Source organism: Mesorhizobium monacense (assembly GCF_056781675.1).
The window spans coordinates 568514-623147 of sequence record NZ_CM165567.1; the positions used below are offsets into that span (position 1 = coordinate 568514).

The 54634-nt window shown below is 62.1% G+C and carries 59 protein-coding genes and 1 pseudogene (2 of these 60 cut by a window edge); 35 read left to right on the forward strand and 25 right to left on the reverse strand.

Annotated features, from left to right (window positions below):
- From AC1RUK_RS02620 to amaB, 7 genes are all read left to right on the forward strand, one after another.
- Positions 1–746: the end of a circularly permuted type 2 ATP-grasp protein gene (locus tag AC1RUK_RS02620; RefSeq protein WP_481836882.1), read on the forward strand. Its footprint begins 1666 nt before the window's first position; the window shows 746 of its 2412 coding nt (coding positions 1667–2412); its start codon lies off the left edge, out of view; it ends in the stop codon at positions 744–746.
- Between the two features lie 13 nt (positions 747–759).
- Positions 760–1644, forward strand: coding sequence for a transglutaminase family protein (locus tag AC1RUK_RS02625; protein ID WP_481840176.1), 885 nt, complete (start codon positions 760–762; stop codon positions 1642–1644).
- A gap of 131 nt (positions 1645–1775) precedes the next feature.
- Positions 1776–2711: a glycosyltransferase family 2 protein gene (locus tag AC1RUK_RS02630; RefSeq protein WP_481836880.1), complete on the forward strand. Its 936-nt coding sequence runs from the start codon at positions 1776–1778 to the stop codon at positions 2709–2711.
- Positions 2712–2897: 186 nt separating this feature from the next.
- Positions 2898–3977 carry a DNA topoisomerase IB gene (locus tag AC1RUK_RS02635; protein WP_481836879.1) on the forward strand — a complete coding sequence of 360 codons (1080 nt, stop codon included), beginning with the start codon at positions 2898–2900 and terminating at the stop codon, positions 3975–3977.
- Positions 3978–4085: 108 nt separating this feature from the next.
- A complete protein-coding gene (locus AC1RUK_RS02640; RefSeq protein WP_436173268.1) occupies positions 4086–4460 on the forward strand; it encodes a YciI family protein in 375 nt (124 codons plus the stop codon).
- Positions 4457–5731, forward strand: coding sequence for an RNA polymerase sigma factor (locus tag AC1RUK_RS02645; protein ID WP_481836878.1), 1275 nt, complete (start codon positions 4457–4459; stop codon positions 5729–5731). Before AC1RUK_RS02640 ends, AC1RUK_RS02645 begins: the two co-directional genes overlap by 4 nt.
- A gap of 171 nt (positions 5732–5902) precedes the next feature.
- Positions 5903–7417 (forward strand): L-piperidine-6-carboxylate dehydrogenase, encoded by a 1515-nt coding sequence (gene amaB, locus AC1RUK_RS02650; RefSeq protein ID WP_481836877.1) that lies wholly within the window; start codon positions 5903–5905, stop codon positions 7415–7417.
- Positions 7418–7503: 86 nt separating this feature from the next.
- Here the strand turns inward: amaB and AC1RUK_RS02655 are convergent, their stop codons facing one another.
- The 6 genes from AC1RUK_RS02655 to AC1RUK_RS02680 all read right to left on the reverse strand — a co-directional run bounded on the left by AC1RUK_RS02655 (position 7504) and on the right by AC1RUK_RS02680 (position 13592).
- Positions 7504–8592, reverse strand: a complete 1089-nt coding sequence (locus AC1RUK_RS02655; protein ID WP_481836876.1) for an ABC transporter ATP-binding protein — start codon at positions 8590–8592, stop codon at positions 7504–7506.
- Positions 8579–9517, reverse strand: coding sequence for a PfkB family carbohydrate kinase (locus tag AC1RUK_RS02660; protein ID WP_481836875.1), 939 nt, complete (start codon positions 9515–9517; stop codon positions 8579–8581). Before AC1RUK_RS02660 ends, AC1RUK_RS02655 begins: the two co-directional genes overlap by 14 nt.
- On the reverse strand, positions 9518–10540 hold the full coding sequence (locus tag AC1RUK_RS02665) for an SIS domain-containing protein (protein ID WP_481836874.1): 1023 nt from the start codon (positions 10538–10540) through the stop codon (positions 9518–9520). It lies immediately after the preceding gene.
- On the reverse strand, positions 10537–11382 hold the full coding sequence (locus AC1RUK_RS02670) for a carbohydrate ABC transporter permease (RefSeq protein WP_481836873.1): 846 nt from the start codon (positions 11380–11382) through the stop codon (positions 10537–10539). Before AC1RUK_RS02670 ends, AC1RUK_RS02665 begins: the two co-directional genes overlap by 4 nt.
- Positions 11382–12266 (reverse strand): carbohydrate ABC transporter permease, encoded by an 885-nt coding sequence (locus tag AC1RUK_RS02675; RefSeq protein ID WP_481836872.1) that lies wholly within the window; start codon positions 12264–12266, stop codon positions 11382–11384. Before AC1RUK_RS02675 ends, AC1RUK_RS02670 begins: the two co-directional genes overlap by 1 nt.
- An 87-nt stretch (positions 12267–12353) precedes the next feature.
- Positions 12354–13592 carry an extracellular solute-binding protein gene (locus AC1RUK_RS02680; RefSeq protein WP_481836871.1) on the reverse strand — a complete coding sequence of 413 codons (1239 nt, stop codon included), beginning with the start codon at positions 13590–13592 and terminating at the stop codon, positions 12354–12356.
- 211 nt (positions 13593–13803) lie between these two features.
- On the opposite strand from AC1RUK_RS02680, the gene AC1RUK_RS02685 reads away from it, so the two are divergent.
- Positions 13804–15018, forward strand: coding sequence for an ROK family protein (locus AC1RUK_RS02685; RefSeq protein ID WP_481836870.1), 1215 nt, complete (start codon positions 13804–13806; stop codon positions 15016–15018).
- 5 nt (positions 15019–15023) lie between these two features.
- Here AC1RUK_RS02685 and AC1RUK_RS02690 read toward each other — a convergent pair whose 3' ends face one another.
- The 3 genes from AC1RUK_RS02690 to AC1RUK_RS02700 form a co-directional block, all read right to left on the reverse strand.
- Positions 15024–15869: a hypothetical protein gene (locus AC1RUK_RS02690; RefSeq protein ID WP_481839599.1), complete on the reverse strand. Its 846-nt coding sequence runs from the start codon at positions 15867–15869 to the stop codon at positions 15024–15026.
- A gap of 154 nt (positions 15870–16023) precedes the next feature.
- On the reverse strand, positions 16024–16890 hold the full coding sequence (locus AC1RUK_RS02695) for a hypothetical protein (protein ID WP_481836869.1): 867 nt from the start codon (positions 16888–16890) through the stop codon (positions 16024–16026).
- A 134-nt stretch (positions 16891–17024) separates the two neighbouring features.
- Complete coding sequence (locus tag AC1RUK_RS02700) at positions 17025–17738, reverse strand: GntR family transcriptional regulator (protein ID WP_481836868.1); 714 nt, start codon at positions 17736–17738, stop codon at positions 17025–17027.
- A 263-nt stretch (positions 17739–18001) separates the two neighbouring features.
- Between AC1RUK_RS02700 and AC1RUK_RS02705 the strand changes: the two genes are divergently transcribed.
- The 6 genes from AC1RUK_RS02705 to AC1RUK_RS02730 all read left to right on the forward strand — a co-directional run bounded on the left by AC1RUK_RS02705 (position 18002) and on the right by AC1RUK_RS02730 (position 23989).
- Positions 18002–19090: an ABC transporter ATP-binding protein gene (locus tag AC1RUK_RS02705; RefSeq protein ID WP_481836867.1), complete on the forward strand. Its 1089-nt coding sequence runs from the start codon at positions 18002–18004 to the stop codon at positions 19088–19090.
- A gap of 34 nt (positions 19091–19124) precedes the next feature.
- Positions 19125–20414, forward strand: a complete 1290-nt coding sequence (locus tag AC1RUK_RS02710; protein WP_436173254.1) for an ABC transporter substrate-binding protein — start codon at positions 19125–19127, stop codon at positions 20412–20414.
- 246 nt (positions 20415–20660) lie between these two features.
- Positions 20661–21575 carry an ABC transporter permease gene (locus tag AC1RUK_RS02715; RefSeq protein ID WP_481836866.1) on the forward strand — a complete coding sequence of 305 codons (915 nt, stop codon included), beginning with the start codon at positions 20661–20663 and terminating at the stop codon, positions 21573–21575.
- 1 nt (position 21576) lies between these two features.
- Complete coding sequence (locus AC1RUK_RS02720; RefSeq protein ID WP_481836865.1) at positions 21577–22395, forward strand: ABC transporter permease; 819 nt, start codon at positions 21577–21579, stop codon at positions 22393–22395.
- Between the two features lie 8 nt (positions 22396–22403).
- A complete protein-coding gene (locus tag AC1RUK_RS02725; RefSeq protein ID WP_481836864.1) occupies positions 22404–23150 on the forward strand; it encodes an aspartate/glutamate racemase family protein in 747 nt (248 codons plus the stop codon).
- 5 nt (positions 23151–23155) lie between these two features.
- Entirely contained in the window at positions 23156–23989 is an 834-nt protein-coding gene (locus AC1RUK_RS02730) for a GNAT family N-acetyltransferase (RefSeq protein WP_481836863.1), read from the forward strand.
- 68 nt (positions 23990–24057) lie between these two features.
- Here AC1RUK_RS02730 and melA (AC1RUK_RS02735) read toward each other — a convergent pair whose 3' ends face one another.
- From melA (AC1RUK_RS02735) to melA (AC1RUK_RS02760), 6 genes are all read right to left on the reverse strand, one after another.
- Positions 24058–25428: an alpha-glucosidase/alpha-galactosidase gene (gene melA / locus AC1RUK_RS02735; protein WP_481836862.1), complete on the reverse strand. Its 1371-nt coding sequence runs from the start codon at positions 25426–25428 to the stop codon at positions 24058–24060.
- Between the two features lie 21 nt (positions 25429–25449).
- Positions 25450–27117, reverse strand: coding sequence for an ABC transporter ATP-binding protein (locus AC1RUK_RS02740; protein ID WP_481836861.1), 1668 nt, complete (start codon positions 27115–27117; stop codon positions 25450–25452).
- A gap of 9 nt (positions 27118–27126) precedes the next feature.
- Positions 27127–28266, reverse strand: coding sequence for an ABC transporter permease (locus AC1RUK_RS02745; RefSeq protein WP_481836860.1), 1140 nt, complete (start codon positions 28264–28266; stop codon positions 27127–27129).
- Between the two features lies 1 nt (position 28267).
- On the reverse strand, positions 28268–29275 hold the full coding sequence (locus AC1RUK_RS02750) for an ABC transporter permease (protein ID WP_436173246.1): 1008 nt from the start codon (positions 29273–29275) through the stop codon (positions 28268–28270).
- A 94-nt stretch (positions 29276–29369) separates the two neighbouring features.
- Entirely contained in the window at positions 29370–31454 is a 2085-nt protein-coding gene (locus AC1RUK_RS02755) for an ABC transporter substrate-binding protein (protein ID WP_481836859.1), read from the reverse strand.
- Positions 31455–31572: 118 nt separating this feature from the next.
- A complete protein-coding gene (gene melA, locus AC1RUK_RS02760) occupies positions 31573–33039 on the reverse strand; it encodes an alpha-glucosidase/alpha-galactosidase (RefSeq protein WP_481836858.1) in 1467 nt (488 codons plus the stop codon).
- Positions 33040–33343: 304 nt separating this feature from the next.
- Between melA (AC1RUK_RS02760) and AC1RUK_RS02765 the strand changes: the two genes are divergently transcribed.
- The 5 genes from AC1RUK_RS02765 to AC1RUK_RS02785 all read left to right on the forward strand — a co-directional run bounded on the left by AC1RUK_RS02765 (position 33344) and on the right by AC1RUK_RS02785 (position 37484).
- A complete protein-coding gene (locus tag AC1RUK_RS02765; RefSeq protein WP_481839598.1) occupies positions 33344–34141 on the forward strand; it encodes an AraC family ligand binding domain-containing protein in 798 nt (265 codons plus the stop codon).
- A gap of 231 nt (positions 34142–34372) precedes the next feature.
- Complete coding sequence (gene eglC / locus AC1RUK_RS02770; RefSeq protein WP_481836857.1) at positions 34373–35764, forward strand: endo-1,3-1,4-beta-glycanase EglC; 1392 nt, start codon at positions 34373–34375, stop codon at positions 35762–35764.
- Positions 35765–36044: 280 nt separating this feature from the next.
- A complete protein-coding gene (locus AC1RUK_RS02775) occupies positions 36045–36200 on the forward strand; it encodes an alpha-hydroxy-acid oxidizing protein (protein WP_481836856.1) in 156 nt (51 codons plus the stop codon).
- A 23-nt stretch (positions 36201–36223) separates the two neighbouring features.
- On the forward strand, positions 36224–36343 hold the full coding sequence (locus AC1RUK_RS02780; protein WP_481836855.1) for a hypothetical protein: 120 nt from the start codon (positions 36224–36226) through the stop codon (positions 36341–36343).
- 31 nt (positions 36344–36374) lie between these two features.
- Entirely contained in the window at positions 36375–37484 is a 1110-nt protein-coding gene (locus AC1RUK_RS02785) for a mandelate racemase/muconate lactonizing enzyme family protein (RefSeq protein WP_481836854.1), read from the forward strand.
- A 514-nt stretch (positions 37485–37998) separates the two neighbouring features.
- Here the strand turns inward: AC1RUK_RS02785 and AC1RUK_RS02790 are convergent.
- Both AC1RUK_RS02790 and AC1RUK_RS02795 read right to left on the reverse strand, forming a co-directional pair.
- Positions 37999–38364 (reverse strand): nuclear transport factor 2 family protein, encoded by a 366-nt coding sequence (locus AC1RUK_RS02790; protein WP_436173232.1) that lies wholly within the window; start codon positions 38362–38364, stop codon positions 37999–38001.
- Positions 38365–38604: 240 nt separating this feature from the next.
- Positions 38605–39516, reverse strand: a complete 912-nt coding sequence (locus AC1RUK_RS02795) for an AraC family transcriptional regulator (RefSeq protein WP_481836853.1) — start codon at positions 39514–39516, stop codon at positions 38605–38607.
- A gap of 152 nt (positions 39517–39668) precedes the next feature.
- Between AC1RUK_RS02795 and AC1RUK_RS02800 the strand changes: the two genes are divergently transcribed.
- Positions 39669–40505, forward strand: a complete 837-nt coding sequence (locus AC1RUK_RS02800; protein WP_481836852.1) for an alpha/beta fold hydrolase — start codon at positions 39669–39671, stop codon at positions 40503–40505.
- Positions 40506–41206: 701 nt separating this feature from the next.
- Here the strand turns inward: AC1RUK_RS02800 and AC1RUK_RS02805 are convergent.
- Positions 41207–41962 (reverse strand): SDR family NAD(P)-dependent oxidoreductase, encoded by a 756-nt coding sequence (locus AC1RUK_RS02805; protein WP_481836851.1) that lies wholly within the window; start codon positions 41960–41962, stop codon positions 41207–41209.
- Positions 41963–42322: 360 nt separating this feature from the next.
- Here AC1RUK_RS02805 and AC1RUK_RS02810 point away from each other — a divergent pair, with 360 nt between their 5' ends.
- The 6 genes from AC1RUK_RS02810 (at position 42323) to AC1RUK_RS02835 (ending at position 46415) form a co-directional block, all read left to right on the forward strand.
- Entirely contained in the window at positions 42323–42919 is a 597-nt protein-coding gene (locus AC1RUK_RS02810; RefSeq protein WP_436173227.1) for a L,D-transpeptidase, read from the forward strand.
- A 205-nt stretch (positions 42920–43124) separates the two neighbouring features.
- A complete protein-coding gene (locus tag AC1RUK_RS02815; RefSeq protein ID WP_120019056.1) occupies positions 43125–43265 on the forward strand; it encodes an ABC transporter in 141 nt (46 codons plus the stop codon).
- A 147-nt stretch (positions 43266–43412) separates the two neighbouring features.
- On the forward strand, positions 43413–43985 hold the full coding sequence (locus AC1RUK_RS02820) for a hypothetical protein (RefSeq protein ID WP_436173958.1): 573 nt from the start codon (positions 43413–43415) through the stop codon (positions 43983–43985).
- 166 nt (positions 43986–44151) lie between these two features.
- Positions 44152–44739: a protein-S-isoprenylcysteine O-methyltransferase gene (locus AC1RUK_RS02825; RefSeq protein WP_481839597.1), complete on the forward strand. Its 588-nt coding sequence runs from the start codon at positions 44152–44154 to the stop codon at positions 44737–44739.
- 9 nt (positions 44740–44748) lie between these two features.
- A complete protein-coding gene (locus tag AC1RUK_RS02830; protein WP_436173226.1) occupies positions 44749–45528 on the forward strand; it encodes a hypothetical protein in 780 nt (259 codons plus the stop codon).
- Entirely contained in the window at positions 45525–46415 is an 891-nt protein-coding gene (locus tag AC1RUK_RS02835; RefSeq protein WP_436173225.1) for an SDR family NAD(P)-dependent oxidoreductase, read from the forward strand. Before AC1RUK_RS02830 ends, AC1RUK_RS02835 begins: the two co-directional genes overlap by 4 nt.
- A gap of 248 nt (positions 46416–46663) precedes the next feature.
- On the opposite strand, the gene AC1RUK_RS02840 is transcribed toward AC1RUK_RS02835, so the two are convergent.
- Complete coding sequence (locus AC1RUK_RS02840) at positions 46664–46903, reverse strand: DUF982 domain-containing protein (RefSeq protein WP_436173956.1); 240 nt, start codon at positions 46901–46903, stop codon at positions 46664–46666.
- On the opposite strand from AC1RUK_RS02840, the gene AC1RUK_RS02845 reads away from it, so the two are divergent.
- Entirely contained in the window at positions 46827–47087 is a 261-nt protein-coding gene (locus AC1RUK_RS02845; RefSeq protein ID WP_436173988.1) for a hypothetical protein, read from the forward strand. The genes AC1RUK_RS02840 and AC1RUK_RS02845 overlap by 77 nt on opposite strands.
- Before the next feature lie 97 nt (positions 47088–47184).
- Here the strand turns inward: AC1RUK_RS02845 and AC1RUK_RS02850 are convergent, their stop codons facing one another.
- On the reverse strand, positions 47185–47373 hold the full coding sequence (locus AC1RUK_RS02850) for a DUF3606 domain-containing protein (RefSeq protein ID WP_436173224.1): 189 nt from the start codon (positions 47371–47373) through the stop codon (positions 47185–47187).
- Between the two features lie 22 nt (positions 47374–47395).
- On the opposite strand from AC1RUK_RS02850, the gene AC1RUK_RS02855 reads away from it, so the two are divergent.
- The 5 genes from AC1RUK_RS02855 (at position 47396) to AC1RUK_RS02875 (ending at position 50405) form a co-directional block, all read left to right on the forward strand.
- Positions 47396–47590, forward strand: coding sequence for a hypothetical protein (locus AC1RUK_RS02855; RefSeq protein ID WP_481836850.1), 195 nt, complete (start codon positions 47396–47398; stop codon positions 47588–47590).
- A gap of 241 nt (positions 47591–47831) precedes the next feature.
- Positions 47832–48095: a hypothetical protein gene (locus tag AC1RUK_RS02860; protein WP_481836849.1), complete on the forward strand. Its 264-nt coding sequence runs from the start codon at positions 47832–47834 to the stop codon at positions 48093–48095.
- Positions 48096–48769: 674 nt separating this feature from the next.
- Positions 48770–49192 (forward strand): cupin domain-containing protein, encoded by a 423-nt coding sequence (locus AC1RUK_RS02865; protein WP_481836848.1) that lies wholly within the window; start codon positions 48770–48772, stop codon positions 49190–49192.
- A 283-nt stretch (positions 49193–49475) separates the two neighbouring features.
- A complete protein-coding gene (locus tag AC1RUK_RS02870; RefSeq protein WP_481836847.1) occupies positions 49476–49694 on the forward strand; it encodes a hypothetical protein in 219 nt (72 codons plus the stop codon).
- A gap of 495 nt (positions 49695–50189) precedes the next feature.
- Positions 50190–50405 (forward strand): hypothetical protein, encoded by a 216-nt coding sequence (locus AC1RUK_RS02875; RefSeq protein ID WP_481840177.1) that lies wholly within the window; start codon positions 50190–50192, stop codon positions 50403–50405.
- 258 nt (positions 50406–50663) lie between these two features.
- On the opposite strand, the gene AC1RUK_RS02880 is transcribed toward AC1RUK_RS02875, so the two are convergent.
- The gene (locus tag AC1RUK_RS02880) at positions 50664–50870 is read right to left on the reverse strand and encodes a hypothetical protein (RefSeq protein ID WP_481836845.1); all 207 of its coding nucleotides are present in this window, start codon (positions 50868–50870) and stop codon (positions 50664–50666) included.
- A gap of 79 nt (positions 50871–50949) precedes the next feature.
- Between AC1RUK_RS02880 and AC1RUK_RS02885 the strand changes: the two genes are divergently transcribed.
- Positions 50950–51393: an ATP-dependent DNA ligase gene (locus AC1RUK_RS02885; RefSeq protein ID WP_481836844.1), complete on the forward strand. Its 444-nt coding sequence runs from the start codon at positions 50950–50952 to the stop codon at positions 51391–51393.
- Between the two features lie 237 nt (positions 51394–51630).
- Here AC1RUK_RS02885 and AC1RUK_RS02890 read toward each other — a convergent pair whose 3' ends face one another.
- Positions 51631–51777: a helix-turn-helix domain-containing protein gene (locus AC1RUK_RS02890; RefSeq protein ID WP_481840178.1), complete on the reverse strand. Its 147-nt coding sequence runs from the start codon at positions 51775–51777 to the stop codon at positions 51631–51633.
- 26 nt (positions 51778–51803) lie between these two features.
- Positions 51804–52166, reverse strand: a complete 363-nt coding sequence (locus AC1RUK_RS02895; protein ID WP_481836843.1) for a hypothetical protein — start codon at positions 52164–52166, stop codon at positions 51804–51806.
- An 82-nt stretch (positions 52167–52248) separates the two neighbouring features.
- Between AC1RUK_RS02895 and AC1RUK_RS02900 the strand changes: the two genes are divergently transcribed.
- Positions 52249–52758: an MFS transporter gene (locus AC1RUK_RS02900; RefSeq protein ID WP_481836842.1), complete on the forward strand. Its 510-nt coding sequence runs from the start codon at positions 52249–52251 to the stop codon at positions 52756–52758.
- A gap of 452 nt (positions 52759–53210) precedes the next feature.
- Here the strand turns inward: AC1RUK_RS02900 and AC1RUK_RS02905 are convergent, their stop codons facing one another.
- Positions 53211–53432 carry a hypothetical protein gene (locus AC1RUK_RS02905; protein WP_481839623.1) on the reverse strand — a complete coding sequence of 74 codons (222 nt, stop codon included), beginning with the start codon at positions 53430–53432 and terminating at the stop codon, positions 53211–53213.
- Here AC1RUK_RS02905 and AC1RUK_RS02910 point away from each other — a divergent pair.
- A pseudogene (locus AC1RUK_RS02910) lies at positions 53382–54318 on the forward strand (IS3 family transposase); the annotation flags it as partial. The gene AC1RUK_RS02905 and the pseudogene AC1RUK_RS02910 overlap by 51 nt on opposite strands.
- Before the next feature lie 123 nt (positions 54319–54441).
- Here the strand turns inward: AC1RUK_RS02910 and AC1RUK_RS02915 are convergent.
- Positions 54442–54634, reverse strand: partial view of a beta strand repeat-containing protein gene (locus AC1RUK_RS02915; RefSeq protein ID WP_481836841.1) — the final stretch only. The gene runs 2645 nt beyond the window's last position; the window shows 193 of its 2838 coding nt (coding positions 2646–2838); its start codon lies beyond the right edge, outside the window; its stop codon occupies positions 54442–54444.

The following is a 54634-nucleotide window of genomic DNA, read 5'->3' on the forward strand; positions in this document are numbered from 1 at the left end:
AGACCCCCGACCCCGAGATGCCGCTGCTTGCCGATATCAGGGATTATCTCGAACCGTTCGGCATCGACGTCGGATCGGCGATCCCGCTCGGTCTGATCAGCACTCTGGACAGCGCCGTCTACAGCGCCGGGCAGATCCGCGACCGGTTTTCGCCCGATGGCTGGCTGGCGCTGAAGGATCTGTCGAAAACCATCCATCAATTTGCGAGAACCGTGGCGCCGGGCGACGACGCGACACGAGCGATGACGGTGATCCTGCGCAAGCTCGCCGGGTTCTCGGGCCTGCTGCATGAGAATATGTACCGCTTCACCGGCTGGCGGTTCCTGGAAATCGGCCGGCGGCTGGAGCGCGGCATCCAGATCGCCCGCACGCTGGCCTGCCTGACCAGGACCGGAGCGCCGGACGGGGCGCTCGACATGATGCTGGAGATCGGCGACAGCGTCATGACCCACCGGCGGCAATATCCTGTGCAGGCCGGGCGGCGCACGGTGATCGATCTCCTGGCGCTCGATCCGCTCAATCCGCGCTCCATCCTGTTCCAGCTCGAGCGGCTGAAGGCGGAAATCGGGCTGTTGCCCACGGTCGGCGGCGAGGGGCACATGTCGCCGGCGGCGAAAGAGATCCTGCAGCTCAACACGGCGATCGCCGTGATGGAGCCTTCGGACATGACGGCGGATGCACTCGACGATCTCGCCGGCGAGATCGGCGGCCTCTACAACAGCCTCGCCAAGGCCTATTTCGGATAAGACCAAGGCAGCCATGCTCTACGACATCAGGCTTCATCTGAGCTACGACTACGATGCCGCGGCCGGCGGCGGCCGCCATCAGGTACGCGTGCTGCCGCCGACCATCTCAGGTGTGCAGCGGGTGGTTGCCGCGTCTCTGTCCTTCGCGCCGGCGCCCAGCGAACGCGTGGATTTTTCCGACTTTTTCGGCAACAATGTCACCTCGATCGCCGTTCGCGATGCCCATGATGCCTTGGATATCCGGATGAGCGCGCGCGTGTCGGTGTCGCGCCCGGAGCCCGGGCTCGACGTGTCGCCCGGCATAGACCGGTTCAAAGAGGAGCTCGGCGCGGTGCGCTCGCTGGCTCCCGATGCGCCGCATCACTTTCTCGCCGCCAGCGATCATGCCGGCATCGACGCGGCAATCACAGCATACGCGCAAGAGAGCGTCGCCGGCTCGACCGCCGGCACGGTCATGGACCTCTGCAACCGCATTCATCGCGATTTCACCTATGACGGCAAGGCGACCACCGTCCAGACCCGCGCCAGCGATGCCTTCGGCCTGAAGCGGGGCGTCTGCCAGGATTTTTCGCACATCATGATCGCCGGCCTGCGCGGCCTGGGCATTCCGGCCGGCTATGTCAGCGGCTTCCTGCGCACCATTCCGCCTAAGGGCAAACCCCGGCTGGAGGGCGCCGACGCCATGCATGCCTGGGTGAAGGCATGGTGCGGCCGCGACGCCGGCTGGCAGGAATTCGACCCGACCAACGGCATGCGGGCGAGCAACGACCACATCACCGTCGGTTACGGCCGCGACTATTCCGATGTGGCGCCGATCGTCGGCGTGCTGAAGACCACGGGTGGACAGGTCGGCGAGCAAGCGGTCGACGTCATTCCGGTGGCCCTCGAGAAAGTCTGACCGGATCCCAGGTTCAGGCTGTTCGTAAATCTCCGGGCGAGCAAAGACTGCTTCTCAAACGCCGATGCTGCCGTTATCTTAGGCACACGGGTTGGGGCCGCCGGACGCATGCGCCGGCGAGGGGTTTGCCATTGAAATCGGTCAGCGTCATCATTCCGGCACATAATGCGGCGGCCACGATTGCTGGCACGCTGGCGTCGCTTCGTTCAGAGGCGGCAGTCATCGGCGAGGTGCTGCTGGTCGACGATGCGTCCTCGGACGGCACGGCTGCGGTGGCTGAGGACGTCGCCGCGCGGCTGGCCTTGCCGCTGCGCGTGATCGCGTCGAGTTGCCGGGACGCCGGTGGTGCCCGCAACCTGGCCCTGGCGCAGGCGGACTGCCCGTGGATATACATGATCGATGCCGATGATCTGCATGTGGAAGGCGGCCTGAGATCGCTGCTTTCGCGAAGCGACGCGCAACCGAGAGCCGAGATGGTGGTCGGCGCCTTTCGCCGGCGCACCAAGGGCGAGCATCACCAGTTCAAATTGCCGTACGGCTATACGGCTACCGGCATCGCCAACGCCTCGGCCTATCTGGAAGGTCAGGTTCGCTCGATCGCGGTCGGCAGTGCGCTGGTGTCTCGGCGCGCGGTCGGCGAGACGCGGTTCCCGACCGCGCTCGCTTATGACGAGGACACGCTGTTCTGGGCGCGGTTGATGTGCCAGGCTCCGCTTGCCGTCATTGCACAGCCCGTCATGACCTACTTCGTCTCGGCGGAGCGCTCCGACGACCGTTTCACGATCAAGCCGGCACAACGTTTCCTCGCCTGGCGCCACGCCCTGCGTCAACTTGCCGACTGCGGCATCGCCAAGTCGACACTGAAAACGAGGGAAGGCCTGGTCGCGCTCAAGATCGCCCGCGTCCACTATGCGCGCGGCGACTTTGCCACGGCAGCGCGGTTCCTTGCCGTGGCCAAGGCCGCGCCCAAGGTCCCCTCGGACATATGGCGCTGCATGCGCTACCAGTTCAAGCTCGCGGTGCGGCGCCGTTTCTCCATTCCGCGCGTCCAGCTGCAAAGTGCCTGATAGGCGTTTCGGCCTCGGCCGTTCCCCCAGAACAGGAATCCGCATCGCGATTGCAAGCCGCCCATGTCTTCCATGGTGGCTTGTCTGCGGCCGGCCGATCGCCGTCGCCGATGAGGCCCCAAACGGGTCAAGCGGAACCTGCAAGCCCGTCCAGCGCTTATCTACGGAAGATTCCGTGGAGGGAGCATGTTCGACAATTCCGGGTCGCCGCGCGCCGGACAGGGCGCATCGAAGAGCGGTGCGCAAGGTGCCGCCATCCAGGCCTCGCTGACCTACGTCACCGACGCCGAGCCCGGTATCCGCCGCCTCGGAGCCGGCAAGCGCTTCTCCTACAAAGGACCAAATGGCCGCGTCGTGAGCGGATCCATTCGCGCGCGCATCAAGGCGCTCGCCATACCGCCGGCCTGGACCGATGTGTGGATCTCGCCCGATCCGGAAGGCCACATCCAGGCGACCGGCCGCGACCAGCGCGGACGCAAGCAGTATCGCTACCATTCCGCATGGGCCGAGGAGCGCGACGGGGCCAAATATTCGAGCCTGGTCGCCTTTGCCGAAAGCCTGCCTGAACTGCGCCGCCGGATCGATGCCGATCTGCGCCGCCATGGCCTGCAGGCGGAGCGCGTCGTCGCGGCGGTCGTCTGGCTGCTCGACAACACCATGATCCGCGTCGGCAATGCCGCCTATGCGCGCGACAACAAGAGTTTCGGACTGACGACGCTACGCGACCGTCATGTCGACATCAGCGGCTCCAGCCTGCGCTTTGCCTTCAAGGGCAAGTCTGGCAAAGAATGGAAATTGAAGCTGGTCGATCGCCGGATCGCCAGGATCGTGCGCGGCGCCCAGGACCTGCCGGGGCAGACGCTGTTCCAGTATCTCGACGAGGACGGCAACAGGCATCCCGTGCGTTCCGACGACGTCAACCGCTACATCCGCGATGCGGCCGGCGCGGATTTCAGCTCCAAGCACTTCCGCACCTGGGGCGGCACGATCCATGCCGCCTCGCTGTTTGCGCAGACGGAGGTTCCCGACAGTCAGGCGCTAACGAAGCGGGTGATGAACGGCGTCATCGAAAAGGTGGCCGAGCGGCTCGGCAATACGCGCGCCGTCTGCCGCAAATGCTACATTCATCCGACGGTCTTCGAGGCCTGGTCGCAAGGGCGGCTGCTCGGTGAAATGGCGCAAGCGAACAAACGCAAGCGGGCGATATCGGGGCTCGATGAAGAGGAGACGCTAACCCTGCGATGGCTGAAGATGCAGGAGAGCTGATGCGGGCGGGCGGGTTCCGGTGCGGCATCGCAAGGCCGAATTTTTTTATCGACCTTATGTCGGGAACGGTCCTACTGTCTCGTCCTTTGACAGAGAAAAGGACCGATCATGCTTTACGCTATCCTCTGCTATGCTTCCGAAGACGTCGTTTGCTCCTGGAGCAAGGAGCAGGACGATGAGGTCATGGCCAATCTCCTCAACGTCCAGGAAAAATACGCCCAGGCCGGCCGGCTTGGCCCGGTGGCGCGGCTGTTGCCGACGACCGCCGCGACAACGCTGCGCAAGGTCAAGGGCGAAGCGGTGGTCATCGATGGGCCGTTTGCCGAGACCAAGGAACAGTTCCTCGGCTTCTACACGCTCGAATGCGCCGATCTCGACGAGGCCGTGGAGTTCGCCCGCGAACTCTCCGAGGTCAACCCCAGCGGCGGCTCCTACGAAATAAGGCCGGTTTCCGTCTTCAACCCGAGCAAGGCTGCCGCATGACCGAGCTTGCCTGGATCAGCAATGCGATCAGCACCGCCCGTCCGCAGGCGATGGGCGCGCTGCTGCGCTACTTCCGCGACCTCGACGCCGCGGAAGAGGCTTTCCAGGATGCATGCCTCAGGGCACTGAAGAACTGGCCGAAAAACGGCCCGCCGCGCGATCCCGCCGCCTGGCTGATCTTCGTCGGCCGCAACAGCGGCATCGACGCGGTGCGCAAGCGGTCCAAGCAGGCGCCGCTGCCGGAGGAGGACCAGATCTCCGACCTCGATGACGCCGAAAGCGATATCGCCGAGCGGCTGGACGGCGCGCACTACCGCGACGACATTTTGCGGCTGCTGTTCATCTGCTGCCACCCGGACCTGCCGGCGACGCAGCAGATCGCGGTGGCGTTGCGCATCGTCTCCGGCATCACCGTCAAGCAAATTGCGCGTGCCTTCCTGGTCGGCGAAAGCGCCATGGAGCAGCGTATCACCCGTGCCAAGGCGCGCATTGCGGACGCCGGCGTGCCGTTCGAGACGCCGGGCGCGGTCGAGCGCTCGGAGCGGCTCGCCGCCGTCGCCGCCATGGTCTATCTGATCTTCAACGAAGGCTATTCGACCAACAGCGGCGAGGCGCCGGCCCGTGCGCCGCTCTGCGAGGAGGCGATCCGGCTGGCGCGTCTGCTGCTCCGGCTGTTCCAGACCGAGCCGGAGATCATGGGCCTGACGGCGCTGCTTTTGCTCCAGCATGCGCGGGCACCGGCTCGTTTCGACGAAAACGGAGAGATCGTGCTGCTCGAAGACCAGGACCGCAGCCTGTGGAGCCGCAAGATGATCGACGAGGGGCTGGCGCTGGTCGACAAGGCGCTGCGCCATCAGAAGCCCGGACCCTATCAGGTGCAGGCGGCGATCGCCGCCCTGCATGCGCGCGCGGAAAAACCCGAGGATACCGACTGGACCGAGATCGACCTGCTCTACAGCCTGCTCGAGCAGATGCAGCCGTCGCCGGTGATAACGCTGAACCGCGCCGTCGCGGTGGCCAAGGTGCGAGGGCCGGAGGCGGCACTTGCCATGATCGAGCCGCTCGAACAGAGGCTGTCCGGCTATTTCCACTTTTTCGGCCTCAAGGGCGGCCTGCTGATGCAGCTTGGCCGCGGCGAGGAGGCACGTGTCGCCTTCGACCGCGCCATTGCGCTGGCCAATACGGCCGCGGAAGCCGCCCATATCCGCATGCATATCGACCGGCTGATCAAGAATGGCGCCACGAAGGCCGCCGCAAAGACAGCGCGCTGAAGCCTTTTCCCGTCTGGCTCAATCGTGTCGTCCGGGCTTAGACCATGCCGGGGTGGCGGTTTTTCCCTGAAACGAGTAATGCCACGCCATGACAGCGCCCGATGGCACGATGGTGCGTGGCGCAAGGCTTGACCTCCGTCCCGTGAGCGACGGGATCTGAAAGGGACAAAAATGACGATAGCGAAGGAAACGGCCGAACTGCTGGCGAAACTGGGCGTTGCCAAGGATGCGCTTGTCGGTGGTGACCTCATCGTGCGCAGCCCGGTGACGGGCGAGCAGATCGCGGCGCTGAAGACGATCTCGCCGGCCGACGCGGCAAAGACCATCGATGCCGCGCACAAGGCGTTCCAGACCTGGCGGCTGGTGCCGGGGCCGAAGCGCGGCGAGCTGGTTCGCCTGCTCGGCGAGGAATTGCGGGCGCACAGGGCCGAGCTTGGCCGGCTGGTGTCGATCGAGGTCGGCAAGATCCCGTCCGAAGGCCTCGGCGAAGTGCAGGAGATGATCGACATCTGCGATTTCGCGGTCGGTCTTTCCCGGCAATTATACGGCTTGACCATCGCCACCGAGCGCCCCGGCCATCGCATGATGGAGACCTGGCATCCGCTCGGCGTCGTCGGCGTCATTTCGGCCTTCAACTTCCCGGTGGCGGTGTGGTCGTGGAACGCAGCCCTTGCCCTGGTTTGCGGCGATGCCGTGGTGTGGAAGCCGTCGGAAAAGACGCCGCTCACCGCACTCGCCTGCGAGGCGATTTTTGCGCGCGCAGTCAAGCGCTTCGGCGCGGATGCGCCGCAGGGGCTGGCGCCGGTGCTGATCGGCGACCGCGCCGTCGGCGAGATTCTGGTCGACCATCCGAAGGTGCCGCTGGTTTCGGCCACCGGCTCGACCCGCATGGGCCGCGATGTCGGCCCGCGGCTGGCCAAGCGCTTCGCGCGTGCCGTGCTGGAGCTCGGCGGTAACAATGCCGGGATCGTCTGCCCGACGGCCGATCTCGACATGGCGCTGCGCGCCATCGCCTTCGGCGCCATGGGCACGGCCGGCCAGCGCTGCACGACGCTGCGGCGCCTGTTCGTGCATGACAGCGTCTACGACGCCCTGCTACCGCGCCTGAAGAAGGCCTATCAGAGCGTTTCGGTCGGCAATCCGCTGGAGACTTCGTCGCTGGTCGGCCCGCTGATCGACAAGGCCGCCTTCGACAACATGCAGAAGGCGCTGAAGGAGGCTACCGCACATGGCGGCAAGGTGACCGGCGGCACGCGCGTCGAGAACGGCCACCCGGATGCCTACTATGTACATCCGGCGCTGATCGAAATGCCCAGGCAGGTCTCTCCGGTGACGGAAGAGACCTTCGCGCCGATCCTCTATGTGATGAAATATTCCGATTTCGACACCGTGCTCGACGAGCACAATGCGGTCAGCGCCGGACTGTCGTCGTCGATCTTTACCCGCGACCTGCAGGAGTCCGAGCGCTTCCTCGGCGTCGACGGTTCGGATTGCGGCATCGCCAACGTCAACATCGGCACGTCGGGCGCCGAGATCGGCGGCGCCTTCGGCGGCGAGAAGGAGACCGGCGGCGGTCGCGAGAGCGGGTCCGATGCCTGGAAGGCCTATATGCGCCGCGCCACCAACACGGTGAACTATTCCAAGGCACTGCCGCTGGCGCAGGGCGTGTCCTTCGACATCGACTGAGTAATCGAATCCGTTTCGGCCGCCGCGACCGCCGAACTGTCAAACAAAGAACCGACAACGCCCCGAGGCGTTGTCGGTTCTTGTTTTTAGATGGCTATTTCGAAGGCTTTGCCGGTCGCCGGATCGAACAGGCGCAGCGCGTCTTCGTCGAAGGTGAAGACGCATGGTTCGCCCTTGGCGACGCGGACGCGTGGCGGCAGGCAAGCTGTCAGCCGTTGGTTGCCGATGCGGGCGGTGGTGACCAGTTCCGGGCCGGTAAGTTCGACCACTTCGATCTCGACCGGCAACGAAAATTCTGGGCTTGTTCCGGCCGCCAGGCGAAGCGCCTCGGGCCTGATGCCGACAACGACCGGCGCGCCGTTCGGTGCCGAATTCCTGAAGCAGGCGGGCAGCGGCAACCGCACGTCCGAGCCGGTTATTGCCAACTGTCCATTCTCGACGGTTGCCTGCAGCATGTTCATCGACGGCGCGCCGACGAAGCCCGCCACGTAGAGCGTCGCCGGCTGGTTGTAGATGTCCTCGGGTGCGCCAAGTTGCTCGATCCTGCCGTCGCGCATGACGGCGATGCGTGTTGCCAGTGTCATCGCCTCGATCTGGTCGTGGGTGACGTAGACGACGGTGGTCTGCAGCATCTGGTGCAGGCGCTTCAACTCGGTGCGCATTTCCAGGCGCAGCTTGGCGTCGAGGTTTGAGAGCGGCTCGTCGAAGAGAAAAACCTGCGGCTTGCGCACCAGCGCCCTTCCGATGGCGACGCGCTGGCGCTGGCCGCCGGAAAGCTGGCCGGGCTTGCGGTCGAGCAGGGGTTCGATCTGCAGCAGTTTCGCCGCGTCGCGTACCGTCTTGTCGCGCTCGGCGACAGGCACCTTGCGCATCTCCAGCCCGAAACCGATGTTGCGGTGAACGGTAAGGTTCGGATAGAGCGCGTAGGACTGGAAGACCATGGCGATGTCGCGGTTCTTGGGATGGACGCCGAGCACCGAGCGGCCGCCGATCAGCACTTCGCCGCTGGTCGCTTCGGCGAGGCCGGCGATGATGTTGAGCAGCGTCGACTTCCCGCAGCCGGACGAGCCGAGCAGTACCAGGAACTCACCGCTTTCCAGCGCGATGTCGATGCCTTTCAGCGTCTCGACGGCGCCGTAGTTCTTGCGGATGTCGCGGATTTCAAGCGCGCTCATGGCTGGCGTCCTCGAATTGCAGGGCTCCGCCATAGTTGCGGGGCAAAGTGGAGATGGCGCGGGAGGCCACCTGTGTCGCGAAGGAGAGGCACGAGGCCAGAGATTGATCCCGTGCCTGTGCCGCCAGGAAGGCGGCGTTGAAGACGTCGCCGGCGCCGATCGTGTCGACGACCTTCACGTCGGGCGCCGGCGCTTCGACGAGGGCGCCATTCGGCCCGACGGCAAGGGCGCCTTGCGGTCCGCGCTTGACCACGACTACAGCGCCTTTCTTCATGCCGAACCTGATCTCGCGCGCGGCATCGACGGGGTCTTCCAATGCGGCAAGGGTAAGCGTCTCGACCTCGTTGAACAGCGCCAGCTCGCAGCGCGACAGCCAGGCGCGTGCGGCTGCGCAGTTCGCCGGCGTCCAGCCGTTCATCGGCCAGCCGGTGTCCAGCGCCACGGCAATGCCATGCCTGTCTGCCCAGTCGAAGAACGCGTCATAATCGCGGGTGAGATCGTCGGTGAGGAAGGAGCCGCAGAGCAGCGCGTGTCCGCCTGACAGCCGGCTGCCATCGAGGACCGCAAGCACGTCGGCGAGGCTCAAGCGCGGCAAGTGGCCGCGCGTGGTGAAGAAGGTGCGCTCGCCGTCGGGATGGGTCATGCCGACGGACAGTGTCGTGCCTTCGGGGCACACCGGCCATCTTTCGGCGCGGTGGCCGAAGGCTTCACGCAGCCAGCGGCCGAACTGGTCGTCGCCGACATTGGCGGCGATGTCGAAGTCGACGTCCAGCGCCTGCCAGGCGAGTGCCGTGTTTCCTGCCTGTCCGCCGACACGCAACTCGTCATGGTCGACGACGGTCTCGGTCCCCGCCTTGGGCCACGGTGCGACCGGCCCGACGATCAGGTCGACATTGACGTTGCCGATCACTGCAAGCGGCCGCATTCATTCGCTCCTGGTGATCTTGGTGGAGCGGACCGGCGTGCCGGCATTGTCGATGCGGGCGTCGGCGAAGGCGATCATCAGGCGCTGCGCCACCGGCAGCATGGCCAGGATCGCCGCCAGCCCCGAAGCCGGCTTGAAGGCGAGCGTCACGGCTCCAGCGACCGGCGCCTGTCCGGAGGAATCGAAGATGACGAGCGGCGCGCCGGCCTCGACCACGGAGATGGCCATGGCGGTCACCAGCTCCGCCGTCGGGTCGTCGCCGCGAAACAGGATGATTCCGGTGCGCTGGCCAAGCATCTCCATCGGCCCATGGCGAAGCTGGCCGCCTTCGAGGGAAAAACACGGCAGCCGCGACAGTTCGGCGAGGCCAAGCGCCAGCGCCTCGGCAAGGCCCTGCAGGCGACGGCCGGAGGTGACGATGGTCGTTGCACCGCTCAAGGCGGCAAGCGCGTTGTCGATGTCGGCGTCTTCAGGAGCTTCCAGCGCCGCCAGTGCGGCGGCGGGATCGTCGCCGAGAGCCGAGAGGATGGCCAGATGCAAAGCGAAGCTGACGGTCAGGCTGCGGGTCGCGGCGAAGGCGAGTTCAGTGCCGCCGGCACCGACCAGGCAGGGCACGGTCCGGGCAAGGAAAGATGCGCTCTCCAGCGTCAGGCCGAAGGTATTGGACGCCCTGCTGGATTCTGCGAACCATCTGACGACTTCGGCGCTTTCGCCGGACTGCGAGGTGACGAGCACGGTCCTGCCGGCAAGCGGCAGCGGCTGTCCCAACTGCTCGGAGAGCGGCAGAGCGAGGGCGTCGATGCCGTGCGCCCGGTAGAGCGGTTCGACGGCGCGCCCGACCGCATGCGAGCCGCCCATGCCGAGCAGGAGCAAACGGCCGCTCTGCCGTATCGCGGCTGCGACCTTTGCCGCGATAGTCGCGTTCTGCCTGAACGAGGCGATGGCGTCCGCATGCTGGCGCGCCATTTCGCGGTCGATCGCGAGAAGGCCAGTCGGGCGGGGTTTTCCTGCAGTCATCATCATCCTTTCACGCCGCCGCTGGTGAGGCCGGAAATCAGTGCGCGCTGCATGACCAGGCCGATCAGCACAGGCGGCAGGGCGGCGAGCACGCCGGCGGTGGCGATCAGCCCGTAGTCGGAGACGCGGCCGCCTGCGAGATCGGCGATGGCGACAGTCAGCGTCTTGGCGCGCTGGTCCGAGGTGAACAGCAAGGCGTAGAAGAACTCGTCCCAGGCAAGCAGCACCGCAAACAGCGCCGACGTCGCCACCACGGGTGCCGCCAGCGGCAGCGTGATGATGCGCAGCGTCTGGAACAGGCCGGCGCCGTCGATCATCGCCGCCGCCTCGATCTCGCGCGGTATGGCGTCGAAACCCGATTTCATCAGCCAGGTGGTGAAGGGTGCCAATATGGTCAGGTAGACCACCGCCAGGCCGAAGACATTGTTGAGCAGGCCGAGATAGGAAAGGCCCATGTAAAGCGGCACGGCGAGCGCCACCGGCGGCAGCATGTAGGTGGCGATCACCATCGACAGCGACCAGCCGATCGACGGTGTGCGCGAGACCGCCCAGCCGGCGGGGATAGCGAGCAGCAGTGCGGCAAGCGTCGCCATGCCGGCGATCTCTAGGCTGTTGCGCAGCGATGCGGTGAAGGCGGCTCCGGCGCTGTTTTCGGCCGTCGACAGCAATTGCCGGTAGCGGGAGAAGTCGGCGCTCTGCGGCCACCAGCGCAAAGGCTTGGCGGCGAGGTCGGCGGCCGGCGAAATGCTCATGACGAACAGCCAGGCAATCGGAGCGACGATGACGACGGCGAGCAGGACCGCGCAGACGTAGATGAAGACGGTGAAGGCGGGGCTCTTGCGTTCCATCAGGTGGCACTCCCGGCGGTCTTCTTCACCAGTGCGGCATAGGCGAGCGCCAGCACGGTGACGAGCAAGGTGACGATCAGCGCCAGCGAAGCGCCGGAACCGGCGCGCTGGAAGGAGAAGGCTTCCTGGTAGACGAGGATCGACAGCGTGCGCGTGCTGTTGGCCGGGCCGCCGCGCGTCATCACCCAGATGATGTCGAAGACCTTGAAGGCCTCGATGGTGCGCAGCACCAGCGCCACCATCAGCGGTCCGGCGAGGTATGGCAGGATGACGAAGCGGAAGCGCGCGAACGGCCCGGCGCCGTCGACCAGCGAAGCGGCGGTGATGTCGCGCGGCACGGCCTGCAGGGCGGCGAGCGCGATCAGAGCGACCAGCGGAAAGTTTTTCCAGCAATCGGCGATGATCAGCGCCGCCAATGCGGTACCCGGTTCGCCGAGCCAGGAGCGATAGGCATCGATGAGGTGCAACTGCGTCAGCGTCGCGTTCAGCGCTCCATATTCGGGATTGTAGATCAGCCGCCAGAGCGTGGCGTTGACCACGGTCGGCAGCGCCCAGGGCAGGATCATCAGCGCCCGCAAGAAGGTGCGGCCGCGAAATTCCTGGTTCAGCAAAAGTGCTGCCAGAACGCCGATCACCATTTCTATGGCGACGGACGCGACGGCAAACCAGGTCGTGGTGACCAGCGTGCGCGAAAAGTTCGAGCTGGACAGCATCTTGGTGTAGTTGTCGATGCCGACGAAATTGCCCGCCGTGCCGACCAGCTTGGCGTCGGTGAAGGAAAGCCCGACCGTATCGACGAGCGGCCAGCCGATGACGGCGACCATGACCACGAGAAGCGGCAGCATCAGCAGCCACGCACGGGTCGTCATCCAGGTGCCTGACATAGGAGGCGCCTCTTCTTGTTCTCAGAAAATGCAGGCTCTGAATAACACGGGCGGCCAAAAGCCGCCCGCGATTCAAGGAACGATGGCTCAGAGGCCGCTGTTTTCCGCAGCCGTCTTCAAGGCATCTTCAGGCGTAGCCGATCCGAGCAGCGCTTCCTGGATCGCCTGCTGCAGGGCGGTCGACATCTCCTGGTATTTCGGCGTCGTCGGGCGCGGATACATGGCGGCAAGCCCGACCTTCGCCGTGGCGATCAGTTCTTCCTGGCCCTTGGTGACGGCCGGGTCATCGTAGGACGACGCCCAGATCGGCAGGCTGAGCTTGGCGTACTGGTTCTGCGTCGCCTGCGAGGTCATGAACTCGATGTACTTCCAGGCTTCGTCCGGATGCTTGGAGACCGCGGTGACGCCAAGACCCATCGAGCCGTTGACGGCCGAGACCTCGCTCTTGCCGGCAATGCCCGGCGCCGGCACGACGCCGACCTTGCCCGCGACCTTGCTGTCCTTCGGATTGTTGGCCATGTTGTACATGTAGGTCCAGTTGAGCGCGAAGGCGGCGTCACCGTTCTCGAACACCTTGCGGACGTCCTCTTCGAGGAATTCCTTGGAATTCGGATTTGTGACGCCCGACTTGTAGCTGGCGACCATGTATTTCAGCGCGTCGAGCCCGCCGCCATTCTGGAAGTCCGGCTTGCCGTCCTTGAGGAAATCGCCGCCATAGGCGCTGACCAGCATGGCGTAGTCGCAGATCACGGCTTCGGCCTGCGACCAGCTCCAGGCGATCGGCGTCGCCAGCAGGCCCTTGTCCTTGATGATCTTGGCCTGTTCGCTCAGCTCGTCCCAGGTCTTGGGCGGGCTCTTGATGCCGGCCTTCTCCAGGATTTCCTTATTGTAGAACAGGTACTTGGTGTCGAGGATCCAGGGCATGCCATAGTATTTGCCCTCATACTCGACGGTGGTCCAGGCACCCGGCAGCACGCCCTTCTTCATGTCTTCGGTGATCTTCGACGAGACGTCGACCAGCACCTTGTTGGTGGCATATTCGGCCGGCCAGATGACGTCGAACAGCACGACGTCGTAGCCGCCGCCCGAGCCCTGCGCGAGCACCGTCTTGTCGTGCAGACCCTCATAGGGAACGAATTCGAGATTGACCTTGATGTCCGGGTTGGCCTTGGCGAAGGCATCCGTCATGGCACGGACGTCGGCCTCGCTGTAGGCGGCCTGCGCCATGAAAAGCGCGTTCAGCGTTGTTTCGGCGAAAGCGTGGGGAACCAGCAATCCTCCGACGAAGACCGCGCCCAGAAGCGTCTTACCGATCGATTTCAGCATTTGTCATCTCCCATTTCCGGCGTTGGCGAGTCGGCGTTGCATCGCCTTCCCGAATTGATGTCGCGGTGACCTGGGCTTGCTCGAGCGATCGGAGGCGATAGGCATGGAGCCTTGGCCGTCTTCTTATGGAGCGCTCGGCTTCGCTATTAAGTCAATCCGCTTGACTTAATTAGTCGATCAATCCTTTAATGGTGTCAAGAGGGAAACGCCGGTGAACGAAAACAGCTCGATCCGTGCCAAAAGCGGCACCAACCAGGAAGGCACCAGCGCGCACAACCGCCGCGTCATGATCGAGGCGCTGCGGCTCAACGGCGCGCTGTCCAGAGCCGACCTGGCGCGGGCGACGCAGCTGACCAAACAGGCGGTTTCGAACATCATCGAGGATCTCGAGCGCGACGGGCTGGTCGTCGCCCTCGATACGGTGCGCAAGGGCAGGGGGCAGCCCTCGACCCCCTACAGGCTGGTCCCGGAGGGCGCCTTCGCCATCGGGCTGCAGATCGACCGGCACCTGACTCGAGCGGTCGTCGTCGACCTGGTCGGCAGCGTGCTGACGCGGGCCGAGGCGAACTTGCCGCTCGACGAACCGTCGGAAGGCGTCAAGGTCATCCTCGGTCTCATCGATGGCGTTCGGCGTGAACTTGCCGGCATTTCCAGCCAGTCCGAAAGCCGGCTGGTCGGCCTCGGCGTCGCCATGCCCGGCCCGTTCGGGCTGAAGAATTCCGATGACAAATGGATGATGCCAGCCTGGCAGAAGTTCCCGCTGCTGGAAACGCTGGCGTCAGGCACCGGATTGAATGTCGGGTTGCAGAACGACGCCGCCGCCTGCGCGACGGCGGAGCGCATCGTCGGCGCCGCGCATGGCGTCGACCACGCGGTCTGCCTCTATGTCGGCTACGGCATCGCCGCAGGTCTGATCCTGAATGGCGAGCTCTACACAGGCGGCAACGGCAATGCCGGCGAGATCGGCAGGGCGCTGCTGTCGCCGGCCGGCCCGGGCTCGACGCCGCTCGAACATCGCGCCTCGCTCGCCTCGCTCTACCAGCATCTCGGACTGGATGCCGCCGACGCGCATCTCTATGAGCGGATGGACACGCTGGCGCTGGCCGAGGATCCGAAGGTCATGAACTGGATCAAGGGCGCGGCGCATGATTTGCGCTGGAGCGTGCATCTCATCGAAACGATTTTCGATCCGCAGACCGTGATCCTGACCAGCGGTGCGCCCGAGACGCTGGCACGTCGCCTGCTGGAGGCGATGCAGCCGCTGCTGCCGTCGATCGCCGACCGGCCCGGACGGTCATTGCCGCGCCTGCAGCTCGGCATCACCGATCCGTGGTCGATCGCGCTGGGTGCAGCCGCCGAGCCGATCAGCCGCGCCTTCGAACCGCGTTTCTCGGCGATCCTGAAGACACGCTCCGGCGGGCTCTGAGGCGATCAGCCGTCCACTAATGCGGGAAAGCACGCCTCGAAGGCAGCATCGATGATGGCGAGCTTGACGGCCTGGGCGGTCATGTATTCGCGGTAGAAGTCGTTCGACACCCACATCACCGAATTGCCGCGCTGGCCGAGCCAGCCGACGCTGCCGAGCTCCTCGGCGTCGCCCAGTTTGCGCCCGAGATGCGTGCGCGACAGCTTCAGCCATCTGGCGAAGTCGCCGATCGAAACGACGCCGGTCGGGATATGGTCCAGGCCGGCGTGATCGGGGTCGACGCCCGAGATCAGCCAGTCCATGACGACGCCGCCATTGTTGAGCCAGGTGAACAGCGAAAAGGTCTGCCTGGGTTCGCGCACCGATTTGGATGAAAGCAGGCCGTCCGCCACCAGCGGCTGCAATCTGGCCAGCATTGCAGGCTGCTCAAGCAACCGGGTCAACCGGGCCCCGCCGTCGAGGCTATCCAGCGTCTGCAGATGGGCAAGCATCCAGCCCGCAACGGTCTCCAAAGTGAGCTGTGTTGGTTGCAGGGGCCGAATGCGCCCATCCTCGCTCGCCGGCACAAGCTGGATGAAATTGTAGTGCAGCATCTCCTTGACGAAGGCGTCAGCAGTGTTGCGGCTGGCCACCTCATGCTGGCGGATCACGTCGATGAAACGGGCGGTCGTCAGCTCCTTGCGGTAGTCGCGCGGATCGCGCCTGAAGTGCAAAGCGAGCCCGATATGTGCCATCAGCCAGCGCTGCTGGGTGGCAAAGACGGAGGCAAGGCGTGGTTTCGTCTCATAGGCCAGGAGCAATGCCAACGCCTGCGCCCGGACACAGCGGTGCAATGCCGGATGACCGGAAATCTATTCAGCGTTCAGAGCCATCCCCCCAGATCCCGCTCACGTCCTGCAACGACCAGACGGCGATAGCAGTTTCAGCTGGCGACCGCCAGACGGCGGACCGGCGATGCCGAAGACATGATCAGGTGTGCGCGGGAAAGCCGCTGCGCGTTGGCGCTCAGCCATCGCCCGCTGGCGGAAAACAAGCTTCGAAGGCGGCATCGACGATGGCCAGCTTGGCCGCCTGGACAGCCATGTATTCCTGGTAGAATCCCTTCGAGACCCACATCAGCGAATGTCCGCGCTGGCCGGCCCAGCCGATGCTGCCGAGTTCCTCGGCGTCGTGCAGTTTGCGGGCGAGGTGGGTGCGCGACAGCTTCAGCCATTTGGCGAACTCGCCGATCGACACCACGCTGGTCGGTATCTGGTCGAGCCCGGCATTCTCGGGATCGATGCCGGACATCAGCCAGTCCATGACGATGCCGCCATTGTTGAGCCAGATGAACAGGGAAAAGGTCTGCTTGGGCTCGCGCACCGGTACCGAAGCCAAAAGGCCGTCGGCCACCAGCGGCTGCAATTTGGCGAGCTGTTCAGGGTGCTCGAGGAAGGTGGACAAGCGGCTGCCGCCGTCGAGGCTGTCCAGGGTTCGCAGATGCGCGAGGACCCAGCCAGTGAATGTCTGCACGGTGGCCGCCGTCGGCTGCATGGGATGAGCCCGCCCGTCCTCGCTCGTCGAAAGATATTCGGCGATCTTGTAGTGCAGCATCTCCTTGAGGAAGGCTTCGGCGGTGTTGCGGCTGGCGACCGAATCCCGGCGTATGGCCTCGAGGAAACGCGCCGTCGTCAGCGCGGTATGGCGGTCGCGCGGATCGCGCCTGAAATGCAGCGCAAGGCCGACATGGCCCATCAGCCAGCGCTGCTGGGTGGCGAAGACGGCGGCGAGCCGCGGGCTCGTTTCAAAGATCTCTATCAACGCCCGCGACTGTGCCTGAACGGCGCGGTGCAACGCCGGATGGCCGGCAATATCTTCGGCTTTCAGCGCCATCCTCCATGTGCTCCGATTCAGCCCCCCGAACCGTGCAACACACATCACATTTTCAGTCTTCACCGTTTGTGTCCAGCGGCCGCAAACCGGACAAAACATCCAAACGGATCTCAGCCGGGCATGCGGAGCGCTTTTCAGAATTCGAGGGCTTGCCTAAGCGCCGGGCCGCTTCTGACACGAAGATCGAGATCGGCCTCGATATGGTCGATGTGGTGCAGCATCAGCGCGCTGGCGCGTTCGGCATTGCCGGCCTCCAGCGCATCGAGGATCTGCAAATGCTCATTGTGGCCGCAGCTCGAAATGCCGGAGCGGCCGTAGAGCGCGATCACCAGTGAGGAGCGCGCGACCAGTTCCTCCATGAAGCGCTGCAGGATGACGTTGCCGGCCACCGACGCCAGCAGCAGGTGGAAATCGCCCGACGCCTTGATTTCCGATCGCCTTGCGGTCGGTCCGCGTTCGGCAATGAAGCGGCCCTCTTCCTCGAGCTGGGTCTTGAAGGCGGCGACGTGAGCCGATGTCATGCGGCCGGCCGCCGCGATGGCGATGCCGGGCTCGATCAGCCGGCGCGAGGCAAAGACCTGGCGGGCTTCCTCCGGCGACGGGTTGGCGACGAAGGCGCCGCGATTGCGCTCGGTCCGCACCAGGCCCTCGAAGGAAAGCATCTGGAGTGCCGCGCGCGCAACCGTGCGGCTGACGTCGAACAGCGTGCCGACCTCGCCCTCCGACAGTTTGGTTCCGGGCGCCAGCCGTCGGTCGACGATGGCGTCACGCAGCTGGTCGCGGATCGCCTGGGCGCGATCCTCGTTGGCACCGTCGACAGCAGGGAATGTCTGGTCGGCTATGTTCATGGCGGCAAGGTCCCAAAACCCTTCTAGCCTGAATCGGGTCGTATGGACGAGAGCCAAAGTGAACGCGATCTCGGAAAAGATTGCATACGATTTCTGCTTGTATCGCTAACAATCGCCCATAATTTGTGCACTGCACAAGGATGCCGTTTCAGCAAGCAACCGAGCCGAGAACCGATTATTCCTAGGATTCAAACGCTTAAAGCCCGTGCCGGGCAACTGGCACGCATGATGCTTTGGTTCATGCGACCAAAGCGAGGAACGGAATGTCCAAAGCCGCCGAAATCGACATCGTGTCCGTTTCGAAAGTCTATGGAACGACGACCGCCGTCGAGGCCATCAGCCTGAAGATCCCGGCTGGAACCTATTGCTGCCTGCTCGGTCCGTCCGGCTGCGGCAAGACGTCGACGCTGCGCATGATCGCCGGGCACGAGAGCATATCGAGCGGTGACGTCCGCCTCGGCAATACCGTCGTCACCGACCTGCCGCCGGCCAAGCGCGGTACGGCGATGATGTTCCAGTCCTATGCGCTGTTCCCGCATCTCGACCTCATCGACAATGTCGCCTTCAGCCTGAAGATGAAGGGCGTCGGCAAGGAGGAGCGCCGCGCCAAGGCGCTCGACATGCTGAAGCTGATGCAGATGGAGGCCTATGCCACGCGCCGTCCGGCGCAGCTTTCGGGCGGCCAGCAGCAGCGCGTGGCGCTGGCCCGCGCCCTGATCACCGACCCCGAGGCACTGCTGCTCGACGAGCCGCTGTCGGCGCTCGACCCGTTCCTGAAAGTCCGCATGCGCGCCGAGCTGAAGAAGCTGCAGACCTCGCTCGGCATCACCTTCGTCCACGTCACCCACAGCCAGGAGGAGGCGATGGCGCTCGCCGACCTGATCGTGGTGATGAATGACGGCAGGATCGAACAGGCGGCGCATCCACGCACCGTGTTCGAGCGGCCGGCGACGGCCTTCGTCGCGCGCTTCATGGGCGACCACAACGTCGTCTCGGGCCGCGTCACCGGCAGCCGCGACAGCATGGTCGTCTTCGACGTGCCGGGGGGTGGCTCGCTGGCGGCCAGCGGGCAGGGCAGGGAGATCGGCGAGCCGATCGATATCGCCATTCGCACCGACCATGTGCGCATCGGTGAGCCACCAGCCAGGGGGCTCGGCTTCACCGGCATCGCTGCCAACGTCGAATACCGCGGCTCGACCGTGAAGCTCTCGGTCAATGGCGCCGGCATCGAGGATTTCACGGTGATCGTCGACGACACCGACTTCTTCGCCAAGCCGGTTGCCGTCGGTGACGCGGTGCCGATCGCATGGGACGCCGAGGACGCGATCGTTCTCGGCCGTCTCGATTCCTGAACCAGCATAACCAACCAGAACAGGGGAACTGACCATGACCAACACCACAGACACGAAGACAGGAATCTCCCGCCGCTCGCTGCTGAAGACAGGTGCCGCCGCGGTCGGCTTTGCCGCCGGCACCGGCGCCATCACCGGCTTCCCGACCATCTGGGCGCAGTCGAACATCACGCTGCGCCAATTCGGCACCGGGGTGTCGAACCTCAACGCCATAGCCGACAAGTGCAAGGCCGATCTCGGCATCACGCTGGAGATGACGGCGACCGATTCCGACGCCGCCGCTCAGCGTGCCGTGACGCAACCCGACAGCTACGACATCGCCGACATCGAATACTGGATCTGCAAGAAGGTGTTCCCCACCGGCGTGCTGCAGCCGATGGATGTCAGCAAGCTGAAATATTATGACGAGCTGGTGCCGCTGTTCAAAACCGGCAAGCTGACACCGGACAGCGTCATTGCCCAGGGCACGGCGCCGCACACGGTCGGCTATGTCGAGGCGCAGGACAGCAAGGTCTTCGCCAAGGCGCCGACCAACTGGTTCACCATGGTGCCGACCATCTACAATGCCGATACGCTCGGCATCCGCCCCGACCTCGTCGGCCGCGACATCACCACATGGGCCGACATCATGGATCCGGCCTTCAAGGGCAAGACCGCTATCCTCAATATCCCGTCGATCGGCATCATGGACGCGGCGATGATCATGGAAGCCATGGGCAACATCAAATATGCCGACAAGGGCAACATGACCAAGGAAGAGATCGACAAGACCATCGACTTCCTGATCAAGGCCAAGCAGGACGGCCAGTTCCGCGCCTTCTGGAAATCCTTCGACGAGAGCGTCAACCTGATGGCGTCGGGCGAAGTGGTGATCCAGTCGATGTGGTCGCCGGCGGTGGCCGCCGTGCGCTCCAAGGGCATCCCCTGCCGCTTCCAGCCGCTCAAGGAAGGGTATCGCTCATGGGGCGGCGGCCTTGGCCTGGCGGCGCATCTGAAGGGCGCTGAGCTCGATGCGGCCTACGAATACATCAACTGGTACACGTCCGGCTGGGTCGGCGGCTATCTCAACCGACAGGGCTACTATTCGGCCAACATGGTCTCGGCCAAGAAGTTCATGTCCGAGGACGAGTGGGGCTACTGGATCGAGGGCAAGCCGGCCAAGGGCGAGATCAAGGCGCCCGACGGCACCGTCATGGAAAAGGCCGGTGCGGTTCGCGACGGCGGCTCTTTCGAAGAGCGCATGGGCCGGGTCGCCTGCTGGAACTCGGTGATGGACGAGGACCGCTACATGGTGAAGCGATGGAACGAGTTCATCGCGGCGTAAAGCGGACGCGTTCACTGTGATGTTGCGATCCTTCGCGCCCCCCTCTGTCCTGCCGGACATCTCCCCCACAAGGGGGGAGATTGGCAGCTTCATGGCCGGCTTAGCAACGTTGGAGATTGGCGAAGGCAGTTGTGAGAGTTCAATCTCCCCCCTCGTGGGGGAGATGTCCGGCAGGACAGAGGGGGGCGCGAAGGATCACAGCCTGTCGGATTGTTGGCCTTCCGTCACACGCGGAGGCTGTTTCGCATGACCGTGGCTCTCAACCAGGCTGCGACCGTCGCCGCAACCAAACCCGCCAAGCGTCGCCGCTTTTCGCTCGGCGCCGTCGCGCCCTATCTGCAGTCGGCGCCGCTGGCGCTGATCCTTGGCGCGTTCCTGCTTTTGCCGATCATCATGATCGTCGTCGTCTCCTTCTGGGACTACGACTTCGCGGCCATGTATCCGGATTTCCTGACCACCAACTATTCCGATGTGCTGGGTTCCTGGGTCACCTGGAAGACCTATCTTAACACCATCAAATTCGCCGTCATCGTCTGGGCGCTGACCTTGTTCATCGGCTTCTGGGTCGCCTATTTCCTCGCCTTTCACATTCGCACCACGGCCATGCAGATGGTGCTGTTCCTGGTCTGCACCGTGCCGTTCCTGACCTCCAACATCATCCGCATGATCTCGTGGATCCCGGTGCTTGGCCGCAACGGGCTGATCAACTCGACGCTGGTGCATATGGGGCTGGTGCCGAAGCCGATCGAATGGCTGCTCTATTCCGAATTCGCCGTCGTGCTGGCCATGGTGCATCTCTACACGCTGTTCATGGTGACGCCGATCTTCAACACGCTGATGCGCATCGACTGCTCGCTGTTCGAGGCCGCGCGCGATGCCGGCGCTTCCGGCTGGCAGGTGCTGTGGAACGTCGTCATCCCGCTGGCCAAGCCCGGCATGGCGATCGGCACGATCTTCGTCGTCACGCTGGTGATGGCGGATTTCTCGACAGTGCAGGTGATGTCGGGCGGGCAGAGCGCCTCGGTCGCGCTGATGATGAAGAACCAGATGTCGCTGCTGCAGTATCCGGCCGCGGCCGCCAACGCGGTCGTGCTGCTGGTGCTGGTGCTGCTGATGGTCGCCGGCATCCTGCGCATCGTCGACATCCGCAAGGAGCTCTGACGTGAGCCACGAGAAGCGCACCCTCGAATTCTATGTGCTGGCGGCGCTCTTCGCCCTCTTCGTGCTGTTCCTCTATGGCCCGCTTTCGGCGATCCTCATCCTGTCCTTCCAGGGCGAGAATGGCGGCCTGACCTTCCCGCTCAATGGCGTGTCGCTGCACTGGTTCGCCAATCTGTTCGAGCGCCAGGCGGTCGGCGATTTCGGCGGCAGTTTCAGGCGATCCCTGGTTTTGGGGGTGATGGTGATGGTCGTCACCGTGGTGGTGTCGCTGCTGGCTGGCCTCGCCTTTCGCCGCAGGTTTCGTGGCTCGACGGCGCTGTTCTATCTGGCTGTCGCCAGCCTCGTCGTGCCGTCGATCATCATCAGCCTCGGCATCGGCGTCGTCTTCCAGCAGATTGGCTTCCGCCCGGCCTGGTACACATCGGCTTTCGGCGCGCATCTGACCTGGACCTTGCCTTTCGGCGTGCTGATCATGTTCGCCGTCTTCAACCGCTTCTCGCCGGCCTATGAGGAAGCCGCGCGCGATCTCGGCGCGTCTTCCTGGCAGACCTTCGCGCATGTCGTGCTGCCGATGATCGCGCCCAGCCTGATCGGTGTCGGCCTGTTCGGCTTCACGCTGTCCTATGACGAGTTCGCGCGCACGCTGATGACCTCGGGCACGTTCAACACGCTGCCGCTGGAAATCTACGGCATGACGACGAATGTGACGACGCCGGTGCTCTATGCGCTGGGCACGGTGACGACCGTGTTCTCCTTCCTGGTGATCCTGCTGACGCTCGGCGCCATCCTCTATGTCGGCCGCCGCCGGGCAACGGCTTGAGAACCGCAGTGCAGATCCTTGTCGTCAATCCGAACACCACGGCCAGCATGACCGAAACGATCAGCGCCGCCGCGCGATCTGTCGCCGGGGCGCGGACAGAAATCGTCGCCGTCACCTCGTCGATGGGGCCGGTGTCGATCGAAGGCTATTATGACGAGGCGCTTGCCGTGCCGGGCCTGCTGGTGGAAATCGCCGCCGGCGAGCGCGCGGGCGCGCAGGCGGCGGTCATCGCCTGTTTCGACGACACCGGGCTCGATGCCGCGCGTGCCATGGCCAACATCCCGGTCGTTGGCATTTGCGAGGCGGCACTTAGCATGGCTTCCTTCATCGCCCAGCGTTTTACCGTGGTGACGACGACCAAACGGTCGTGGGTTCCCGTCGAGGCGCTGGTGCGCCGCTACGGCATGGCGGGCCGAGCGCGTGTTCGGGCCGCCGACATTCCGGTATTAGCGCTCGAGGACCCGGCTTCGGGCGCGGGCGAGAAACTGCGCGGCGAGATCGCGCGCGCTCTCGACGAGGATCGTGCCGAGGCGATCGTGCTCGGCTGCGCCGGCATGGCCGACCTCGCGGCGGAGCTGCAGCGGGAGTTCGACGTTCCGGTGATCGACGGCGTCGGCGCCGCGGTAAAGCAGGCAGAGGCGTTGATTGCACTTGGCCTGTCGACATCCAAACGCGGCGCCTATGCAAACCCGCTGGTAAAGCCCTATCGTGGCGCATTGGAATCCTTTGCCCCTGGTGCCTTCGCCGCCGAGTGATCGCAATGCCCCGAACGATCCGGACCCTGACCTCAACGGAGGTTGAAACCCTTGTCGACTGGGCGGCGGGCGAGGGCTGGAATCCCGGTTTCGACGATGCTGCCGTGTTCCAGGCAGCCGATCCAGAAGGTTTCATCGGCGCCTTTGTCGACGGCCAGATGGTGGCGGGCATTTCGGCCGTCGCCTATGGCGCCGGCTTCGGCTTCATCGGCCTCTATATCTGCCGCCCGGACAGGCGCGGCGAGGGGCATGGCAAGGCGGTCTGGGACGCCGGCATGGCGCGGCTCGGCAATCGCAGCGTCGGGCTCGACGGCGTCGCCGAGCAGCGGGCCAACTACCGGCGCATGGGGTTCGTGCCAGCCTATGAGACCGTCCGCTACAGCGGGTGTGTCGCCGGCCTCGCCGGCGGCGGTAGCATCAGACCTGTGGCAGCCGAGCACACAGCCGACATCCTGGCTTACGACCGCAAATGTTTCCCGGCGCCGCGGCAGGCTTTCCTCAGCGGTTGGCTGCAGCCGCCGCGCATCGCGCTCGTGGCGATGAATTCTGCAGGCGTTTCCGGCTACGGCGTGGCGCGACAGTGCAGGGAGGGGTTCAAGGTCGGACCGCTCTTGGCCGACGATACGCACGTCGCGTTGCAATTGCTGGGGGCGCTGGCGGCGCCGATGGCGGGGGATGCGCTTCACATCGACGCGCCGGCGGCCAGTAGCGGTTTCATCGCAGCGCTTCAGGCGGGCGGCTTGACACCAGGCTTCACGACGACCCGCATGTACCGGGGAGGCGTGCCCCGGATTGCCTCGTCAAAGGTGTTCGGGATCACGACCCTGGAATTGGGCTGATCCCAACCAGCCATGCGTTTCAGCGAGGCATGGCGGCAGGGACCAGCCGGTGTCATTGGTGGCGAATGTCAGGCCGCCCGGACGCCGCGCGCCTTGCGCGCCCAGGCGGGCAACCAGTCGCCATGCGTCGCGAGCAGTTCATCCACCAGCGACCATATCTGGTCGAGGTCGAGCTCGGCCGCCGTGTGCGGGTCCATCATCGCCGCGTGGTAGATATGTTCGCGGTTTTCCGTCATCAGCGCCTCGACCGTCAGTTCCTGCACGTTGATGTTGGTGCGGATCAGCGCCGTCAACTGCGGCGGCAACGCGCCGATGAAGGTTGGCTGGATGCCGGAGGCATCGACGAGGCACGGCACCTCGGCCGCGCAATTTTCGGGCAATGAGGTGATGCAGCCATTGTTGCGGACGTTGCCGTAGATCACCGACGGCTCGCCCGTCCACACCGAATTCATGATCGAGGAGGCGTATTCCTTCGACTGCTCGACCTCGATCTTGTCGGCTGAGCGGTAGGCTTCCGCTTGCCCTTTCCAACGCTCGATCTGCTCGATGCAGCGCTTCGGATATTCATCGAGCGGGATGCCGAATTTCTCGATCAGATCCTCGCGCCCTTCCTTGATGAAGTAGGGCGTGTACTCGGCGAAATGTTCCGAGCTTTCGGTGACGAAGTAGCCGAGCCGCGTCAGCATCTCGTAGCGCACCTTGTTTGGGCAGCGCGGGTTCCAGCCGGGCTTCGGCGCACGGCCTTCGCGGTAGGCGCGCACGAGATCCGGATAGAGGTTGCGATAGGAGCCGTCCGGCTGGCGATGCTCGAACTGCAAATAGAACGCCATGTGGTTGATGCCGGCCGAGCGGTAGCGGATTTCCTCGTAGGGAATGTCGAGGTCATGCGCGAGCTCCATCGCCGTGCCCTGCACGGAATGGCAGAGGCCGACCTGCTTGATGTCAGGATATTTCTCGGCGATCGCCCAGGTGTTGATCGCCATCGGGTTCACATATTGCAGCATGATCGCCTGCGGGCAGACGGCGAGCATGTCCTCGCAGATCTTCCACAGATGCGGCACGGTTCTGAGGCCCCGCATGATGCCGCCGACGCCGAGCGTGTCGGCGATGGTCTGGCGCAGGCCGTATTTCTTCGGAACTTCGAAATCGGTGACCGTGCAGGGCACGTAGCCACCGATCTGGAAGGCGACGACGACGAAATCCGCACCCGCCAGCGCCTTGCGCTGGTCGGTGTAGGTCTCGGCTTTGGCCTTTACCCCGAGCGTCGAGATCAGCTTGTTGACGACGATGGCGCTTTCTTCGAGGCGCTGCGGGTTGAGGTCCATCAGCGCGATCGTTGCACCGGACAATGAGGGACGCTGCAGCACGTCGCCGACGATGTTCTTCATGAAAACGGTGGAGCCAGCTCCGATGAATGCGATCTTGGGATTTCTTGCCATAACAGTCTCCGGCATATGCGATCAGGCTACCTCGAAAGCGGCTTTGACGAGCCGTTCCGTGTAAGCGGTTTTGGGATTGGACAGAACTTCGTTGACGGGACCCTCTTCCATGATCTTGCCGTGCTGCATGACGATCACGCGGTGGCATAGCGCCCGCACGACCTTGAGATCGTGCGAGATGAAGAGGTAGCTGAGGCCGCGTTCGCGCTGCAGCTTGCGCAGCAGTTCGATGATCTGCGCCTGGACCGAGAGGTCCAGCGCCGATGTCGGCTCGTCGAGCACGATGAATTCGGGCTCCAGAGCAATGGCGCGGGCAATGGCGATGCGCTGGCGCTGGCCGCCGGAAAACTCGTGCGGGAAGCGCGACAGGATATTGCCCGGCATGCCGGCGCTGATCAGCGCATCGCGTACCCGTTCGATGCGATCGTTCTTGGTGGCGCCGATGCTGTTGACGATCAGCCCTTCCTCGATGATCTGGCCGATCGTCATGCGCGGGTTGAGCGATGAGAACGGATCCTGGAACACGACCTGCATGCGCGAGCGCAATGGCCGCATCTGCGATCGCGACCGGCCGTGGATGGGCTGGCCGTCGAAATGGATCTCGCCGCTGGTGGCATTGTTGAGCCTGAGCAGCGCCTCGCCGAAGGTCGTCTTGCCGGATCCGGATTCGCCGACCAGCCCCAGCGTCTCGTGGCGGCGAAGGGTGAGGTCGAGACTGTCGACGGCGACAAGCTCGCGCCAGTCAGGCTTGAAGAAGGTGCCATGCCGCAACATGAAGGAAACGCGGACGCCCTTGGCATCGAGAATGATGCCGGATCCTTCCGGCAGCGGATTGGCCTGGCCGCGCGGCTCGGACCCAAGCAGGTGCTGCGTATAGGGATGCTGCGGATTGGCGAAAAGCCTCTCCGTCACATTGTGCTCGCACATCGCCCCGTGCTGCATGACGTAGACATAGTCGGAGAACTTGCGCACCACGGTCAGGTCGTGGGTGATCAGGATCACCGCCATGCGCAATTTCTGCTGTAGGTTGCGAATGAGGTTGAGGATCTGCGCCTGGACGGTGACGTCGAGCGCGGTCGTCGGCTCGTCGGCGATCAGCACGTCCGGGTCGTTGGCCAAAGCCATGGCGATCATCACACGCTGGCGCTGGCCGCCGGAAAGCTGGTGCGGATATTGTTTCAGCCTTGCCGCGGGGTCGGGGATCTGCACCTGCTGCAGAAGTTCGAGCGCGCGTGCCTCGGCCTGCCTGCGGCTCGTCTTGCGATGCACCCGGATTGCTTCGACGATCTGGCTGCCGATCGTGTAGATCGGATTGAGCGAGCTCATCGGTTCCTGGAAGATCATCGAAATGCGGTCGCCGCGCAGCTTGCGCCGGGCCCGCTCGGAAAATTTCAGGATGTTCGCTCCGTCATACTCGACGGTCGATTTCGGCGACACGACCGCGCGCTTCGACAACAGGCCCATGACGGTGCGCGCCGTCACCGACTTGCCCGATCCGGATTCGCCGACGATGGCGATCGTCTCGCCGCGATAGAGCTGGAAGGAGATGTCCTTGACGGCCTGGACCATGCCGTCCTCGACCTTGAAGTCGACGGCGATGCTGCGGGCATCGATGACAGGGTTTTCCGAACGCCCGGCATGGTCGAGCCGGACAGGCGGTGCGAAGGTATTGACGAGCGCGACAGCCATCACATCCCCTCAATACGGATCGACTGCATCGCGCAGCCCATCGCCAAGCGCGTTGAAGGCGAAGACGGTGACAAGCACGAAGCCGACTGGGGCGAGGATCCAGGGATAGGTGCCGATGACCGAGTAGGTCGCGGTGTCCTGCAGCATGAGACCCCATGAGATCAGCGGCGGCTTCACGGCGAAACCGAGAAAACCCAGGAACGATTCAAGCAGCACGACACTCGGGATCGCCAAGGTGACGGCAACGATGACGTGGCTCATCACATTGGGGAAAATATGCTGCATGATGATGCGGCGGTCGGTGGCGCCGACCGCCATTGCCGCGCGAACATAGTCGATGCGGGCCAGCGCGAGCGTCTTGCCGCGGACTTCGCGCGACATCTGCGCCCAGCCGAGTGCCGACATGATCACGATCACGAAGGCGAGGAAGACGTTGGTTGGCGCCGTCACCGGGACAAGCGATGTCAGCGCGAGATAGAGCGGCAATTGCGGGAAGGCGAGCACCAGTTCGACGAAGCGCTGCACCCAGACATCGAACGTGCCGCCGAAATAGCCCGATACCATGCCGACGGTCGTGCCGATCACGGTCACGATGAAGACCACGGTCAGCGCGATCATCAAGGAGATGCGCGACCCGTAGATGGCGCGGGCCAGCACATCGCGGCCGAATTTGTCGGTGCCGAGGAAATGCACCGGCTGGCCATCGGTCGAGCCGAAGAAGTGCCGGTTTGCGGGGATCAGGCCAAGCAGCCTGTAGTCCGCGCCTTTGACGAAGAAGCCGAGCAGGCGCGGATGGTCATAATCCGGCCCGACGACCGGCTGGAAGGTGACGGGGTCAAGTTCCTCGGAATCCGCCAGTGCATAGACGCGCGGCTGGACAACGAAATTGCCGTCCTTGTCATGGAAGCTCATCATCTGCGGCGGGGCGAAACCGATGTCGGTGATCTTGGGGTCCATGGGTGCGAAGAAATCGGCAAACACCGCCATCAGCACCAGCAGCACGACCAGGATGAGCCCGGCCATACCGGTCCAGGATCGCTTCAGGCGACGCCAGACGAGCGCGAGATAGCTCTCATTGCCGTGTGGCCGTTTCACTTTCTCGACCGATACTTCGGGCGGTGGCGGCAGCGAGGGCTCGCGCGCAAGCATCTCACGCCCCTCCGTATTGGCGGACACGGGGGTCGAGCAGGGCGAGCAGCATGTCGGCGATGATGTTGCCGACGATCAGCGTCGCCGACAGCACCATCATGAAGGTCGCGGTGACATAGACGTCGCCGACCGCCATCGAGCCGACGATCGCCGGACCGACGGTCGGCAGGGCGAAGATGATCGCGGTCTCGATCTCACCGGTGAGCATGTAGGGCAGCACCACGCCCTGATACATGACCAGAGGATGCAGCGCATTGGGCACCGCATGGCGCATGACCACCGCACTGCCGCTCAGGCCCTTGGCTCGGGCGGTTTCGACATATTGCGCGTTCAGCGTATCGAGCAGATTGCCGCGCATGACGCGCATGTTGTAGGCGAGCCCGCCGAAAGTGGCGATCGCGACGACCGGCCAGACATGTTTGACGAGGTCGACGAACTTCGCCCATGACCACGGCGCACCGCCATATTGCGGCGAAAAGAAGCTGCCGATCTCGGACACGTTGAACTGGAAGACCAGCAGATAGACGATGATCAGCGCCATCAGAAAGCGAGGCACCGTCATGCCGAGGAAGGAGACAGCCGACAGCGCGCTGTCGATCCAACTGTACTGCCGGGTCGCCGCCCAGATGCCGAATGTGATGCCCAGCACCGAAGCGAGCAGGTGGCAGACCAGCGCCAGCAGCAGCGTGCGTGGCAGCCTTTCGCCGACCACGTCGGCGACCGGCTTGTTGTAATAGAGGCTGTAGCCGAAATCGCCGCGGGTGACGATGCCGGTGATCCAGTTGAAATACTGGACCGGCATCGGCTTATCGAGACCGTGCTCGATCCGGTACGCCTGCGCCTGCGCGTCCGCCTCGGCGAAGGAGGCGCCGCCCTGGTTGATGAGCTGCGAGCGGATGTAGTCGGCGTAGTCGCCCGGCGGCGCCTGGATGATGGCGAAGGTGACCAGGCTCAGGATGGCGAGAACCGGTATCGCGGATGCTATGCGTATCATCAGGAATCGCAGCATCGGACCGTTTCTCCTCCTTGCAATCGGGTTTGGGTATCCTTGACCCCGGCCGCGCCGCAGCGCGGCCGGGGAACTTCGCAGTCAGGGAGGAAACTCAGTTCGTCGTACCCTTGTCCCCGGGCTTTCCGGGCAATTGCTCGGGGAACAGTTCGTATTTCTGCTGCTTGTCGGCGGCGACAAAGACGCGCTCGCGGACGATTGTGTCCTCAGCCCAGTTGAACATGAAGATCGGCGTTCCCTGCGGGATGTTCGAGAAGCGCTTGTTGATGATGAGCGCACCCGGATATTCGGTCAGGCCGACCGTGTAGACATGTTCCGTTGAGATCTTCTGGAACTGCTTCATCAGGCTGGCGCGCTCGTCATTGTCGTCGGACGCGACGAACTTGTTGACGATGTCGACGAGATCCTTCTCGAACGGCATCAGGTCGACCTCGCCGCTTTCCGGCGCCCGGTGGTTCCAGCTGGTCTTCGGGCCGACGGGAGCAAGCTGCTCGGTGTTCTGCACCACAGACGTCAGCTCCTGGTCGTTGCGCCTCACCAGCCAGTCGAAGCGGCCGGAATATTGCGAGGCGTCGCGCTGGGTGCCGTTCAGACCATTCAGCACCACCCGAAGCCCGAGCTTTTCCATCTGGCCGACGACACCTTCGGCAAGGCTCTTGTCGGTGGTGTAGTCGTTGTTGACCAACATGACGATCTCGACATTCTTGCCGCCGGCGGTGCCAGCCGGGAAGTTGACGAACCCGTCGCCATCCGTGTCCTTCAGGCCTGCCTTGGCCAGTTCCGCCTTGGCGCCTTCGAGATCGAATGGATAGTAGACGGTCGAATTGCGGTCATAAAAGCTGGTGCCCGAGGAGAAGCCGCCGGGATAGATCGCCGTGAACGGACCCTTGACCAGCGAGTCGCCGAGGGCCTTGCGGTCGAGCGCCATGGTGACGGCCTTGCGGAAGTCCTCGTTGCGGTTCAGCTCGCGGACAGCCTGGCCGCGTTCGTCCGGGTTGCCCCAGCCATTGGCCGAGAAATTCATGCGCAGATTGTAGCCGATCAGGCGCGGGCCGAAGGCAAGGCGAGCCGGCGCATCCTTATCCGCCGCACGCTTCAGTGAAGCGACGAAGTTCTCCGGTTGTTCGAGGTTGGAGAAGTCGCCTGAGCCCGCAACCGCTTGAACGTCGCGGTCGGCCCAAGTCGACAGCTTGTAATGCAGTTCGTTGAGATAAGGGAGCTGGTTGCCCTTCTCGTCGGCCTTCCAATAGTAGGGATTGCGGCGCATGACGACGATGTCGTCAGGGCGGTACTCAACCGGCACCCAGGCGCCCATCACGGGCATGTTCATATATTCCGGCGGGAAGGCGTTCTTGAACTGCTCGTAGGTGTTCTTCGAGTATTTCGGATGCTGCGGCTTCAGGATGTGCGCCGGGCCGGGGCAGAAGGTGCCGTAGGCCATGGCGTAGAGATACTGCTTCGGAAAGGCGTCCTTGAAGGTCCATTCGACGGTGTAGTCATCGATCTTCTTCAGCGTCGTGCCGACGCCGAAAGTTTCCTGGGTGGCGCCGTTCAGCGGCGAGACATTGGGGTCGACGACCTCGTCGTCCCAGTAGAACATGACGTCGTCGGCGTTGAAGGGAACGCCGTCCGACCACTTCGCGCCTTCGATCAGACGCATGGTCAGCTTGTGGCCGTCCTTCGACCAGTCCCAGCTCCTGGCCAGGTTCGGCAGCGGTTCGGTGTCCTTGGCCTCGACCTGGAACAGCGGCGCCGTGCGGGTCAGGCATTCGGAGAGGCCGATATCGATGCCGCCCCAGCCTTGTGTCTGGCCGGCGCCATAGTTCCAGCCTTCCGGCCGGCCGCCGATGACATGGCGCATGGTGTCGCCATAGACGCCGATGCCATCAGGCATGTTGCCGGTCTTGAAGACCAGCGGCTCCTTCGGCAGCCGATCCTTGACCGGCGGCAGTTTGCCGGCCTTGACGTATTTCTCGGTGACCCAGTCGGGTTCGTGGTACTCGGGCAGCGCCTTGAACTCCAGGATGGAGTCGCGCGCGACATATTTGATTTTCCCTTCGGCGGGGAATTGCGCCGGCGCCGGCGGCACGGTCGGTTCGGATGCGTATGCATTCAATGCCATGGCGGATACGCTCAGCGCCAGCCCTGCTAAAATGCTGATGTTGCGGAAATTCCTCATCGTCTTCCTCCCATTTGTTGGGAGCGTGCTTTACGCCGCTCCATTTCTCCTCGAACGATTTTGCATGCGGTGCGGCTGCGGTCTTCCCCCCGGAAATTTGCCGCTATGCTCGTGAAACTCAGACGGCCTGTTTCAGCGCCGCCTTTTCGGCGCGCAATTCCTCGATCGAGCGGACGTCGCGCCGCGCGGCACCCGCCCAATCCCTGGTCCGGACCTTGGACTTCGATAGCCGCTCCTTGGCGGCCGGAATTGCATTGGCGTATTGCGGCAGCCAACGTGCCTGGGCGACGACCATCTCGTCCACCATCTGCCAGACTTCCTCGGGCGTCGACACGGCGCCCACCAGCGGATCATGCAGCACTGCGAGCTTGAGCAGGTCGATGTCGCCGCTGATCGCCGCATGCACCGACATGCGCTGGACGTTGATCGAGGAAATGCAGGTGGCGGCGCAGGCTTCCGGCAATGTGATGCCCGAGGTCATGTTGATGCCGAAGCGATCGACGAAGCCGGGCGACTCGATGATCGCGTCCTGTGGCAGATTGGTGATGACGCCATTGTTCTTGACGTTGAAATGGCCGCGATAGACGCGGTTCGTTTCCAGTGCCTCCAGAATGTGGCTGGCATGCTCGTTGGAGCGCCTGGTTGGGTCGATCGGCTTGGATGCCGCTTCGAGAAACTGCGGGAATTCCGTCTCGAACCAGTTGCGCGTTTCGGTCGAGTAGCGAAGGTAGCCGCCGGTTTCGCCATGGATCCAGTCGGACATGTCGATCCAGCGGGTGATTTCGTCCGGCCGCTTGCGATACCAAGGCAGGTATTCGGACAGGTGACCGTTGCTTTCGGTCGAATAGACGCCGAAGCGCTTCAGGACGTCGATGCGCAGCTTTTCCTGCTGCGAATAGACCGGATGTGCTTCGAAAGCGGCGACCAGCTCGTCCTTGCCGATCTTGCGGCCGTTGAGACGCAGATCGATGAACCAGGTCTGATGGTTGATGCCGGAGCAGACATAGTCGAGTTCGCCATGGGATTTGGCTCCGAGCACCTCGGCGATCTGTTCGGCGCCGTGCTGGACACCGTGGCAGAGGCCAACCGTATCGACCTTGCCATATTCGATCGCCGCCCAGGTGTTCATGGCCATCGGGTTGGCATAGTTCAGGAATTTCGCGCCAGGCTCGGCGAACTCGCGAATGTCCTTGCAGAAGTCGAGAATGACCGGAATGTTGCGCTGGCCGTAGAGGATGCCGCCGGCGCAGATCGTGTCGCCGACGCATTGGTCGATGCCATATTTCAAGGGAATGCGGATATCGTCGGCATAGGCTTCGAGACCGCCGACCCGCACGCAGCTGATCACATAGCGCGCGCCTTCGAGCGCCTTGCGACGGTCGGTGGTTGCCGTGACCTTTGTGGGCAGTCCGTTGGCCTCGACGATCCGGTCGAGGATCGCCTTGATCATCTGGAGGTTGTGGTCGCTAAGGTCGGTTAGCGCGAATTCGATATCCTGGAATTCGGAAACGCACAGGATGTCGGTGAAGAGCTTCTTGGTGAAGCCGACGCTTCCCGCGCCGATGATAGCGATCTTGAAACTCATCTGCCTAGCCTCGACCTGATCGGCGTGTTGGGCAAAGGGCGGTGAAAAGAAGTCCGATCCACATGCCAGGGCATGTGGCCAAGACAAACCGGAATCCGGCGCCTCCTCCTGTCCGCTCCTCGACCGCTATTTGTTTTGCACTGCGGTTTGTTTTGCTTTTCGTAGCGCATTATGCGCCTAATCGAGAAAGCGACCAGAGAAGGATTATGCTTTCAGGGGTAATTTTGTGCTGCGAAACCTGATCAACTCCGGGCCGTCGGCCAGGACAGTCTCGCTGCCGCGCGGCCGCCAGCGCCTGCACACCATGCCGACAAGCACCGGCTATGAAGTGCGCGAGAACGAGATCTATGACTGGGACGGGCGCAAGCGCGGCCAGACGCCGTTTACCGTGCTCCAGCATACGATCAGCGGCACTGGCCGGTTGCGCTATGAGAGCCGCAATTACCGCCTGCAAAAGGGCGACACGCTGCTGGTGCTGGTGCCGCACAACCACCGTTATTGGCTCGCCAAGGGCGAACGCTGGGAATTTTTCTGGATCTCGATGAACGGCGAGGAGGCGCTGCGCATCCACAAGTCGATCCTTTCCGCTGTTGGGCCGGTGCTGCGGCTGCAGCCGTCGACGATCGATCATCTCGCCGATTGCAGCGTGCGCCTGATCACGGGAGCGGCCACGCCTGGGGCGGCGTCGGCGGTGGCCTACGAGGCGGCGATGGCGCTCTATGACGATGTCTTCGGCTCGCATGCCTTCACCGACGAGGAGAGCGCCATGCAGCCGGTGGTCGACCACATCAAGGCAAATCTCGACAGGCCGCTCCGCGTTGCGGACCTCGCCGAGATCAGCGGCCTGAGCCGCGCGCATTTCTCGCGCTGCTTTGCCGAGAGCGAGGGCATTCCGCCCGCCGAATTCGTGCTGCAACAGCGGCTGCAGCGCGCGGCGAAGCTGCTGACGAAAGCCGATTTCCTGCCGGTCAAGGAGGTGGCCATCATGTGCGGCTTCGAAGACGCCAACTACTTCTCGAAAGTCTTCCGCCGCCTGTACGGCACCAATCCGACGCAATTCCGCACCACCGGCATGTATGCCAGCATGGGAAACCACCGTTAGATGTTATGTCCCATTCCACGCCGCAGCCGCGACGCACAGATTGCGACAACTCGTGACCAATAAAAGGGCTGGCGGCCCAATCCTTAGGCATTGAGGCAATGAGCGCGCCTCGGACAGCCTGCGTGTTAAGTTGTTGGTAACTCTCTCAAGTCGAAGACCAAAAAAAGCATTGGCTTCTCATGCCCTCCATAGATGCTAGGGCCGGCATCGATGCGAGACGAGGAGACCAGAATGGCCACCGTCCTGAACGCCAAGGGCGTTCCACTTCCCTACAGCGGGTCCTCGACAAAGTGGTACTCGGCGGCGAATTCCGGCCCGGCACTCTATGGCAGCACATACAACGACTCGATCTACGGCGACGCTAGCGTCAGCGTCACGATGTATGGCGGCAAGGGCGATGACATTTACTATCTGTATTCGACCAAGAACAAGGCGGTCGAGCTGGCCAATGAGGGTGTCGACACCATCTCGACCTGGATGAGCTACAGGCTGCCAGCGAATTTCGAGAACCTGACAGTCACGGGCGACAAACACTATGCGTTCGGAAACGCGGCGAACAACATCATTACCGGCGGCTCCGGCCAACAGACGCTCGACGGCTTGAAAGGCGATGACGTTCTCAAGGGTGGATCCGGGGCGGATATTTTCGCCGTGGCCCCCGGCAACGGCAGTGACCTGATCCTGGACTTTGGCGCCACGGATACTGCGCGCGTCGGGAGCTACGGCTTCAACTCGTTCGAGCAGGTGCAGGCCAACATGGTCCAGTCGGGAGCGAACGTCCGGCTTAACCTGTCCGACACCGAGTTTCTCGTCTTCGCCAACAAGACCGTCGACCAGTTCACCGCAAGCCAGTTCGATCTGGCCCTGGACAGGTCGCATCTGGAACTCACCTTCGCGGACGAGTTCAACACGCTGAGTCTGTGGAACGGCTCGAGCGGCACCTGGGACTCGAACTTCTGGTGGGGGGGCGCAAACGGCAGCTCGCTCACGGGCAACAACGAGCTTCAATGGTATATCGATACCAGCTACGCCCCGACGAGTACCGTCAACCCGTTCAGCGTCGAAGACGGTGTTCTTACGATTACCGCTGCCCGTGCTTCCGAAGCGATCAAGCCTTATATAAACAACTACCAATACACCTCAGGCTTGCTGACGACCTACGAATCCTTCGCACAAACCTACGGCTATTTCGAAATTCGGGCCGACATGCCCGAAAAACAAGGCGCATGGCCGGCCTTCTGGCTTCTGCCGGAGGACGGCTCCTGGCCACCGGAACTGGATGTCATAGAGATGACCGGTCAGGATCCAAACAAGCTCCTTTTGACAAGCCACTCGAACGAGACGGGAACCCAGACGACAGTGGCCTCGACGGCCTTTGTTGCGGATACCAGTGGGTTCCACACATACGGGGTGCTGTGGACGGAAGACGAACTCGTCTGGTATTTCGACGACGTCGAAGTTGCCCGTGCCGCAACGCCCGCCGACATGCACGACCCGATGTACATGCTGGTCGATCTGGCGGTTGGCGGCATCGCGGGGACGCCCGCCGACGGGCTAGCGACGCCTGCGGAAATGCAGATCGACAATATCCATGCCTACGCGCTGAGCGATTGGTATGTCTAATTTAGCCGCGCTTCCGACCGACGCTGCGAACATCCCGGTGATCGACCGTTGGCGCTACCTCAAGCATGCGGCTCTAGAGCGGTTCAGCTTTTGATAGAATCGCCGACCCGCTCTAAACATTTGTTTTTACGCAATTCCGGACGGAAAACCGCTCCGCACTTTTCCTGGAATTGCTCTAGTGGGCCAATGATGCCCGAGGCTCGTCGGCGCGGACGGTGTCCGTACCGACATCCAGCAGTTCGACGTTCTAAAATATGTCTCGCTTGGTGCGAAGTCGGTGATGTTGGGCCGTCTTCCTTTGTGGGGACTGGCATCCGCCGGTGAACCCGGAGCGGACGCCGTGCTCGAGATGATGAGGACCGAAATCGACATCAGTCTCGCCATGCTTGGCGCTCGAACTCCGCGGGAGCTGCAGTCTTGCAGGTCCGGTCCATAGAGCAGTGGAAGGCCGAGGGCGCCATGGACATCAAACAGCGTGCGCTGGAGCATGCGCGACGGCTCTTGGCGGAGTACGAGGAGCCAGAGCGAGGAACTGCGCGCCTGCATCAATCGACGTTCACGCGAGATTCCTGCAGTTGACGCGCTTAACGAAGATTATTGAGCCGTCGGCATGCGCATTCGCTCCATCAACGTATACCGGGCGCTCCTGCCGGTCAAAGGCGGCGCGTATCGCATGGCGAGCGACACGGTTCAGAATCTCGATAGCACCCTTGTTGAGGTAACCACTGAAGATGGACTGACTGGCTGGGGAGAGACCTGCCCCGTCGGGCCGGTCTATCAACCACACCACGCCTTGGGAGCCCGCGCCGCAATAGCCGAGATCGCCCCCGGCCTGATTGGCGAGCAGACCCAGTCCGTGCGTCATCTCGCCAAGCGAATGGATGAGCGTCTAACCGGTCATGGCTACGCCAAGGCGGCGCTCGACATAGCCTTGCTCGACGTCATTGGCCAACGCCTGGGCGTTCCGGTTTCAACCCTGCTGGGCGGCGCGCTTACCGACCGGGTGCCTTCCTACTACTCCACCATTGTCGGCTCTCCCGATGAGACTGCGCGTATCGCGGCCGACAAGGTCAAGGCGGGTTACCCGCGTCTCCAGATCAAGATCGGTGGCCACAATCTCGAACAGGACGTCGCAACCGTGCATAAGGTATGGGAGGCTGTTGGCTTCAAGGCCCGCCTGGCAGTGGACGGCAATCGCGGTTTGACCGTAACGTCGGCCCTTCACTTCGACCGGCTCTGCCAATCCATTCCGTTCGTGTTCGAGCAGCCATGCAACAGCATGGAAGAGATCGCGACTCTCAAAGTCAGGCTTACCCATCCGGTCTATCTGGACGAGAACACCGAAGACCTGAATGCGGTATTGCGGGCCATCTCATCGGGTATCGCGGACGGCTTTGGACTCAAAGTCACTCGCCTCGGCGGGCTGACCAAAATGATGACCGCTCGCGACATGTGTTCCATCCGATCGTTGCCGCACAGCTGCGACGACGCATGGGGTGGCGACATTCTCGCAGCGGCCTGCGCACATCTTGCTTCTACCGTCGAGCCACGTCGCTTCGAAGGCGCCTGGATCGCGCAAGAATATATCGATGGGCACTACGACAATACGAACCCCGTGGTCATAGAAAACGGTCATATCGCCGTGCCGCAGCGACCGGGCCTCGGGGTCAAGCCAGAAGCTGGCGTCTTTGGCGCCCCGGTAGCGAGCTATGGTTGCTGATGAACGCTCCTGCCCGCATTTACGAAATCAGCAGCCCCGTCCACCCTGACGCTGCGCTTCAGATGTCGGGCAAGCCGCATGACATTGCCGTGCTCGTGTTGGCTGGATTTTCGCACTTGGCGCTTCACGCCTATATCGAACCCTTCCGAATAGCCAACACGGTTTCCCGGCTTGGTGCGCGCGAGTGCTCAAGGCGGTTGACGGTAGTGGCGCTTAACTTATTGATCCTATTGACCAAAATGGTAGCGGGAGAGCGCTACCGCCTTTCCCCACACTCATCGAACTGCCAGTTCAGGCTTCACTGTCGTGGCTTAGCGAAGCAAGCAATCCCCACCCGGCCGCCTCGCAATGCAAGCGCGTATCCAGTGCGTCGCGGCCTAGTCCATCTAAGGCGATAGCATCAATGCTTCGTCACAGAATGCTCGGTTGTTAACGCGCCCGACGGCAGGGCCCTCAAAGCTCGATTTACCGACACTGAAGCGAACAAAGCAGCGCGCGAGCATCTGCGATCGACTCAAAACATGCCGTTTGGATTGTTCGCGCTCTCGGGCACTGGCTGCAGCACATCCCAGTGTTCAAGAATCTTGCCGTCGGCATCGAAGCGGAAAATATCGACGCCCGCGGTTTCCTTGCCGCCCCAATCCAGATACCGCACATGGATGAACGCCAAATCGCCGTCGATGGCGACACGCTTGACCTCGCAGGGCACTTTCTTGACCTGTTTGAGGAAGTTGACGATGAAATCGGTGCCGTCCGGGAACATCGGGTTGTGCTGGATGTACGGGCCGGTCACCAGACCGGGCAGCAAGTCACCTCGACCCTCGTTGAAGACTTTGCCGTAGACGGTGTCGATGGCGGTTTTCATCTTGTCGCGTTGCATGAAGTGCGCTCCCTCGTGTGTGTCGTTGGCCCGCCGAACGAGCCAATTCCTCACGGCCACTGAACCGCCAATCGGCTCGACGATGAATGCCAATTGATCGCTATTTCATATCTATTCGTCTCACGGCGCGGCGCCGTGTCATCGGGTCAGCGGAATCGAGAAACACTGAAGCCGTCTCGCAAGAGGCGCGACTGCATCGCAATTCGTCTCTCTTTGCCAGCGCTCGGCGTTCCGTTCCATTCAACCTGAATTTGATGCGGTACGACGATAATGAATCGGCGAGACACCACGAACCGATTTGAAAGCGCGACTGAACGAAAATTCTGACTGGTAGCCGACACGCGAAGCGATCTCGGCCAGCCTTAGATTGGTTTCCTCGAGCAACTGCGCTGCAATACCCATGCGCCATCGTGTTAGGTAAGTGTGTGGTGGCTCGCCTATTAAGGTACTGAAATGACGGGCAAAAGCAGCGCGTGACAAGCCGGCTTCTCGTGCGAGCTCTTCTAACGTCCAAGCGTAATTGGGCGATTCATGCATGCGTGTGAGGACGTGCGCAAGTGACGGCGAACGCATGGCCGAGAACCAGTCGCCTGCTCTAGATGATGATGCCTCACTCCACTCGCGCACGAAGTAGACGAACAAGGACGAAATGAGGTTGCGAACCACGATCTGATTGCCAAAATTGGGCGCCTCAACTTCGTCGCTAAGCATGCGCAGCGTGTTTCTCAATGGTGAATGTCCGGGCTCGATCCCGGCGTGGAGTGATATGGCTGGTGGCATCGCGCGTAGGGCCGGAAGTGCGAGGTGCTGATCCAGATTGTACTGACCACAGATCAGCGTGCTTGCTTTTGCATCGTTATCAACAACGCCATCCCACCTGGCCAAAAAAATATCCAGCGGCATCGCCTTGCCATGCTCGGAATGCGCCACTTCATGTGCGCTGCCGCGCGGAAACAAAACTAGCTCACCGGAACGCAATTCCACTGTCTCAGCGTCAGGCCGACGCACAAAGGCGCGTCCCTGCGCAACGAAATGAAACACCACGGCATTGCGCGGCGGAACCGAGAATCCCCACGGGGCCGCGACGCGCGTGCGCACCAATACCACGCCCTCGGCCCGAATTGCTCTTATCCAGTCGTTCAGTGGGTCCATGGGCTACGACTCATGTGAGACGATCCGTTATGATATTGCCTCATATGCGCATGGTCAATCTTTCCTGGTAATGCTTCTATGGGTTGCCGCCAAGCCCAATGAACGAGTCAAGGCGAGAAGCGGTAACGAGTATTTTCAGGCGAGAAACGGACATGGATCACGATCTTCCCGATGTTGGGACAGTAGAGTTCGCCGTGATTGACGGCCTGCGTATTCGCTATGCCCGATCAGGGATGAACCAGGGCGTTCCGGTACTGCTGACCAGTCCATGGCCAGAAAGCATCTACGCCTTTCGCGACGTGCTTCCCGTGCTTGGGCGTGGAAATCCGTTGATCGCACTTGATCTTCCGGGCTTCGGAGTCTCCGACAGTCGCCCTGAGGTGCTGTCCCCTGAAGGTATGGCCGCTTTCATCCTTCAGACAGCCGCACATTTCGGCATCAGCCGTATGCATGCGATTGGTCCCGATGTGGGTACATCTTCCTTGCTACTCGCGGCGGCGCGCAAGCCCGAACTGTTTGAGAGCCTTGTGGTTGGCGGCGGCGCCGCCAACGCAGACCTCGCCGCCGGACAGTTGAAGGATTTGATCGCTTCTGAACCCGGAGCATTTGCCGCGATCGATGGGGGTCCGATCGGCGCTGGATTCGTCTCGCAATCGGCGCGGGTTGAACCCCCTCCAGCAGTCCTCGAGGATTACCGGCAGGCTTCCGCAGGACGGCGTTTCGAAGATGCCACCAATTTCGTCCGCGCCTATCCTCGCGATTTACCGCGCCTTGAGCGGGTCTTGGGTGAAATCGAAACGCCGATTCTAATCCTGGTCGGCCGAGACGATCCGATCGTACCGCCGGAGAACGGTCGACTACTCGCGGCTCATCTCCCTCGTAACCGCTATATCGAGTTGGATGGCGGCCACCTTCTGTGGGAAGACATACCGGAGATTTATGCCGCAGAAATCGAACGCTGGCTCGCGAGCGGTTATCGAGTTCTCTGATCGTCGATTGTGATTGTTCCCACTAATCGACGGAGCTTCGGTAAGTTTTGGGATCTCTCAGTAAGGCCTTCGATTTCGCCGGCGATAGGCTTGCGCCCGCGACGTTCGCGCGGCGCGCTACGTCTATCCTGTCGACCTGCCCAGTGGCTGGAACCGCTTTCTCGGCGGCCGACATCACTGCCGTAGTGACCGTCGATTTCGCGACGGCAGCAATGAAGATGCCTATCCCCGATAGCTCCCGCGCATTGCGGAGTGGTACGAGACAGTGGCCGCACGTCCCAATGCCAGTGCTTAGACGCCGATCTGCCAATCAACGATATTACCGGCAAATGTCTGCTGTCCGCACCGGAGCCCGTGCCCGTTTATGGTGCGCTATCGGCGTCAGCAAGAGTGCTCAGTGTGGCTGGCGGTAGCGGATGTCCACGTAACCGATTGATCTTATTGACCAAATGGTAGAGGGAGAGGAACCGGGACCCAACCTTCTCTACGGAGCCGCGCCATGACGGCAACTGAAATGCGCCTCGGATACGTTGATGACGACCGGCCTCGCCGGAACCGCGCTTAGGTCGGCTCCCCAAACTCCGCCTCGCTCCGTGCAGATGGGCGTCTCTTATAGTCGACGGGCGACAAATAGCATGACCGCCGTCTCGGCACGGCCCGCCCGCTATTCAAGAGGGGCGAACTGCGGCCAGCCACTGCACCTAATGGGCGGTGTAAGCTCCGTCCACCAGATGGTAGCTTCCAGTGATAAAGCTAGCCTGGTCGGACAAGAGGAAGCACACAAGAGCCGCTACCTCTTCCGGTCTCCCGCGCCTGCCCATAGGCTGAAGCCCCGCCATGCGCCGGATGGCTGCCGTCTCCAATTGCTCCGACAAAAGTGGCGTTTCGATCCAGCCAGGGGCGACGACATTGATTCGGATGCCCATTTTAGCATATTCCATCGCCGCAACCTTGGTCAGTCCAACGACCCCATGTTTCGCTGCCGTGTATGCGGAGGCAGTTGGCAATCCGACGGAACCGAGAACGGAAGACATGTTGACGATAGCGCCTCCGCCCCGATCCAGCATGGCGGCGATCTCGTACTTCATGCAGTAGAAAATGCCATTTAAATTGACGTTTATCAGCTTGTGCCAGTTGTCGAGCGGATAGTCTGCCGTTGCTTTTCGAACGCCGTCGATACCCGCATTGTTTACCGCCATGTCCAGGCCGCCGCATTTCTGGACAGCGAACTCGACCAGCTTTTCCACCGCTGCCGCATCAGTGACATCGACCGCAAAGTCGTGGGCCCTGCCTCCTTGCGAGCGTATCTCGGCGGCTTTGCTGTGTGCCGCCTCAGCATCAAGGTCGGCAACAACAACCTCGGCTCCTTCTTGCGCGAGTTGCCGTGAAACAGCCGCTCCTATTCCGGAGCCTGCGCCGGTCACAACCGCGATCTTATCTTGGAAGTCACGCTTCATCTCTATCCTTTTGCCCACAGCGACAGACCGAATGGAGCCAGATGATTGTCGCAAGAGGCTTCGTTCATAGCAGATTTCGGCAGCCAAGGCCCCTTTCTGTCCTGTGAACTCACCTGGCGCCCGACGACGTCAGCCAACCTGCGGGGCGCCCAAATGAAAGGTTACATCAAGCAGCCGGCCTGACTGGATTTTAAGGCATCACACCAGTGAAGCGGTTTGGCGAGCATGGCCGGTCGGCAACGCAACAACGCCTGGTTCCGGTTGTTCCAGGTCAGTTCAGAAGGCGCGAGACTTGGCCAGCGGGCCATGGAGTGTTAGAGATGACGGCGGTAGGGCTGACCATTTTCTCAGCAGGTAGAAATGGACAAAAACCACATTGCGCGCCGGGGGCTCGTGCTGGGTAGTCTGGCTCTGATGGCTTCCGGATGTACGTCAGCGTTACGACAGGCGGCGGAGCCGATTTCATCCGCGTTCGCACCAAGGCGTGGCCTGGATCCTCGTTACCGACGGCAGCATGTGCGGTATTACGGAAATGAGCCGGCTGGAACGATCGTGGTCGATACTTCGCAACGTTTCCTCTATGCCGTCGAGAGGGACGGGTGGGCGACGCGCTATGGCGTCGGCGTCGGCGAGCAGGGACTTTCGTTCAAGGGTACAGCCACCGTCGGCCGCAAGGCGGACTGGCCGTCGTGGACGCCCACCGACAACATGATGAGGCGCAAGCCGCGCCTAGTGCAATACGCAGGCGGGGTCCCCGGCGGACCAAACAATCCGCTTGGTGCGCGGGCCCTTTATCTCTATCGCGACGGACGCGACACGCACTTCCGGGTGCATGGCACAAACGAGCCGTGGACGATAGGCACAGCGGTATCGAACGGGTGCATCCGTTTGATAAATGACGACATCATTGACCTCTACGACCGTACCCCTCTGGGCACGACGGTGCTGGTTATTTGATGGTCTGAGATGCGCCGCACGCTTGATCTCCGTCGGATGGTGAACGCTGCCAGCACGTCACCGTAAACGGGCCGCGGGGCACCGGGTGCCAATTGTGTCATTTCCGCACTAGGCCTTGGCCTAGTTTGCAGCTAGTTTAGCGGGGCTGCATTATTTTTTGTGGCGATTCCATAGGCTATTCCGCCCCCGGGGAAAGGATTGCTTGATGAGCAGGATCTTGATTGCAATGGTTGCTATGCTCGCCGTTGCCAGCCTGAGCGGCTGCGCGAACGATTGGATCGGCAAAGGAAAGGGGAAGGCTCCTCCGCCGGAACCCGCTCCGGTAGAGCAGCCCGTAATTAAATAAGGACCGGCTTTCGGTGAGTATGGGAAGGGCCGCCAGGCCCTTCCCCGTCGATACGCAGGGGCCAAGGCCGACTTCATAGCCTACGACGCGGTTGGCGGGCATAGGCTGGTCCTGGGCCTGCGCTTCATGAAGTTCGAGAACGCGGCGATGACGCTTGTAAATGGCCGTCTCTTGCTTGTGGCCCTGTTGCCGCTCGCGGCAGCGGCATGTCAGACGAAAGACCTGCCGGCCCAGCCGAATTTCGTTTCTTTTGCCGATGGCGGAACTGCCTCTCAAGATAAGGACGAGCGGTTCTTCATCGAGTTCCGCTCCCGCTACGCCCTCAGCTACGGCCACACTTACGCAGTTTTTGGGCGCTTGAACCAAGCCGGGAGAATGGTCGATCCCCAAGTCGCGGGCCTTCACCCGGCTTCGAATAGTGCAGTTCCCTACGTTCTGGGCCATTTCGTGCCGGTGCCAGCCGAAACCGGCTGGAGTGACGGTGATCTGGAAGAACAATACAGATCCGCAAGCTGGCGAGTCATGCTGACTCGGGACGAGTACAACAAAGTCGTTGCCTACATCCGGAAGCTGCAGGCGAAGTCCCATGTCTGGCAGGCAACAGTCTTGAACTGCAACAGCTTCGTGGCGGACATCGCGCGCTCCATGGGGTATAGGACTCCCGCTATTCAGCTCCGGCCGCAACAATTCATAACCAAACTTCGGGAAATGAATACATAGCCAAGTTTCGAGGAATGGATGGGGCCGAATGCGATCGGTACTGCCCCTCCGGCTGTCGCATTAGCGGATCGCTGCGCATGAAGGTCGGCCGGTGACGAAATCGAGGGGATGGGTGAAGTGGTACAGTCCCAGATCGCAGAAAGGGCGGCGGTGGCCTGAAATGAGCATTGCAGTAGCCTCAGTTGGCGAGATCATATGGGTGGTCGGCGTCATTGCTTGGTATGTGATCCGGTATCCTTTCGAGCGCCGGGCGAGGCGTGTGCGAATTGTAAGTGGCGGCCGCTCACGTACCGACACCGTCGGACTTGCATCGGCTCTTTTTGGCCTAGCGATCCTGCCTGCCTTCTATGTCGCCACCGGCATCCCCGGAGGGGCTGACCATCCGGCCAGCGCCTGGGCGGTGGCTCTAGGCACCATCATCTTCTGCTCCGCGTTGTGGATTTTTCGCATTTCCCACAAGGAACTTGGCCGTAACTGGTCGATTACGCTTGAGATTCGCGAACGCCATGAACTGGTCTGCGCCGGGCCATACGCCTTAGTCCGCCACCCGATGTACACCTCGTTCCTGCTCATGGGGCTCGGCCAGGTCTTTCTGCTGTCGAACTGGGTTGCGGGCATTTCGGGTTTGATTGGTTTCGCAGTCCTTTTTCTGCTGAGAGTGGATAAGGAAGAGCGTATGATGCTGGAGAATTTCGGCTCGCAATACCGTGCCTATATGGAAAAAACCAAGCGCATAGTCCCTTATCTCTATTAGAGGTCGTTGATGCGAGGCCGAGCCCTCAAGCTTTCGATGCCCCGGCGCCTTGTTGGTGATCTGATGAGGTTTTCGATCGGCGTGCCACGGGTTGCAGTGCAGCGTCACATGAACCTCGGCCCACTCGTAGCGGCTAGAATGGCGCAGCAGGCCAGGCCCTCTTGGACCGCGATCTTCCTGAAGGGATACGCGCTTCTCGCCCGAGAGATGCCGGAGCTACGGCGCGCCTATGTCAAGTTGCCCTGGCCGCAGCTTTACGAGTATCCGGTAAGCGTAGCCTCGATTGCCCACGAGCGCGAGTATGACGGTGAGCCGGCCGTTCTGTTAAGCTGCATCAAGTGCCCGGAGCGCTATTCCATCACGGAACTTGAGGCATCGATCCACGCGGCGCGGTCACGGCCGATTCTTGAGGTCACGGAGTTCCGGCGTGCCTTGCGGATGGCACGTGCGCCCGCGCCACTCAGGTGGCTGCTTATGTGGCTAGGCCTGAATATCGCCCGGCAAAGGGCAAATTACTTCGGTACCTTCCAACTGTCCGTCTATTCGGGTCTCGGCGCGGAATCACTCAACCCGCTTACACCATTGACCACGCTTCTGAACTACGGTCCGATCGGCGAAGACGGATCGGTGAATGTCCGCATCCACTACGATCACCGGGTAATGGATGGAGCGAACGTCGCACGAGCACTAGAGAGATTCGAAAAGATTCTGAACGGCGCTGTCGCCAATGAAGTGGTGCTGCTCGGTCAAAGTGTTGCCGCTTCTGCAAGGCAGAGGCACGCGACATGATTTCGCACTGTGAATTCCGGCCAGCGGTCGTCGTGATTGGCGGGTCGGGTGGAATTGGACGGGCAATTGCGCGCGTCGCTGCACGTGAGCGCGGTGCGGTTGTGCTCGTTGCCCGCTCGCCCGAGGGTTTGGCCGCCGCGGCGGCTGAGGTTCGGGAGGGGGGTGGCGAGGCATTCACGCTCGAGTTGGATCTCGTGGCTGGCGATGCGCCAACGCGCCTAGAGGACTTTCTGTCCGCACACGGCCTGGTCTGTGATGTCCTGGTCAACAGCGCAGGCTATGGCCTACGGGGCGCGGCGACGGCGCTCCCTATTGATGGCCAGCTCGGCATCATCGATCTAAACATACATTCCCTCAGTGAATTGACCCTCCATTTTCTGCCGGGAATGGTGGCGCGCGGGCGGGGCGGGGTGCTCAATCTCAGTTCCGTGGCCGGGTTCCTTCCTGGGCCTTATATGGCTTTGTACTTCGCCAGCAAAGGTTTCGTGCGCTTCTTCTCAGAGGCGCTTCATCAGGAGTTGCGCCGAACTGGCGTGACTGTCACATGCGTGGCACCAGGACCGGTGTCGACGGAGTTTCTCGAAAGGTCCCGCGCCTATCAGACGCCGCTCTTCAGTATCTTGCCCAAGCTGGATCCGGAGGATGTGGCCGAACGTGCGTGGCGAGGGTTCAAATCCGGTCGTCGCCTCGTCGTACCGGGAATCTCGGCCAAGTTGGCTGCCCTAGCGGCAGCGCTCCTGCCTTCCGCAGCGATGCTGCCCCTGGTTGGCCGGCTGCAACGCGGCGGCAATGATCCATGTCCTTGCGGTTCAGGTGTAAAGTTCAAGAAATGCTGCGGTACCCGCCAGTTCCAGCTACGCCGGGGCCCTCGGGGAATTATCCCCTGATCGGACCAGCACGCCACTCGTCCCTCTGGCGATCGCCCTCAGCCTGCGTGCCGACCGGCTTGTGAAGTATCCGGCCCTTGCGATCGGCGCGGCGATCGCGGGGAGCCTCATATATGCGCTTGTGCCCATCTAATTGAGGGCGCAGGAATCGGATCCCTGCACTGATGAGCGCCGGCATGCCGGAGTTTCCCTAGGCTTTCTGCCCGTCTAGCTGGCGCTCGTTTCTGTCGGCTACGCTGGTGCTCTCGCTAGAATAGCGATCGGACAAGTTCATCGTACATCTTGAGAGCCGAACTCCGCTTCACAGATTGAAGCATGCTCTGCTCTCGCGCCGCCCTTTTGAACGCTTGAAAGGCAACCTCAGGCTTGCAACCTCCCTCCCTCGCAGCAGCGAGGAGGCGAGCTGCCTCCTTGAATGTACGTTTTTCCTTGTTCTCCCATCGCCCGCCCAGGGCTTTCTCGGCGTCACAGATCGAGGAGACCAGCATCAAGCGCCCATCTGCAAATCGAATTCTGATTGGAAGAAAAGCGCTCATCGGTGGGGGCATTCTCCGCGACGAACGGCAGAACGCGAGTGTAGCCAAATGGTTGCAAGTAGGCTTCGGCAATCCGGGTGATGGAGGCGCCGCTTCGCAGATGGAGCGGTGGGGCTTTTTGCATTTCAGCTATTAACCTTCAGCGGCTCATTGCTGGATCTGCATGGTGCATCAACCTCGCACCAGGTTGCGCATGCGGCCGATGATTGGCGGTCCTAGATCGGAAAGTTTGGTCATTGTGCCGGCAACAGCTTCGCGGCCTTGGTCAGGGTTGCCCGATTGTTGCCGTGCTTGCGGATCAGCTCGTGCAGCTGCGCTGGCGTGATGTTGTTCGTCAGCGCGAAATAGTCCATCTCGTACTCATCGTCGGGAGAGAGCCGCTTGCGGTCGCGAGAGTCGGGTCTGGTTTTGTCGTCTGCCACCTCGCACCTCCGGGATCCTGTCATGTTCGGTAGGGCCGGCCGGCGTTCCGTCCGGGACGACCTTTTCAGAAAGAGCGCGTTTCAAATCTTCGGCGCTGAGGGTGCCGGTTTCGAACAGCTGCATCACTCGTCGGCCGAGCTGATCTCTGCCGGGGTCGCCGTTCGCCAAGCCCAGCTCACGGCATCGATCGTCAAGAGCCTTGGTCAGCAAGGCTAAATCTTCGGGGCATGCGGTGCCTTGAAGTGACATTGCATCATCTCTCCCAAAAATGGGCGAAGCGATTGCAATCCTCAAGCATCCGCTCGCCGAGCAAATGTGGAATGACGGCGAGATAAATAGCGCCCCATTTTTATGCGCCAATGTTCGAAACGTACCAAGCGAGCAAACCAAGAACGTACTGAGCTTTCTTCGAGACTCCTGTTCCTGGCGAGGCGCATGGTACGAGCGGGAGAAACCAATGCGCAAACTGCCCAAGAGCATCGACGCGGATGTTTTGATTGAAATCAGCAGGTACCTAGAGGACCGCCCGAAATCGACGCCGGTGCCGGTCCACAAGCTTGCTTCGATGATTCGGCATAGGGTCAGGACTGGGCTGCCGCTAGAATCCATTGAAGAGTTGGTTGTCGAGATGGCCACGTCGCGGCAACTGCCGATGCTCTTCGATTTGCCGGACGTGGTTGAGGATAACGTCATATCGCTCGCGCTAGCGCGCGCATCCTGACCAGCGGCTCAAGAGCAGCAGCTCGGCGTCGCCGCCATCGTCCCGCAAAATGCCGGGAAAAGATGGGGCGACCAACGTTGGGGTGTGGGGTGGTGGGGCCGTCGGTCACCCGTAGGACAGGGGGCCATCAATTAAGAAAAATGCATAGGCCCTTATGCCATCATGCCACAACTGCTCTCCCGATGGAACGGGCCTAGAAACGGCATTGACGACTCAGAGCCTTACATCTCATTGGAGCCGATTACACCAGGCTCACCTTCAGAGAGATTGGTTAGCGACGGCCCTCCAGGCGTAAAGACAACACCGGCTCCCTCCAGCGCTTGTCGTATGCGGGTGAGTGTGCCGGGATTCGGAATTCTGCGACCGATCTCAAACTCGCGGATCGTATCTTCGCTTAAGGGGCACGTTCTCCTCCCTCAAATCGGATGAGCCCAAGAGTCGAATCCGGCTAACTCTGGCGACGCTCCCAACGCCGCGCAATATCGGCGAGATGGCAGAATCCCCGACGCCAAGTAAATGCATCTCAGCTAATATAATCCGTCTCGCACATTCACGCGTGACGAAAAAGATACGGGAGGATGCGAATGAATAACATGTCGAGAGGTTCATCACGATATAGTGGCCGATCAATTGTACTCGGCCTCACTGGGGCAGCAGTCCTTGTATTCGGAGGCTTGGCATTTGCGGCGGAAGGTCAAGAAGGCGTGAAGACGACCGCCGTCCTAACGACCGACAGTGCTGACCTGAAGTGGGGGGATATTGGCGACCTTCCGCCAGGCGCAAAATTCGCTGTCCTGGCGAGTTCCGGCGGTTGGAGCGTTGTCCGCGTGAAATTCCCACCCCACTACGTCGTTCCTCCGCACAGTCATCCTAATGCCGAGGCCGTGTGGCTGATCAGCGGCAACGTCGGGTTCGGGTTTGGGGATAAGGTCGACAAGACCGGCCCGTGGCTCAAGCCGGGAGCCTTTTTCGCGCTACAGCCTGGCGGCATGCACTACGTGTGGACTGGAGATGAAGAGGGGATCATTGACGTCCAGGTCAGCGCCCCTGGTGGTATTGCGTTCGCCAACCCGGCTGACGCCCCGAAGAAGAAGTAAGAGCAACGCTCCGCTGGCTTCGGCCGGCGGGCTTTTTTCAGGAGTCCAGTTTTAGCCGCCCATGGCCAAGCCGGTCGTGCCAGACAACCTGCCGCAAGTCGCGCCAATCTACCGCTTGGCCGCACACCGGACAGGGGTGGAAGTGGTCGGCCTCGCTCACCTTATCCCAGCCATGGCGGCGACCTGCGATCGGAGGCCCAAGGTCCGAGAGCTTCGTCATAACCTTTCGAACATTCAATTTGCCTAAAATGTTCCGGAACTAAATTAGTAATCGCGCCTTAAAATGCGGTTTGTCGAGTCCGCTTGTGCGTCTGAAGTCCATCCCGCCACTAATGCCGACCCTTGTGAGAAGCCCCCAGAAGGCGACGGATGGATCCACGAGATCAAATTCGACGGCTACCGATCGCAGATCGTCAGGGATGCGGAGGGCGTGCGGATCTTCACCCGCCAGCGGCGCACGCAAGGCGCATACTCGCTGCATGAAGCCGCCAGTGCCAGCTGACCTCGCAAACGACAACGGCAAGCGTGAAGATCACCTAGCCGTGGTCGTGGTGGCGCTGCACAAGGCCGTCAAAGGGCTGGATGCACCACCTAAGCTGATAGTGGATGCCGTGACCGTGAAGCCGTCTGTGGACGCTACCCAGCCGTGGGGGATGGTCAGTGGCCGACGGCGAACGCGCGCGCTGGCGACGCTCCCTCCCCACACCAGCCCGACCGACTAAGGCACCAAGCGGCTCTAGACGGTCGCCACACAGCGTTTGCCAGTATCCACAGGCGACGGACCGATCGGTAAAATTGTCCGGGTTCCGTTAAGGTCTTCCGCATTAGCGCCGGCTCATGGTCTCGATGTTGCCTAGCAACGAAAGCCCGCTGCCGCCCCAACAGCCCACCCCCCCAGGCAGCGGGCTTTTTCCCTTCGTATTTTCAAGCGGCTTATGTTTTCGGGTTTGCAACAAGCGAACACGAAACCAGCAGAAACAGGGCAAGGCCCTCCGCGATGAGCCGGGAACATTTCCCCGGTGATGACGTTTCAGCGACCATGAACAAGCAACCATGGAAGACTTCGGTCGAGATCGAGGAACTTGGAAATACACATTATGTGCGGGTCATCGAGAACGGCGCGGTAAGCATCAAGGGCTTCCGTTCCCAGGCAGATGCCAAAGCCTTCGCCCAAGGCGAACGAGCGCGGCTCGGCCTTGATACGCCTCTCTAGACATAAGCCCCGGCCACCACTGGCGCGCGCTTGACGATTTCTGCAGGGGGAATAGGCCGTCGCCGCTCCAATCCTGCTACAATCCCGTATGGCCGTCCGAATAGCGGTTGTCCTGGCGCTTCTTTCCGCCTTCGCCTACGGATTCGCAAAACTTGTGGAACGCTATGGCGGCGTTGGTGATCGGCCCTCTTCGTGTGAGGAATGGTCGAACCCTGATTGCTCAGACCCGAGCACGCCACCTTCCGAGCCTAAGCCTAGCTAAGCTTTCCTCAGCTTCGCCCCGGCACACTGAAGAGGATCGGCGGGTAGCCTGAGGCGTATTCGGTGATCCGCTGCGAAATTTTTGGCATCTTGTTCGATCTCGAATTCACGCTTGCTGAATTGTCCTTGCTCAACGATTTGGACGATCCACTGACCGCCAAAATACACGACCGAAACGCGGGCGGGCCCATCATACTTTTTCATGGGCGTTTCGTGTTCCTCCTTTCAGAACCTTGTTATGTTCGCACTAGCTAATATAAGTCGGTGCCCTAGACTCGGTTCCATGCGCAGGCGGGCAGGCGCCGGCTCCGACCGGCTGGAGTTCATCGAGCCATTGATGCCGACCCTGGTGGAGAAGCCGCCGGAAGGGGACGACTGGATTCACGAGATCAAGTTCGACGGCTATCGATCGCAAATCGTCATCAACAACGCCCCGGTTCGGATCTTCACTCGGCGCGGCCTCGATTGCACCTCGAAATATCGCGACCTGGTGGCGGCAGCCGCAGGCTTAAATGTTCAGAACGTCATCATCGACGGCGAAATTGTCGTCCTGAACGACGCCGGTCTGTCCGACTTCGTGGCGCTGCGGAAGGCAATCACCCGGCGCCAGCAAAAAACTCAACGAAGTCCAAAGCCGTCGCCGGCGCTCCCAATAGGCGGCGGGCTTTTCTTACGGCGACCCAGCGGCCGGGGCTGGGGTGGCTTGGGGTTCGGCCGCTGGGCCTAACCGGAAAACGGAGAGATGGTTCGCCGGCTGGCGAATTATAGACCGCCTTTGCGTCGCTGCTAACTTGGCAAAACGGCGGTGCTCGGTTGCCCTCAAATTGGATGAGCCGGAGTTGAATCTCTCCTTTCCGCGGGAACCTGACGATCGATCCGAACTTAATGGTTATGACCACTCGTGGAAAAGAGTTCTTGGAACGGTGGCTTGCCGACAATGTGCCCAACGTCGCCGGCGCCGACGTCATCTCCGCGGATTCGGAATTCTGCGACCGATCTCAAACTTGCGGATCGTATCTTCGCTAAGATTGGACTTGGCGCCCAGCCGAACACGGGACCAGTTTAATAGCTCCCGTGCTGCTCGCGACTGCTCTGCCGTCAAGTCTCGCAAATGACATCTCCAGTCCAGGGATCCCTTCAGGAATCGAGGTTAAGTGGCGCGTGCCCTGGTTGTTCATGCCAGATCACCTGTCGTAGGTCGCGCCAGTCGACGGCTTGCGCGCAGGCCGGGCACCGGTGAAAATGTTCGCCCTCATTCACGGGCTCACCCTGTCGCGTGCCGACGATAGGCGGCCCGAGGTCTGAGAGCTTGGTCATCCCGGCAAAGCCTGCGCGGGCCTTGGTCAGGATAGTCCTGCTATTGCCGTGCCGGCGGATCAGCTCGCGCACCTGTTCCGGCGTCATGTTGTTTTGCATAGCAAAAAATTTGACCTCATAATCGTCATCCGCAAAAAGCCACTTACGGTCACTCAAGTCGCCTTTGCGCCTGTCGTATGCCATTTCGGCCGCTCCTTAAAATTTGCAGAAAATTGCTATCTACGCTCTGGCTAATATACGCTGGCGATCTAGACTCGGTTCCATCATGCGTAGGCGGGCAGGCGCCGGCTCTGGTCGGCTACATCCAGACACGTTCCGGCAGGCGGTCGGCGGCTACAGTTCGGTCCTGCGCAACCGGGTGCTGGTCGGCTATGCGGCGGCCGTTGGGTTCTTCTATGTCGGGGTGTTCGCCAACATCGCCGGCGGCGCCTTTGCCTACATCGCCTACCATGGGCTCAGCCCCGAGCTTTACGGGCTGGTGTTCTCCTCGGGCGTACTGGGGCTGATGGCCGCCAACTTCGCCAATGCGCGCCTCGTCATTCGCCTTGGCAGCGATCGGATGCTCTTTGCCGGAGCGTTGGGAGCGGCCGTTTTCGGCACTGCACTGGCCATTGTCACGATAACCGGCCTAGGCGGCGTTGCCGGGCTCATCGCTACGCAGTTTCTGTTTACGGCAATGAACGGGCTAATCCTTGCCAACGCGGTAGCTGGGGCGCTTTCAAGCGTACAGCAACGTGCCGGCGCGGCGTCAGCAGTGGTAGGCGCCATCCAGTAAGGCAGCGGCATGGTAGGCTCGGCGCTGGTCGGGGTCTTCGCTAACGGAACGCCGGCGCCGATGGGGATCGTCATGGCAGTGGCGGGCATAGGCTGCCTAGCCAGCGTCGTGATGGCGCGGCGGACTGCCCGCATCGCCGCAGCAGGTCGCTGAGGGAAAGCCGTGCTGCATTGAAATTATTGAAGAATTTTGTCCGAGAGTGCCACCGCAGGCGCATTATTTGCTAGTTATTTCAATAACTTAGCAGATTTTGGTAGCGGGACACGAACCCGAAACCAACCTTCTCTGGCTCGGCGTGATCAACATCCGCTTCTGGTTCCAAGAATTGATGACACGCTCAGGACGTCCGCTTTGCGCCTCATGTCGGTCGTTGAGCAGGCCATAGCCGCATCCCAAGAGCAGACACTGCCGGCGACAAGGCTTGACAGTCGCGGTCGCGACAGGCGCAAAGATCAGTCGAGGCTGATCCGCGTTCCCTTGGCGCCGTTGAGCAGCCGCTTGAGATGGAAGCTGGCGAGCTGGTCGTCCGGACATTTGCCGATCTGCGCGGCGAAAGCCGTAAGCGCGTTTGCATCGCCGGCCTCCAATCTGCCGAAGGCTTCGAGATAGCTCGCCGTCGAGCTTCTTTCAAAAAAATGGTAGGGCCCGCCGCCAAGCGCGAAGCCGTCGCGCATCTGCAGGCCACGATGGGCCTGTCGGAGCGGCGGGCCTGTTCCTTTGTGGGCGCTGATCGCAAGATGATCCGGTATCGTTCTTGTCGCCCACCTGAGACGGAACTGCGCGGCCGGCTACGCGACCTTGCCAACGAGCGCCGGCGCTTCGGCTATCGGCGGCTGTTCATTCTGCTCAGGCGCGCGGGCGAGGCATCGGGTATCAACCGACCGGCTGTACCGCGAAGAAGGACTGGCCGTGCGCAAGCGACGCTCCAGGCGCCGAGCGGTAGGGACGCGGGCTCCGATCCTGGTCCAGGCGCAGCCGAACGCGCGATGGTCGCTGGATTTCGTCCATGACCAGTTCGCCTGCGGCCGGCGGTTCCGCGTGCTCAACATCGTCGACGACGTGACGCGCGAATGCCTGGCGGCGATCCCGGACACGTCGATCTCCGGCCGCTGGGTGGCGCGTGAACTGACGGAACTGATCGCCCACCGCGGCAAGCCCGGCATGATCGTCTCCGACCACGGCACCGAGTTCACCTCGAACGCGATCCTCGCCTGGTCGAATGATCATCGGGTGGAATGGCACTACATCGCGCCGGGCAAGCCGATGCAGAACGGCTATGTCGAGTCATTCAATGGACGGATGCGCGATGAGCTCCTGAACGAGAGCCTGTTCTTCGGCCTGGATCACGCCCGCAGTGCCATCGCTGAATGGATGGAGGACTTCAACACTGCGAGGCCGCATTCCTCGCTCGGCTACCAGACCGCGGCGGCCTATGCCGAGGTCATCACCGCAACCGGCTCCGACGCTGCGCTGATCGAAGGCTCCGCGTCTTCGCTGGTTGCTCAACCCGCGCCCCACGGCGTAACAGAAACGGTCGAGACTCTAATCGCCGCTGGATGAAACTTCAGTGGCAGGTCAGAGCCTTGAAGCCGGCGCGCCCTTTAGCTAGATGACGAACAAGTCAAATGATTTAGATGTGATAAGCTAGCCCCGGACCGGCGCCGCGAGAGGGCCGAGAGACTGTCAGAAAATGAAGTCGGCCGCAATCAAACTGCTCACCCCCGTGAGGTTGATGGCCAGTTCAGCGGTCGAGGTATTCCCATCGATATCGACATAGACTGTCGAATTTCCGCCGGAGGCCGAATACCATACGCCATTGGCGGTCGCGGCTGTGCCGCCAAAGGCGAAAGTATCATTTACTCCCCCAGGGATGGCG

Excerpts from the sequence above, each read along its gene's own strand:
- AC1RUK_RS02625 (WP_481840176.1), top strand. The coding sequence starts at position 760 with ATGCTCTACGACATCAGGCTTCATCTGAGCTACGACTACGATGCCGCG.
- AC1RUK_RS02635 (WP_481836879.1), top strand. The coding sequence starts at position 2,898 with ATGTTCGACAATTCCGGGTCGCCGCGCGCCGGACAGGGCGCATCGAAG.
- AC1RUK_RS02640 (WP_436173268.1), top strand. The coding sequence starts at position 4,086 with ATGCTTTACGCTATCCTCTGCTATGCTTCCGAAGACGTCGTTTGCTCC.
- AC1RUK_RS02645 (WP_481836878.1), top strand. The coding sequence starts at position 4,457 with ATGACCGAGCTTGCCTGGATCAGCAATGCGATCAGCACCGCCCGTCCG.
- amaB (WP_481836877.1), top strand. The coding sequence starts at position 5,903 with ATGACGATAGCGAAGGAAACGGCCGAACTGCTGGCGAAACTGGGCGTT.
- AC1RUK_RS02655 (WP_481836876.1), bottom strand. The coding sequence starts at position 8,592 with ATGAGCGCGCTTGAAATCCGCGACATCCGCAAGAACTACGGCGCCGTC.
- AC1RUK_RS02660 (WP_481836875.1), bottom strand. The coding sequence starts at position 9,517 with ATGCGGCCGCTTGCAGTGATCGGCAACGTCAATGTCGACCTGATCGTC.
- AC1RUK_RS02665 (WP_481836874.1), bottom strand. The coding sequence starts at position 10,540 with ATGATGATGACTGCAGGAAAACCCCGCCCGACTGGCCTTCTCGCGATC.
- AC1RUK_RS02670 (WP_481836873.1), bottom strand. The coding sequence starts at position 11,382 with ATGGAACGCAAGAGCCCCGCCTTCACCGTCTTCATCTACGTCTGCGCG.
- AC1RUK_RS02675 (WP_481836872.1), bottom strand. The coding sequence starts at position 12,266 with ATGTCAGGCACCTGGATGACGACCCGTGCGTGGCTGCTGATGCTGCCG.
- AC1RUK_RS02680 (WP_481836871.1), bottom strand. The coding sequence starts at position 13,592 with ATGCTGAAATCGATCGGTAAGACGCTTCTGGGCGCGGTCTTCGTCGGA.
- AC1RUK_RS02695 (WP_481836869.1), bottom strand. The coding sequence starts at position 16,890 with ATGGCGCTGAAAGCCGAAGATATTGCCGGCCATCCGGCGTTGCACCGC.
- AC1RUK_RS02700 (WP_481836868.1), bottom strand. The coding sequence starts at position 17,738 with ATGAACATAGCCGACCAGACATTCCCTGCTGTCGACGGTGCCAACGAG.
- AC1RUK_RS02705 (WP_481836867.1), top strand. The coding sequence starts at position 18,002 with ATGTCCAAAGCCGCCGAAATCGACATCGTGTCCGTTTCGAAAGTCTAT.
- AC1RUK_RS02710 (WP_436173254.1), top strand. The coding sequence starts at position 19,125 with ATGACCAACACCACAGACACGAAGACAGGAATCTCCCGCCGCTCGCTG.
- AC1RUK_RS02715 (WP_481836866.1), top strand. The coding sequence starts at position 20,661 with ATGACCGTGGCTCTCAACCAGGCTGCGACCGTCGCCGCAACCAAACCC.
- AC1RUK_RS02730 (WP_481836863.1), top strand. The coding sequence starts at position 23,156 with ATGCCCCGAACGATCCGGACCCTGACCTCAACGGAGGTTGAAACCCTT.
- melA (WP_481836862.1), bottom strand. The coding sequence starts at position 25,428 with ATGGCAAGAAATCCCAAGATCGCATTCATCGGAGCTGGCTCCACCGTT.
- AC1RUK_RS02740 (WP_481836861.1), bottom strand. The coding sequence starts at position 27,117 with ATGGCTGTCGCGCTCGTCAATACCTTCGCACCGCCTGTCCGGCTCGAC.
- AC1RUK_RS02745 (WP_481836860.1), bottom strand. The coding sequence starts at position 28,266 with ATGCTTGCGCGCGAGCCCTCGCTGCCGCCACCGCCCGAAGTATCGGTC.
- AC1RUK_RS02750 (WP_436173246.1), bottom strand. The coding sequence starts at position 29,275 with ATGCTGCGATTCCTGATGATACGCATAGCATCCGCGATACCGGTTCTC.
- AC1RUK_RS02755 (WP_481836859.1), bottom strand. The coding sequence starts at position 31,454 with ATGAGGAATTTCCGCAACATCAGCATTTTAGCAGGGCTGGCGCTGAGC.
- melA (WP_481836858.1), bottom strand. The coding sequence starts at position 33,039 with ATGAGTTTCAAGATCGCTATCATCGGCGCGGGAAGCGTCGGCTTCACC.
- AC1RUK_RS02765 (WP_481839598.1), top strand. The coding sequence starts at position 33,344 with ATGCCGACAAGCACCGGCTATGAAGTGCGCGAGAACGAGATCTATGAC.
- eglC (WP_481836857.1), top strand. The coding sequence starts at position 34,373 with ATGGCCACCGTCCTGAACGCCAAGGGCGTTCCACTTCCCTACAGCGGG.
- AC1RUK_RS02775 (WP_481836856.1), top strand. The coding sequence starts at position 36,045 with ATGTTGGGCCGTCTTCCTTTGTGGGGACTGGCATCCGCCGGTGAACCC.
- AC1RUK_RS02780 (WP_481836855.1), top strand. The coding sequence starts at position 36,224 with ATGGACATCAAACAGCGTGCGCTGGAGCATGCGCGACGGCTCTTGGCG.
- AC1RUK_RS02785 (WP_481836854.1), top strand. The coding sequence starts at position 36,375 with ATGCGCATTCGCTCCATCAACGTATACCGGGCGCTCCTGCCGGTCAAA.
- AC1RUK_RS02790 (WP_436173232.1), bottom strand. The coding sequence starts at position 38,364 with ATGCAACGCGACAAGATGAAAACCGCCATCGACACCGTCTACGGCAAA.
- AC1RUK_RS02795 (WP_481836853.1), bottom strand. The coding sequence starts at position 39,516 with ATGGACCCACTGAACGACTGGATAAGAGCAATTCGGGCCGAGGGCGTG.
- AC1RUK_RS02800 (WP_481836852.1), top strand. The coding sequence starts at position 39,669 with ATGGATCACGATCTTCCCGATGTTGGGACAGTAGAGTTCGCCGTGATT.
- AC1RUK_RS02805 (WP_481836851.1), bottom strand. The coding sequence starts at position 41,962 with ATGAAGCGTGACTTCCAAGATAAGATCGCGGTTGTGACCGGCGCAGGC.
- AC1RUK_RS02810 (WP_436173227.1), top strand. The coding sequence starts at position 42,323 with ATGGACAAAAACCACATTGCGCGCCGGGGGCTCGTGCTGGGTAGTCTG.
- AC1RUK_RS02815 (WP_120019056.1), top strand. The coding sequence starts at position 43,125 with ATGAGCAGGATCTTGATTGCAATGGTTGCTATGCTCGCCGTTGCCAGC.
- AC1RUK_RS02820 (WP_436173958.1), top strand. The coding sequence starts at position 43,413 with ATGACGCTTGTAAATGGCCGTCTCTTGCTTGTGGCCCTGTTGCCGCTC.
- AC1RUK_RS02830 (WP_436173226.1), top strand. The coding sequence starts at position 44,749 with ATGCGAGGCCGAGCCCTCAAGCTTTCGATGCCCCGGCGCCTTGTTGGT.
- AC1RUK_RS02835 (WP_436173225.1), top strand. The coding sequence starts at position 45,525 with ATGATTTCGCACTGTGAATTCCGGCCAGCGGTCGTCGTGATTGGCGGG.
- AC1RUK_RS02840 (WP_436173956.1), bottom strand. The coding sequence starts at position 46,903 with ATGCTGGTCTCCTCGATCTGTGACGCCGAGAAAGCCCTGGGCGGGCGA.
- AC1RUK_RS02855 (WP_481836850.1), top strand. The coding sequence starts at position 47,396 with ATGTTCGGTAGGGCCGGCCGGCGTTCCGTCCGGGACGACCTTTTCAGA.
- AC1RUK_RS02860 (WP_481836849.1), top strand. The coding sequence starts at position 47,832 with ATGCGCAAACTGCCCAAGAGCATCGACGCGGATGTTTTGATTGAAATC.
- AC1RUK_RS02870 (WP_481836847.1), top strand. The coding sequence starts at position 49,476 with ATGCGGTTTGTCGAGTCCGCTTGTGCGTCTGAAGTCCATCCCGCCACT.
- AC1RUK_RS02875 (WP_481840177.1), top strand. The coding sequence starts at position 50,190 with ATGAGCCGGGAACATTTCCCCGGTGATGACGTTTCAGCGACCATGAAC.
- AC1RUK_RS02880 (WP_481836845.1), bottom strand. The coding sequence starts at position 50,870 with ATGAAAAAGTATGATGGGCCCGCCCGCGTTTCGGTCGTGTATTTTGGC.
- AC1RUK_RS02885 (WP_481836844.1), top strand. The coding sequence starts at position 50,950 with ATGCGCAGGCGGGCAGGCGCCGGCTCCGACCGGCTGGAGTTCATCGAG.
- AC1RUK_RS02895 (WP_481836843.1), bottom strand. The coding sequence starts at position 52,166 with ATGGCATACGACAGGCGCAAAGGCGACTTGAGTGACCGTAAGTGGCTT.
- AC1RUK_RS02900 (WP_481836842.1), top strand. The coding sequence starts at position 52,249 with ATGCGTAGGCGGGCAGGCGCCGGCTCTGGTCGGCTACATCCAGACACG.
- AC1RUK_RS02905 (WP_481839623.1), bottom strand. The coding sequence starts at position 53,432 with ATGCGCGACGGCTTCGCGCTTGGCGGCGGGCCCTACCATTTTTTTGAA.